At 57.2% G+C, this 57671-nt stretch carries 45 protein-coding genes (1 of these 45 running past the window's edge); 25 read left to right on the top strand and 20 right to left on the bottom strand.

The genetic code is table 11. The annotated features are described in order from the left end of the window. The 3 genes from nifJ to RBB62_RS08640 form a co-directional block, all read left to right on the top strand. A protein-coding gene (gene nifJ, locus RBB62_RS08650; RefSeq protein WP_309398345.1) for a pyruvate:ferredoxin (flavodoxin) oxidoreductase crosses the window boundary here: on the top strand, positions 1-2172 show its 3' portion. 1404 nt of this gene lie to the left of the window's left edge; the window shows 2172 of its 3576 coding nt (coding positions 1405-3576); its start codon lies beyond the left edge, outside the window; it ends in the stop codon at positions 2170-2172. 89 nt (positions 2173-2261) lie between these two features. Further along, positions 2262-3269 carry a dihydroorotate dehydrogenase-like protein gene (locus tag RBB62_RS08645; protein WP_309398344.1) on the top strand — a complete coding sequence of 336 codons (1008 nt, stop codon included), beginning with the start codon at positions 2262-2264 and terminating at the stop codon, positions 3267-3269. A gap of 224 nt (positions 3270-3493) precedes the next feature. Further along, positions 3494-11584, top strand: a complete 8091-nt coding sequence (locus RBB62_RS08640; protein ID WP_309398343.1) for an immunoglobulin domain-containing protein — start codon at positions 3494-3496, stop codon at positions 11582-11584. 59 nt (positions 11585-11643) lie between these two features. Here the strand turns inward: RBB62_RS08640 and RBB62_RS08635 are convergent, their stop codons facing one another. Continuing rightward, positions 11644-12744, bottom strand: coding sequence for an LptF/LptG family permease (locus RBB62_RS08635; protein WP_309398352.1), 1101 nt, complete (start codon positions 12742-12744; stop codon positions 11644-11646). A gap of 70 nt (positions 12745-12814) precedes the next feature. Beyond that, positions 12815-15280 (bottom strand): beta-glucosidase, encoded by a 2466-nt coding sequence (locus RBB62_RS08630; protein ID WP_309398342.1) that lies wholly within the window; start codon positions 15278-15280, stop codon positions 12815-12817. Positions 15281-15405: 125 nt separating this feature from the next. On the opposite strand from RBB62_RS08630, the gene gdhA reads away from it, so the two are divergent. The 3 genes from gdhA to ndk all read left to right on the top strand — a co-directional run bounded on the left by gdhA (position 15406) and on the right by ndk (position 19268). After that, on the top strand, positions 15406-16743 hold the full coding sequence (gene gdhA, locus RBB62_RS08625) for an NADP-specific glutamate dehydrogenase (protein WP_309398341.1): 1338 nt from the start codon (positions 15406-15408) through the stop codon (positions 16741-16743). A gap of 325 nt (positions 16744-17068) precedes the next feature. Further along, positions 17069-18619 (top strand): bifunctional phosphoribosylaminoimidazolecarboxamide formyltransferase/IMP cyclohydrolase, encoded by a 1551-nt coding sequence (gene purH, locus RBB62_RS08620; protein WP_309398340.1) that lies wholly within the window; start codon positions 17069-17071, stop codon positions 18617-18619. 232 nt (positions 18620-18851) lie between these two features. Continuing rightward, positions 18852-19268 (top strand): nucleoside-diphosphate kinase, encoded by a 417-nt coding sequence (gene ndk, locus RBB62_RS08615; RefSeq protein ID WP_309398339.1) that lies wholly within the window; start codon positions 18852-18854, stop codon positions 19266-19268. A 262-nt stretch (positions 19269-19530) separates the two neighbouring features. On the opposite strand, the gene RBB62_RS08610 is transcribed toward ndk, so the two are convergent. The 4 genes from RBB62_RS08610 to trpE all read right to left on the bottom strand — a co-directional run bounded on the left by RBB62_RS08610 (position 19531) and on the right by trpE (position 23650). After that, positions 19531-20079, bottom strand: coding sequence for a hypothetical protein (locus RBB62_RS08610; RefSeq protein WP_309398338.1), 549 nt, complete (start codon positions 20077-20079; stop codon positions 19531-19533). 241 nt (positions 20080-20320) lie between these two features. Beyond that, positions 20321-21352 carry a sigma-70 family RNA polymerase sigma factor gene (locus RBB62_RS08605; protein WP_309398337.1) on the bottom strand — a complete coding sequence of 344 codons (1032 nt, stop codon included), beginning with the start codon at positions 21350-21352 and terminating at the stop codon, positions 20321-20323. A 328-nt stretch (positions 21353-21680) separates the two neighbouring features. Beyond that, a complete protein-coding gene (locus tag RBB62_RS08600; RefSeq protein WP_309398336.1) occupies positions 21681-22106 on the bottom strand; it encodes a polysaccharide biosynthesis/export family protein in 426 nt (141 codons plus the stop codon). Positions 22107-22150: 44 nt separating this feature from the next. Next, complete coding sequence (trpE, locus tag RBB62_RS08595; protein ID WP_309398335.1) at positions 22151-23650, bottom strand: anthranilate synthase component I; 1500 nt, start codon at positions 23648-23650, stop codon at positions 22151-22153. A 248-nt stretch (positions 23651-23898) separates the two neighbouring features. Here trpE and RBB62_RS08590 point away from each other — a divergent pair, with 248 nt between their 5' ends. Next, entirely contained in the window at positions 23899-24201 is a 303-nt protein-coding gene (locus RBB62_RS08590) for an Rdx family protein (protein WP_309398334.1), read from the top strand. A 159-nt stretch (positions 24202-24360) separates the two neighbouring features. Here the strand turns inward: RBB62_RS08590 and argF are convergent, their stop codons facing one another. The 8 genes from argF to RBB62_RS08550 all read right to left on the bottom strand — a co-directional run bounded on the left by argF (position 24361) and on the right by RBB62_RS08550 (position 31890). Next, positions 24361-25290, bottom strand: coding sequence for an ornithine carbamoyltransferase (gene argF, locus RBB62_RS08585; protein WP_309398333.1), 930 nt, complete (start codon positions 25288-25290; stop codon positions 24361-24363). 2 nt (positions 25291-25292) lie between these two features. Further along, positions 25293-26489 carry an aspartate aminotransferase family protein gene (locus tag RBB62_RS08580; protein ID WP_309398332.1) on the bottom strand — a complete coding sequence of 399 codons (1197 nt, stop codon included), beginning with the start codon at positions 26487-26489 and terminating at the stop codon, positions 25293-25295. Positions 26490-26497: 8 nt separating this feature from the next. Further along, complete coding sequence (argB, locus tag RBB62_RS08575) at positions 26498-27409, bottom strand: acetylglutamate kinase (protein ID WP_309398331.1); 912 nt, start codon at positions 27407-27409, stop codon at positions 26498-26500. Positions 27410-27415: 6 nt separating this feature from the next. Then, entirely contained in the window at positions 27416-28645 is a 1230-nt protein-coding gene (gene argJ / locus RBB62_RS08570) for a bifunctional glutamate N-acetyltransferase/amino-acid acetyltransferase ArgJ (protein ID WP_309398330.1), read from the bottom strand. A 10-nt stretch (positions 28646-28655) separates the two neighbouring features. Then, entirely contained in the window at positions 28656-29693 is a 1038-nt protein-coding gene (gene argC / locus RBB62_RS08565; protein ID WP_309398329.1) for an N-acetyl-gamma-glutamyl-phosphate reductase, read from the bottom strand. 200 nt (positions 29694-29893) lie between these two features. Next, the gene (gene rpsI, locus RBB62_RS08560; protein WP_309398328.1) at positions 29894-30295 is read right to left on the bottom strand and encodes a 30S ribosomal protein S9; all 402 of its coding nucleotides are present in this window, start codon (positions 30293-30295) and stop codon (positions 29894-29896) included. Between the two features lie 18 nt (positions 30296-30313). Beyond that, positions 30314-30739, bottom strand: coding sequence for a 50S ribosomal protein L13 (gene rplM / locus RBB62_RS08555; RefSeq protein WP_309398327.1), 426 nt, complete (start codon positions 30737-30739; stop codon positions 30314-30316). Between the two features lie 293 nt (positions 30740-31032). Then, the gene (locus RBB62_RS08550; protein WP_309398326.1) at positions 31033-31890 is read right to left on the bottom strand and encodes a hypothetical protein; all 858 of its coding nucleotides are present in this window, start codon (positions 31888-31890) and stop codon (positions 31033-31035) included. 167 nt (positions 31891-32057) lie between these two features. On the opposite strand from RBB62_RS08550, the gene RBB62_RS08545 reads away from it, so the two are divergent. After that, entirely contained in the window at positions 32058-34949 is a 2892-nt protein-coding gene (locus tag RBB62_RS08545) for a right-handed parallel beta-helix repeat-containing protein (protein WP_309398325.1), read from the top strand. On the opposite strand, the gene RBB62_RS08540 is transcribed toward RBB62_RS08545, so the two are convergent. Then, entirely contained in the window at positions 34946-35725 is a 780-nt protein-coding gene (locus RBB62_RS08540) for a hypothetical protein (RefSeq protein ID WP_309398324.1), read from the bottom strand. The genes RBB62_RS08545 and RBB62_RS08540 overlap by 4 nt on opposite strands. A gap of 215 nt (positions 35726-35940) precedes the next feature. On the opposite strand from RBB62_RS08540, the gene RBB62_RS08535 reads away from it, so the two are divergent. Next, a complete protein-coding gene (locus RBB62_RS08535; protein ID WP_309398323.1) occupies positions 35941-37752 on the top strand; it encodes a phosphoenolpyruvate carboxykinase (GTP) in 1812 nt (603 codons plus the stop codon). 51 nt (positions 37753-37803) lie between these two features. On the opposite strand, the gene RBB62_RS08530 is transcribed toward RBB62_RS08535, so the two are convergent. The 5 genes from RBB62_RS08530 to RBB62_RS08510 form a co-directional block, all read right to left on the bottom strand. Beyond that, on the bottom strand, positions 37804-38424 hold the full coding sequence (locus RBB62_RS08530) for a hypothetical protein (protein WP_309398322.1): 621 nt from the start codon (positions 38422-38424) through the stop codon (positions 37804-37806). Between the two features lie 85 nt (positions 38425-38509). Next, entirely contained in the window at positions 38510-38956 is a 447-nt protein-coding gene (locus RBB62_RS08525) for a hypothetical protein (RefSeq protein ID WP_309398321.1), read from the bottom strand. A 1040-nt stretch (positions 38957-39996) separates the two neighbouring features. Next, a complete protein-coding gene (locus RBB62_RS08520; protein WP_309398320.1) occupies positions 39997-40551 on the bottom strand; it encodes an AlkZ-related protein in 555 nt (184 codons plus the stop codon). After that, a complete protein-coding gene (locus RBB62_RS08515) occupies positions 40548-41030 on the bottom strand; it encodes a hypothetical protein (protein WP_309398319.1) in 483 nt (160 codons plus the stop codon). Before RBB62_RS08515 ends, RBB62_RS08520 begins: the two co-directional genes overlap by 4 nt. 66 nt (positions 41031-41096) lie before the next feature. Continuing rightward, on the bottom strand, positions 41097-41933 hold the full coding sequence (locus RBB62_RS08510; RefSeq protein WP_309398318.1) for a thymidylate synthase: 837 nt from the start codon (positions 41931-41933) through the stop codon (positions 41097-41099). A 139-nt stretch (positions 41934-42072) separates the two neighbouring features. Here RBB62_RS08510 and RBB62_RS08505 point away from each other — a divergent pair, with 139 nt between their 5' ends. The 16 genes from RBB62_RS08505 to RBB62_RS08430 form a co-directional block, all read left to right on the top strand. Next, complete coding sequence (locus RBB62_RS08505; protein WP_309398317.1) at positions 42073-42777, top strand: hypothetical protein; 705 nt, start codon at positions 42073-42075, stop codon at positions 42775-42777. 39 nt (positions 42778-42816) lie between these two features. Beyond that, positions 42817-43830, top strand: coding sequence for a hypothetical protein (locus RBB62_RS08500; RefSeq protein ID WP_309398316.1), 1014 nt, complete (start codon positions 42817-42819; stop codon positions 43828-43830). 441 nt (positions 43831-44271) lie between these two features. Beyond that, positions 44272-44925 (top strand): cytochrome c3 family protein, encoded by a 654-nt coding sequence (locus RBB62_RS08495; RefSeq protein ID WP_309398315.1) that lies wholly within the window; start codon positions 44272-44274, stop codon positions 44923-44925. Further along, on the top strand, positions 44922-48419 hold the full coding sequence (locus RBB62_RS08490; RefSeq protein WP_309398314.1) for a TAT-variant-translocated molybdopterin oxidoreductase: 3498 nt from the start codon (positions 44922-44924) through the stop codon (positions 48417-48419). Before RBB62_RS08495 ends, RBB62_RS08490 begins: the two co-directional genes overlap by 4 nt. Positions 48420-48455: 36 nt before the next feature. Next, complete coding sequence (gene nrfD, locus RBB62_RS08485; RefSeq protein WP_309398313.1) at positions 48456-49940, top strand: NrfD/PsrC family molybdoenzyme membrane anchor subunit; 1485 nt, start codon at positions 48456-48458, stop codon at positions 49938-49940. Between the two features lie 118 nt (positions 49941-50058). Beyond that, a complete protein-coding gene (locus RBB62_RS08480; protein ID WP_309398312.1) occupies positions 50059-50595 on the top strand; it encodes a DUF3341 domain-containing protein in 537 nt (178 codons plus the stop codon). A 1-nt stretch (position 50596) separates the two neighbouring features. Next, entirely contained in the window at positions 50597-51253 is a 657-nt protein-coding gene (locus tag RBB62_RS08475) for a c-type cytochrome (protein WP_309398311.1), read from the top strand. Beyond that, entirely contained in the window at positions 51250-52554 is a 1305-nt protein-coding gene (locus tag RBB62_RS08470) for a hypothetical protein (RefSeq protein WP_309398310.1), read from the top strand. Before RBB62_RS08475 ends, RBB62_RS08470 begins: the two co-directional genes overlap by 4 nt. A gap of 12 nt (positions 52555-52566) precedes the next feature. Next, positions 52567-52890, top strand: a complete 324-nt coding sequence (locus RBB62_RS08465) for a hypothetical protein (protein WP_309398309.1) — start codon at positions 52567-52569, stop codon at positions 52888-52890. Positions 52891-52949: 59 nt separating this feature from the next. Next, a complete protein-coding gene (locus tag RBB62_RS08460) occupies positions 52950-53156 on the top strand; it encodes a hypothetical protein (protein ID WP_309398308.1) in 207 nt (68 codons plus the stop codon). Between the two features lie 3 nt (positions 53157-53159). Next, entirely contained in the window at positions 53160-54656 is a 1497-nt protein-coding gene (locus tag RBB62_RS08455; protein ID WP_309398307.1) for a cbb3-type cytochrome c oxidase subunit I, read from the top strand. 3 nt (positions 54657-54659) lie between these two features. Then, a complete protein-coding gene (locus RBB62_RS08450) occupies positions 54660-55289 on the top strand; it encodes a cbb3-type cytochrome c oxidase subunit II (RefSeq protein ID WP_309398306.1) in 630 nt (209 codons plus the stop codon). 4 nt (positions 55290-55293) lie between these two features. Further along, on the top strand, positions 55294-55956 hold the full coding sequence (locus RBB62_RS08445) for a c-type cytochrome (protein ID WP_309398305.1): 663 nt from the start codon (positions 55294-55296) through the stop codon (positions 55954-55956). Between the two features lie 240 nt (positions 55957-56196). Continuing rightward, a complete protein-coding gene (gene tnpA / locus RBB62_RS08440) occupies positions 56197-56550 on the top strand; it encodes an IS66 family insertion sequence element accessory protein TnpA (RefSeq protein ID WP_309398304.1) in 354 nt (117 codons plus the stop codon). Beyond that, the gene (tnpB, locus tag RBB62_RS08435; RefSeq protein WP_309398303.1) at positions 56544-56888 is read left to right on the top strand and encodes an IS66 family insertion sequence element accessory protein TnpB; all 345 of its coding nucleotides are present in this window, start codon (positions 56544-56546) and stop codon (positions 56886-56888) included. Before tnpA ends, tnpB begins: the two co-directional genes overlap by 7 nt. 58 nt (positions 56889-56946) lie before the next feature. Continuing rightward, positions 56947-57671, top strand: a 725-nt coding sequence (locus RBB62_RS08430; protein ID WP_309398302.1) for an IS66 family transposase, incomplete at its 3' end; no start/stop codon positions are given.

Here is a 57671-nt window from a genome sequence, read left to right as displayed (position 1 = left end):
GCGATGACCGTGAGCCACCTGCGCTTTGGGCCGAAGATGATCAAGGCACCTTACCTCGTGCAAAGCGCGAAGTTTGTGGGCATCCACCAGTGGCAGTTCGTGACGAAATACGACGTGCTGAAATACGCCGCCGAAGGCGCCACCGTGCTGATGAACTCGCCGTTCCCGCCGGAAAAAATTTGGTCCAAGCTACCCTTCGAAGTGCAGCAAACATTGATCGAAAAGAAGCTCGAGCTTTACACGATCGACGCCTACGCCGTTGCCCGCAAGGCCGGTATGGGCGGCCGCACGAACACCATCATGCAGACCTGCTTCTTCGCGATCTCCGGCATCCTGCCCAAGGACGAAGCCATCGCGAAGATCAAGGGCGCTATCGAAAAGACCTACATGCGCAAGGGCCCCGCGATTGTGGAGAAGAACTTCGCCGCTGTCGACATGGCCTTGAGCTCGCTTTATCTGGTTGACCTCCCCGCCACCGCCAACTCATCCATCGCCTTCCCTCCGGCGGTTGCGGCGGAGGCGCCAGACTTCGTTCAACGCGTAACAGGCGTCATGCTGCAAGGCGATGGCGACCTGCTGCCCGTCTCAGCCTTCCCGGTCGACGGCACCTGGCCGTGCGCCACGAGCCAGTGGGAAAAGCGCAACATCGCCACGGAAATCCCCGTGTGGGATCCAGACGTCTGTATCCAGTGCGGCAAGTGCGCGCTCGTCTGCCCGCACGCCACGATCCGCTGCAAGCATTACCCGGAGAACGCGCTCGACGAAGCGCCCGAGAATTTCCTCTCCGCGCCGTTCAAGGACCGCAAGATCACCGGCCACCGCTACACCATCCAGGTAGCGCCCGAGGACTGCACCGGCTGCGGACTCTGCGTGACCGCTTGCCCGGCCAAGAACAAGGCCAACCCACGCGAAAAGGCGATCAACATGCGTCCGCATCAGGAGACCGTGGCGCAGGAAAAGATGCGCTGGGACTTCTTCCAGGAGCTGCCGCGCCCCGAGCGCACCGCGCTGGGCCTCACCACTCGCGACACTCAGCTGCGCGAACCGCTCTTTGAATTCTCCGGCGCTTGCGCAGGCTGCGGCGAAACGCCTTACCTGAAGCTGCTCACCCAGCTCTTCGGCGACCGCCTGATGATTGCCAATGCGACCGGCTGTTCCTCGATTTACGGCGGCAATTTGCCCACGACACCGTATTGCACGGACGAGAATGGACGCGGCCCGGCTTGGAGCAATTCGCTCTTCGAAGACAACGCCGAGTTCACTATGGGCATGCGTTTGGCCGTCGATAAAAAGACGGAAATGGCGCGTCGACTCCTCCAGCAACTCACGCCGCAACTGGGCGACATGCTGGTCCGCGAAATCCTGATGAGCCATCAGAAGGACGAGATGTCCGTCTTCGCTCAGCGCGACCGCGTAGCGGAGCTCAAGCGCAAGCTGATCGGCATGGACGAGCCGGCCGCCAAGCGACTGCTGACCTTCGCCGACTTCCTTGTTCGCAAGAGCGTGTGGGGCGTCGGGGGCGACGGTTGGGCCTACGACATCGGCTTCGGCGGCTTGGACCACGTCCTCGCCAGTGGCCGCAACGTCAACATCTTGGTGCTCGACACGGAAGTTTACTCCAACACGGGCGGGCAAGCCTCGAAGTCCACGCCAATGGGCGCGGTGGCGAAGTTTGCGGCCGGTGGTAAGGAAACGCCGAAGAAGGACTTGGGCCTGATCGCGATGGGTTACCAAAACGTCTACGTGGCCAAGATCGCCATGGGCGCCAGCGAGCGTCAGGTGATCCAGGCGCTCGACGAAGCGGAGAGCTTTGACGGGCCGAGCCTGGTCATCGCCTACAGCCATTGTATCGCCCACGGCTACAATTTGAACTTCGGTCTGCAGCAGCAAAAGCTGGCCGTGGACAGCGGACACTGGCCGCTCTACCGCCACGACCCGCGTCGTATCGAACGCGGTGATCCCGCTCTGCAGCTCGACAGTAAGGCGGCGAAGAAATCGCTCCAGGAATACGTGGATAATGAAGTCCGCTTTCGTTCGTTGGCGCAAGTCAACCCCGGTCGCTCGAAGGAGCTTATCAACCGGGCCGAGTCCATCGACGGCGATCAACGCCGTCTCTACGAAAACCTCGCGCAGGTTAACAAACCCAAAGACGACATCGGCGAACCGATTTAAATTCAAAATTATGAATGCAAAATTCAAAATGGATTCATAACGCGTCCACTAAGATTTTTGCATTTTGCCTTTCCAATTTTGCATTTCTCATGAACCTCACCACGCATTACCTTGGGCTCGAGCTGCCCCATCCATTTATCCTCGGCGCTTCGCCACTGGCTTCGAACCTCGACCGCGTCCGCAAAGCCGAAGACGCCGGGGCTGCCGCCATCACCCTGCATTCACTTTTTGAAGAGCAGGGGCTGCGTCAGGAAGCTGGCCTCGACGCCCACGTCCACGCCTACGAGGAAAGCTTTGCCGAAGCTGGCAGCTACTTCCCGAAAGAGGCGGAGTTCCACCTCGGGCCGGACGAATATTTGGCGCACGTCAGCGCCGCGAAAAAGGCCGTCAATGTGCCGATCATCGCGTCGCTCAACGGCACACACCTCGGTGGCTGGTCTTACTTTGCCAAGGAAATCGAAAAGGCCGGCGCCGATGCGCTGGAGCTGAACCTTTACTACCAGCCCCGCGTGTCCGACGAAACTGCGGACAACGTGGAAACCCGCCTGGAAGAAATCGTGAAGTCGGTTTGCGAGTCGGTGAAGATGCCGGTCTCGGTCAAGCTGTCGCCGTTTTTCACGTCGCTGGCGCACTTTGCCCGCCGTTTGGAAGAAGCCGGTGCGAAAGGCCTGGTGCTCTTTAACCGCTTTTACCAGCCGGACATCGACATCGAAGACCTGGAGCTGAAGCCCAAGTTGAAGCTATCCAATTCTTCGGAGCTGCTCCTGCGCTTGCGTTGGCTGGCCGTGCTGTCTGGGCGCTATCAGCTGGACCTCGCGTGCACGGGTGGCGTCCACAAGCGCGACGACGCGATCAAGGCCGTTATGTGCGGCGCGGATGTTGTGCAGGTTGTTTCCGAACTGCTGACGGACGGCGTCGAGCGTCTCTCTGATCTGCGCTGCGAAATGTCGCGTTGGATGGAAGACAAGGAATACGAATCCCTCGCGCAGATGAAGGGCAGCATGAGCTACCGCCACGCGCCGAACCCGGAAGTCATCGAGCGCGGCAACTACATGCGCATCCTGCAATCCTGGGAGCCGGCGGATAGTATCGACTAGGCGCCTTTAGCGCGAAAAATCGCTTTTCCAGCCGGGTCTCTTTCGAGGGTCTCGGCTTTTTAGTGACTACAGTGAATGTCTGATGTATATGCATGATTCTGTTCAGTGCCATGAGGGCATAATGGCAAGTAGGTGGTTACATTCGTTTATGCGAAATTTGGGGAGTTGGGTTCATTGCGGCTAGATTATTAAGCGGATTTATGCTACCAATTTGGCTACCTACTATGAAGCATACCGCCCTTTTAGCCTGTCTTGGGATCGCAATCAGCGGCCTGGGAGTGACTAGCCATGCAACGCCCGTAGATCTTGATGCTACCTTCCTCAGTGGAGTGGGCATCGGGATCACAAAAGAAGGTTATCCGGATCCGGAAATCTTTGGGACCGGGGCAGTTAACGCCGTAGGGCTGCAATCGAACGGTAAGATTTTGGCCGGTGGTAATGTGTCGCTTTTTCAGGGGACCGGGGACGCCGAAGCACTGCGCCGCCTCAATAGCGATGGGACTTTGGACACGTCATTCAACTCCGGCAATGCTGGCTTGGCGGCGAGCTCGGGATCACCAGAAGTCAATGTGATCTACGTGCTGTCGGATGACAAAATCCTGGTGGGCGGAACATTCAGCACCTACAACGGCGTCTCCCGCTCTGGCATCGTGAAGCTCAATGCGGACGGCACGCTGGACACCTCTTTTGACACGACGGGCGTCGGCGGCACGCTGCGCTATGTCAACGACATCGAAATACAGGCCGACGGCAAGGTGCTGATCTCGGGCGGATTCAGCTCAGTAGGCGGGGTGGTCCGCTCGAATATCGCACGTCTGAACACCGATGGCTCCGTGGATACATCCTTTGCGCCGACCCTGACTTCGGCGGCTATTTACGACATGGCGCTGGCCGCTGATGGTGATATCTATGTGGGCGGCGCTTATTCGCAGGGTTTTGCCCAGCCAACCTTGAATTTGCTTTATCGCCTGAACTCCGATGGCTCGCTGGACAACGGGTTCAGCCCGGACATCAATGACTACGAGGGCGACATCGACGCCATTGCCTGCCTGTTTGATGGGCGTGTGGTCGCGGGCGGCAATCCCTACGGTTACGACGTGGGCTCCTCGACTGAGTGGATCGCTGTTTTCCGCTCCAATGGTGCCTTGGACACCACATTCGACGCCAATCTCGGCGGTGGAACCAATGGCTGGGTCGGCGGCTTCATTAAGCAGATTCCGAGCGGCAAGATTCTGGTTGGTGGTATTTTCAATGAAATCGACGGCAATCCAACGGCGTCCATTGCGCGTCTGAACCCAGACGGCACGTTGGACACTGGTTTCCTCCCTGAGCCTTACACGACCGTTCGCGGCGAATTCGGCACGCACTTTTACGACGTGGCGATTCAGCCGGATGGCAAATATGTAGTCGGTGGCTGGTTTGAGCGGGTGACTGACCCGGACCTGGAGATTAACAATATTGTTCGGTTTGAGGGGGACGATATCGGCGGCAGCGAAGTCACGCTGGCAGCGAGTTCGTTCACCTATGATGAGTCCGACGTGACGCTGTCGATTCCGGTGGCGCGTTATCCCGCTGGTAGCGGCGCAGTGTCGGTAGAAGTGTCCGCCTCGGCGCTTTCCTTCCCGGGCTTCTCACCGGTGAGTGAGACCCTGACGTGGGCCGACGGTGAATCCGGCGTGAAGTATTTCGACGTGACCGTGACCGACAACAACAGCGATGACGGTGTGCGCACCTTTACGGTTAGTTTGAGCAATGCATCCGGCGCTGGATTGGGTCAAAACGAAGTTGCCACGGTCACCGTGCGTGATGACGACAGCGCGCCAACAATAACCGTGCAACCCTCCGACGTGACGGTGAATCAGGGGTATCTGTTTCAAATTTCGCTGGAGCTCGACAGCGTGCTTCCGACCACGGTTACCTGGTATGTGGATGATGTGGAAATCGCCACTGGTGCCCGCGTTACTCTGACCGCTAACCAAGCTGCGCACCAAGGCACATGGCATGCGGTCGTGACGAATGAAAATGGCTCCATCCAGTCGGACGATGCCGAAGTGGTGATTAATATTCCGGCTGGTTCGTTTGACAGCTCTTTCGATGTGGATGCGACGAGCCGCGTGATCTCGATGGTCGCCTTGCCAGGTGGTGGTTTTGCCTATGGCGGTTCAGATTATTTGAACGCTGTGGACGGAGATGGAGACGCCATCTTCAGCTTTTCCACGGATGGCTCGATTAGTAGCTTGGCAGTGGACAGCTCGGGTAATATTTATGCGGTAGGTTCGTTTACCTCGGTGGGTGGAACGGCGGTCACCAAGGCGGTGCGCATCAGTCCGGCGGGCGTGATCGACACGAGCTTCAACCCGATCCTCAATTCTTCGTACGTTCCGAGTGTTATTTCGGTGGCCGAAGATGACAAAATTTTCATCGGCTTCAACGATACGCAGAAGCTGAAGCGTTTTCACACCGCTGGTAATCAAGACTACTCGTTTAACGGCAATTTCTCGACCTTCAATTCCATCACTACTTACAGCATTTTGCCGCTGGATGATGGCTCGGTGTTGGTTGGCTACCGCGGCTACCAGAGTAGCTTTAGCTTCGAGTATGCCGTGAAGAAGCTGGATTCGAACGGCAACGTCGTCTCGGACTTCACCTTGGACATGAATTGGTATGCTAACCGGATTATCGAAATTCCGGGTAACCGCTACGCGATTTTTGGCGGCTTCACGGAAGTTAATGGCCAAGACGCAGAGCGTGTGATGGTGATTGAGGCAGACGGCTCGACCGCAGAAGATTTTTCGACAGATGACATCAACTGGCCAGTGCTTGACGGTCTTTACCTCGACGGCTTTTTCTGGATCGTCGGCAACTTCACGACCATCGGCGGCGAGACGAGTTACCGTGTCGCGCGCTTGAATCTGGATGGCTCGCTCAATGATGACTTCCTGATCGGGACCGGCGCGAATTACACGGTCAACGCGATTATCGAAGATGGCGCGAATCTCGTGATTGGCGGTGATTTTACACTCTTGAATGATCAGCCGGTCAACTACCTGGCAAGCTTGGCCAGTGGCCCCGGCTCAGCTGGCTTTGGCGAATATGGCACGGAAGTCCTGGAAACCGTTGGCACGGTCGATGTGCAAGTTTACCGCTTTGGCGACGCATCGGGTGCGGCCAGCATCGATGTGGTGTCGATCGACGGCACGGCGACGCTTGGTGACGGCGACTATGCTGCAATTTCTGAAACGCTGACTTGGGCCACCGGCAACAGCGATCCGAAGACGGTCACGGTGACGATTTCCAACGACAGTATTTCGGAAAACGAGGAAAGCTTCGAACTCGGCTTGAGCAATCCCGTCGGTATGGAAGCCGGCGGTGTGAACCGCTACGTGATCACCGTGATCGACGACGATCAGAAACCGATTATTACGACACAGCCCGTTCCGCAGTCCGTCACGGAAAATGACGCGGTCACGTTCAGCGTCGTCGCGGAAAGCCAGACGAACTTCACCTACCAGTGGTACAAAGTGGGCGAGGGGGCCGTCCCCGGCGCGACCGGCAGCTCCTTCACTATCGATCCGGTGGCGCTGACGGATGTGGGTAAATACTACGTGGAGATCACCAACAGCGGCGGTACGACGAAGTCCAACGAAGTCGGCCTTTCTATTCTGGAAGACCCGACAAAGATCCACCCGAGTTTCAACCCTGGCTTCACCTACACCGGGCTTACTTTGGAATACGTTGCTGCGACTTCGGACAATGGCGCGATCATTGGCGGCAATTTCACCAATTTCAATGGCACGGGCAAAAACTACCTGTTTAAGGCAAAGCCGGACGGCACGGTCGACACGGATTGGACGGTGGATTCCATCGTAAGTGGCCAAGTGTTACGCATCGTTCCAGATGGGGACGGCTACTTCATCTGCTTTAACAGCTATCCTTACCTCACGCGCATTTTTGAAGATGGGTCGCTGGATACCGAGTTCAGCACCGCCTTCGAAGGCGCAAACGCTTCTATCTATGATGTCGCACGCATGCCGAACGGAAATTTGCTGATCGGCGGCCACTTTAGCATGATTGGTTCGGTGGCACGGAGCAGTACGGCCATTTTGGAGTCAGATTATAGCCTGGACTCGGACTACGCGCCGATCTTGTCGTGGTCTCAATATCCCTATCGTGGCATTGTCATGAATGTCGCAGCGGATGAAAATTATGTCTACCTGGCGGGTAGCCTTACTCACGTCGACACTAACAAGAATTACTTTATTCGCCTGACTTATGATGGCAAACTGGACACCACCTGGAATCAGAATTTTTATGGCTACAATTACTCGCTGTATCGCACGTCGTTACTGCCGCAGGATAATGGCGAAATCATCGTTTCTCATGGGAATGTTGGTACGGAGTTGCTGTTGAATGATGGCTCACGTTCTTCGTCTTATGGCAACAGCATGGGTGGGCGCGTCGGAGTTCAGGCGAATGGCCAGATGGTTGTCGCCCGTTCGGCGAAGTCGCCTTACTTCTGGCGTCTGAATGCCGACAGCTCGGCAGACACGGAATTCAACACCGGCATTGGCGCGGGTCCTCAAGGGCAGGCCTACGATGTCTCGGTGGCGCCCGATGGCAGTATCTGGCTGGTTGGTCGCTTTGCCCAGTTTAACAACGTAACGGTGCCTTACTATGTGCGTTTGCAGGGGAATGAGATCTTGCTCAACATCCTCACCGACCCGCGCAGCATGGACGTCAACCCGGGTGACACGGCGGAGTTTTCGGTGATCGCCTACAGTAATACCACCTTGAGTTATCAGTGGTATAAAGACGGTAATCCGCTCAGCGATGGTGCCGACTACTCCGGCACAACCACCGCTAACCTCAGCGTGCTCGATACGGAAGAGGCAGACGAAGGCGTTTACACGGTGGACGTCACGAGTGATGCGGGCACGCTCACGAGCGAAGGGGCAGACCTGATTGTCCTCGATGATCCGGAGCAACTCGAACCGCTGACTGCCCAGTTACTCGTGGAAGGCGATACCTTGACCTTGTTCACGGATTTCATTGCCGCTGCGCCTTACACCATTGAGTGGTTACACGGTGATGATGTGTTGGCTGATGGCGGTGACATCTCCGGCGCCACGACGACGGAGCTAACCATTACTAATATGGCCCTTGACGATGCCGGCCAATACTTCGTGCGTGTCACGAACAGCTTCGGCTCGGCGGAGACTGTTCCCGTACAGATTGATGTAATTGAGCCGCCCGCCGGGTTATTCGTCACCGAAGGTTACGCATACCCGAATCGTCCTCCGCAGTCGATTCTGGCATTGCCGGATGGCCGAGTGTTGGTTGGCTCGGATCGTTATGCGAGCTACACGCTGCTGGCGCTGAATGCCGACCTGACTCAGAACGTCGCAGGGAGTCTGCCGATTGGTCTGAGTGGTTCATTTGCTGATGTGCAAGCTATGGTGCGCCAACCCGATGGCAAGATCCTCATTGCTGGTCGTTTCTCGTCGGTCGATGGGGAGACGCGCAACAGCATTGCCCGCTTGAACAGCGACTTGACGCTCGATGATTCATTCGCCCCAGATGACTTCACGCAGACCTATGAGATCAATGCGCTGGCGGTTGGACCTGATGGCAGCATTTACGCGGGAGGCTCGATGCAGCCTAGTCAATATCTGGTGAAGCTCCTCCCGGATGGCTCGGTGGATCTCTCTTTCAGCAGCCCGTTGAACGGAACGGTCAATGCGCTGGAGATTCTGCCTGATGGCGATTTGCTGGCGGTTGGTTATTTTACGACTGCGTCCAACGGTCCGCGCATCACGCGACTTTCGCCCAATGGAGATATTCGCGAAAGCTTTGTTTCGCCGGTGACTACATCTGTCTCTCAGATCTATGACGTGGCGATCCACACGGATGACTACGGGCTCATTGGTACGGGCAACAATGTGATTCGCTTCAATCTGGAAACAGGTGAAGAGGATACCGAGTTTGCAGCCAGCATTGGCACGACCGTTACGGAAGTGGAAGTGCAGAGCAATGGACGCATCGTGGTTGGTGGCTCATTTGGGCTGACGATTGATGGTCGGCTTTACAAGCGCCTCATGCGCCTGGAGGCAGACGGAACGCTCGACACGACCTTCCGCACCGATCCTGGCCAAGACACGAACAACTCCGCGACCGCGTTGGAAATTCTACCCGATGGGCGCATTGCTTATGGCAGCACCTTTTACACCTTCAATGGCGTCAGTGGAACGTATAGCAACCTGGTGTTCCTCAACGGTGATCCCGTCGAGCTGGACATCATTGTGGATCCTGCAGATGTCGAAGTGGTGCAGGGTGATTCAGCAACATTTGAAGTCTTTGCCACCGGCACGACGGCGCTCAGTTACCAATGGTATAAAAACGGCGGCCCGCTCAGTGATGGCGGCACGATCAATGGCGCCACGAGCAGCAAGCTGCGATTGCTCAGCACGAATGCCTCTTCGGCTGGCGAGTATTCAGTGAAGGTCACCAATGAGTCCGGTTTTGTCGAATCGGAATCCGCTGAGTTGATTTTCCTCGGTGCGCCGGAGTTTATCAGCTTGCCTGCTTCAGGCGATATCGCCTTTGGCGAGCCGACCTATTTACGGGCTTCGGTGCGCGGCGTTGAGCCGATCAGCTATCAATGGTATCGCGATGGAGAACCATTGAGCGAGGAAGACGGCGTTACTGGATTTGACTCGGATACACTCCTGATCACCAACCCACTTCCGAGCTTTAGCGGCTCCTTCGAACTCCATGCAACGAACGTGGAAGGCACGACTGAAAGTGATGAGATTCAGGTATTCATTGTCCGCGATCCAGCTCGCCCATTTGCCGCGATTACGGTGCCTGAGTTCAACTATTACGTGCGGGACTTCGCGTTCTTGGATGATGGACAAGTAATTGCAGCGGGTGACTTTAGCATAGTGACTTATCCGGGGGGCAGCGCGAGCCGACAAGGCTTGGCGATCTTCGGTGATGATGGCGTCATCGATAACACCTTCCCGCAAGCACGCTACACTTATTCATTGTCGGTCGATGGTAGTGGGCGCATCTACGGCGGCGGCAATAATTCCACGCCGGGCCGAGTCTATCGCATCATCGACGACCCAGTCGAAGGTTGGCAATTTGATGATGCGTTCGATACTGGCTCTGGCCCAAACAGCTATGTTTACAAGGTCGAGGCTACGTCGGATAACAAGGTTTATATCGGCGGTCAGTTTAGCAGCTTCAACGGCTCCACGGACATCGCCTACTTTACCCGACTTAATGAAGATGGCAGTGTCGATACGACATTTACCAAGGACCCGTTAGTCAGTAGCACGGTGCGCGACTTTCTCGTTTTAGACAATGGTCAGATTCTGGTGGCGGGTAATTTCAGTGACCGCGTTCTCTTGCTCAACAGTGATGGTTCGGTGGACGAATCATTCGACTATGGAGGGATCAGTAATTACATCGTCTACAGTCTCGCACAGCAGGGGAACAAATTCCTGGTTGGTCATCAATATGGTTACCTTTACCGGGTTGACTCGACTGGTGCCGTTGACACGAGCTTCCAGTCGCATAACAGCTACCGTCCGGCCTATGCCCAGATTGAGAAAATGGTGGTGCTGCCCGATAATCAAATCCTGATGAGCGGAACTTTCACCAACTATGATGGTGTAGCCGTGAATTACTTCGTTCGTGCCGAAGAAGACGGCTCTATCGATAACGACTTCGATCAGGGGACTGGATTTAATTCCAATGTGTATGGCCTGCGTGTGGATGATCAGGGGCGCATTTGGGTCGGTGGTCACTTCACTTCGTATGATGGTGATCCTTTCGACCGCGTTGTCGCGCTCAACGGCGACGATCCCAATGCTGTCCCGGCAACTCCGGGCGTGCAGGATTGGCTTGAGCAAAACTTCCCCGAAGATGAGCGCGATCTGGACTACAGCGGCGGTGGCCACGGTGTGACTAACCTTGAGCGTTGGGCCTACAACATGTCGGCCACGGGTTTTGAGCCCGATCAACAGCCTCAGAATAGCATCATGGCGGGCGACGAACTGGGCCTCACCAGCGATAGCCGCGAATACTGGGTCATCACTGTGCGCAAGCGACCGGAGGCGACTGACGTGCAACTGAGCACGGTGTTTAGCTCGGACTTGGCCACGCTGAGCGGCAGTGGCGAGGCTGGGGTGCTGGTCTCGGGACCGAATGCTGACGGCGATGACGATGTCTATATTTACCGCTCGCCCAAGCCGATCGAAGACTACGGCGTGCGGATGTTTGCCCTGGTAAAGCTCAACAGCGGACGCTAAGGAGCCAGCGGTTAAACTCTTTTTCGATCCGCCCGTTAGTTCACGCTGACGGGCGGATTTTAACGCTTACTGGCGCGCCAAAAGAGAATGCCGCCGAGGGCCTGATAGGCGAAGTTGGGCGCCCAGATTAATAAGTCCGGGCGCATCGTGGGCGTCTTTTCCAACCACGAGCAAAAGATGAAGACCACAAAATAGGAAATGCCCAATCCGAGCGCGATGGCGAAGTTGGCGTAGGTCTCGGTGCGGCTGGCCTTGATGCCAAGGGGGATGGCTACCAGCGCGAGCGAGAGCACAGCAAAGGAGAACGAGAACTTCTTCTGAATTGCTGTTTGTAGCTCGATGCGTTTGGCAAAGGAGTCTTCTTCGCCTGAGTGGATGGCTGCCTCGCGCAGGGCGATCAGCTCGTTGAGCGTTTTGATGGAAAGCTTCGTCTGCTTGTGCTCGCCCAATAGATCGGCCAGGGAGAGGCGGAATTCTGATTTCTTGAATTCCACGATGGGCATGTCGTCCAGATTGGCCAATTCGTCGGGGTTCATCATCTGGCCGTTCGCGTTGAAGACGGTGAGGACGATTTCCGTGGCGTTTTCGCTCACGTTCAACAGCGCGCGCTGGCCTTGAAGCTGGCGAATGGCGCGGGATTGATCGTCCAGCTCCCAGACGTAGATTTCCTTGAGCTCGTTGCCTTCACGGCGGTCGGCAAAGATGACGTAGCCCGGAAAGTCTTTCACGAATGTGCGCGGGGTGAAGAAGCTCAGCGGGTCGCGCTGCACGGCGTTTTGGAGTGTTGCGCGGAATGCGGTGTCGGCGATTGGCGCGTAGTAGACATTGATGATGCCCGAGATGACGACGCCGATCAGCGCTAGCGCAAAGACAGGTGTGGTGATGCGCCACAGACTGAGTCCGGCGGCCTTCATTGCCACGATTTCGTTTTGGGCGGACATGCGTCCGAGCACGAGCAGGATCGCCGTCAGCAGGCCTAGGGGGAGGGCGTAGGGCAGCATGACTGGGATCGTAATGCCGATCAGGTAGAACAGCATGTGCCCGCCAATCTGCCCGCTGGCCAAGGCGTCACCCGCGACCTTCAGCATCTTGAAGAAAACCAGGATGAACACGAAGACCGCCACCGCCATCGTCGAGGCGAGCAGGAGTTGCCCAAATATGTATCTATGTAATCGGATGCCGGACAGATTGCGGACTCATCCAGCGCGAGTAAAGCGAGTAAAGCAGACTTTAATTCAGGCGTAGTTTGATCCGCTGCAGCGAACGCGAAGAATTCCCGATGCACAGGTTGAACTCGCGGTGCTCCAGCTCCCACGCCGCGTGGTCAGCGTTGTAAGTCAGCAAGTCGCGGTAGTGCACGGCGAGGCGCGCGGTCTGCGTTTCGCCGGGCTTCAGTGCGAGCTTGGCAAAGTTGATCAGCGCGCGGGGCGGGCGCCCGGCGGGCGGGTTGACCCACTCCAGGTAAACTTGCACAACCTCTTGGCCAGCGCGGTTTCCGGTGTTGGCCACGGGCACGGAAACTTCGATCTCGCTGCCTTCGGTCAAGGCACCGCTGAGCTTGGGCACCCCGATTTCAAACGTGGTGTAGGACAGGCCAAAGCCAAATGGGAACACCGGCTCAACACCAGCAGCGTCGTAGTGGCGATAGCCGACCATGAGGCCCTCGCCGTACTCGGTCTTGCCGTTTTCGCCCGGGTAAAACTGCATGCAGGGCACCTCCTCCCAATTGTTCGGGTGCGTGTCGGGCAGCTTGCCGCTGGGGTTGACCTCGCCAAAGAGCACGCGGGCTATCGCGGTGCCGCCTTCCTGGCCAGGATAGTAGGCTTCGAGCAGGGCAGGGGCGGCGTCCAGCCAGTCCCGGTAATCCACTGGCGTGCCGTTTTTCAGGACGACCGCTGTGCGCGGATTCGCGGCACAGACGCGGCGGATCAGCTCGGCTTGGCATCCGGGCAGGGCAAAGGCTTTGCGGTCGCAGTCTCCGCCTTCAAATTGATTGCTCAGGCCTCCGGCGATGACCACCGCGTCGCAGCTTGCAGCCAGCTCTACGGCTGCTTCGATTGGGTCCTGGCTAAAGGGCGTTTCCCAGCCAAAGTGCATGCCGCCGCGGGTCTTCGTTTTGCGATAAAGCACGCAGAGCTCCACGTCACGCGGGGCGTCGATCTCGATGGCGAACTCGCCCGCGCGGTTGGCGTAGGCGCTTTCGAAATTGGTCGGGTCGAAGTCGCTCCAGCAGTCGATAACGGTCTCGCCGTCGAAATCGACGCGACCAATGCCTTCCTGCGTGGCGATGGAGAAACGGTATTGGCCGGCGGCTGGTAGGCGGAGCTTACCTGACCAGCGGACCACGTAATCGTTGCGCGGCAGGCTGGTGGCGGGGGACGCCCAGCCCCAGGAGAAGTCGATCTGCCCGTTGGTCTGCGTGACGCTTGGTGCCTCGTCCGAGAGGAAATGATCCACTTGGAAATACTCGGCGGTCAGGCCTTGGCCGAACTCGCCATCAACCGGCGACAGGAATTCCGGCGGCACGGTGGGAAGGTTGCTGCCTTGCGAGCAGCCTTCGGCAAAGAGGACATCGACGCTATCGCCGACTAGGTCACGAATGCCCTGTAGCGGCGAGATCGCGTAAAACGGGCTGACCGAGGCGCTGCCACCGCCGCCGAGGCGTGCGTTGGCAGCGTTGGGGCCGATGACGGCCAGGCGCTTGATCCTGGTGCGGTCGAAGGGCAGCAAAGCGCCGTCGTTTTTGAGCAAGGTAATGGCCTCTTCGGCGGCGCGGAGGGCGATGCTGCGGTGGCGGGGGGAGTCCAGCTCCGGCGGTGAGTAGCGCTCGCCTTTGCGGGCAGGCTCACACTTTTCGTATAGCTCGATGATGCGTTGCAGACGTCGCTCCAGCTCGGCTTCGTCGACGAGGCCGAGCTCCAGGGCGTCGCGCAGGCGCTCGGGGGTAAGGACCTTGCCGGGGCCGGGCATTTCCATGTCGACGCTGGACTGGATGGCGCCTTCGCCCTGGAGGGCATTCCAGTCGGAGACGATGAAGCCGTCGAAGCCCATTTCGTCGCGCAGCACGCCTTGTAGCCAAGTCTGGCTGTCGCCCGGATACTCGCCATTGATCGGGTTATAGCAGGTCATCGTGGCCCAGGGCTGACCTTCGCGGTAGGCGATCTCGAAGACCTTCAGGTAGAGCTCGCGCAGGGTGCGTGGGTCGACTTCGGCGCTGATATTCTTCTGGTTAAACTGCTGGTTATTGCAGGCAAACGATTTGATGCAGGCCGAGGTTCCTTCCGACTGAATGCCGCGGATGATCGCGCTGGCCATCTTGCCCGCGAGCACGGGGTCCTCGGAAAAGGTTTCGTAGTTGCGACCGCCGCAGGGCAGGCGGTGCAGGTTGACCATCGGGCCCAGTAGCATGCGACAGTTTTTGGCGCGGGTCTCGCGTCCGAGGGCTTGCCCGACTTCTTCAATCAGCGGCTGATTCCAGGTCGCCGCCATGCCAACTGAAGTCGGAAAGCACGTGGCGCTGCCGTAGGGGGGAGCGACCAATGTAACGCCGTGGCCGCAGTCGGCCACCTGCATGGCAGGCAGATTTAGCGACGGGATTGCGGGGTAGTGCCAGGCGTCGCGACCAGCAAAGAGATTCAATTGTTCGTCGATTGAAAGGGGAGAGGCTTCGTTGATGGGCATTATCGAAGATTTCATTGATCAAAGCATGGATAAATCGTTTGATTTTGCCAATACAATAAAATCCACAGCCTTGCGTTGCCCTTTCTGCAAACATTGGCTACAGAATAGCCTATAATATCCGATTGGATATAAAGTAAGTTATGCACCCCTACATTGCGAAAACCCTCGATACCGTCCAACAGCGTAACCACAGCGAACCGATCTTCCTGCAAGCCGTTAGTGAAGTCATCAAAACGCTCAACCCAATCCTCGAAGAGCATCCGGAAATTGAAGACCTGAATTTGCTCGAGCGCATGTGCGAGCCGGAGCGGCAGATTATTTTCCGCGTGGTCTGGCGAGGCGACGACGGCAAGGTGCACACGACGCGCGGTTTCCGCATCGAGTTCTCCAGCGTGCTTGGTCCCTACAAGGGTGGGTTGCGTTTCCAGCCAGTCGTGAACATGGGTGTGATGAAGTTCCTTGGCTTCGAGCAGGTCTTTAAAAACAGCCTCACCGGCCTGAACATCGGCGGTGGCAAAGGTGGCGCGGAGTTCGAGCCCTACGGCAAGAGCGACGACGAGGTCATGCGTTTTTGCCAGGCCTTCATGAGCGAGCTCTACCGCCACATCGGCCAACAGCGCGACGTGCCGGCCGGCGACATGGGTGTCGGTGCGCGCGAGATCGGTTACCTCTTTGGCCAATACAAGCGCCTGACGAATCGCTACGAAATGGGCGTGATGACCGGCAAAAGTGTTTCCTGGGGCGGCTCGCTGGCGCGCATTGAGGCGACTGGCTACGGCGTCATTTACTTTACGCAGGAGATGCTCAAGCTGCGCGGCGACAGCGTGGAGGGCAAGCGGGTCATCGTCTCCGGTGCTGGTAACGTGGCGACTTACGCCATGAAAAAGCTGACCGATCTCGGCGCGAAAGTCATCGCCTGCTCGGACATCACGGGGACGCTTTACCACGAGGACGGCATCGACGTGGGCGTGATCAAGCACCTCGCCGAAGTCGAGCGCAAGCACATCAGCGCCTACTGCGAGCGCCACCACGACGCCGTTTTCCACGAGGGCAAAAAAGTCTGGGGCGTGCCCTGCGACATGGCTTTCCCCTGCGCGACGCAGAACGAACTCGAGGGCGACGACGCCAAGGAGCTCGTCGACAACGGTCTACAGCTCATTTGCGAAGGCGCGAACATGCCCTGCACGCCGGAGGCCATCGAAGTTTTCCGCGAGGCGGGGATTCTCTATGGTCCGGCCAAGGCCGCGAACGCGGGCGGTGTGGCGGTATCCGCGCTCGAAATGCAGCAAAACGCCGGCCTCGAACGCTGGACTTTCCAGCAGGTCGACGAAGAGCTCCAACGCATCATGCACCGCATCTTCGAACAATGCGCCGACTGCGCCAATAAATACGCCACACCCGAGGACTACATGGCCGGCGCCAACATTGCGGGCTTCCTCCGCGTCGGCCAGGCCATGATTAGCCACGGGTTGATTTAGCGCGGTAGGAAGTTTTTTGCTATGTAGCTTTAACCACGTAGTGCACGAAGCCAGCAGGACGAATTGGTATCCCGCAGAGGCGCAGAGACGCGGAGCTTTTAATTGTATCTCAGCGTCTCCGCGCCTCTGCGGGTGAAGAACGATTCGTTAACTTCGAGTCCTTCGAGCTCTTCGTGCTTAAAAGGCATTTGTCAGGAATTTTCCCAGCCTCGATTCTCCGAACTCCTTGCCCCTCACCATTTTCGCAGTGCGAAAATCCGCGGATGCAACCGCAGGTTGCCTTTTTTGTTGCAAGGGAGGGGGAGGGACGGCGAAATCACGCGCTATGTCCAAGCAAGCCCTCATTTCGGTCAGTGACAAAGCAGGCGTGGTGGAGTTCGCCACGGCGCTCGTCAAGGAGCACGATTACGTGATCCTTTCCACCGGCGGCACCGCCAAAATCCTTGCGGAGGCGGGTCTGCCCGTCACCGAAGTTAGCGACTACACCGGCTTCCCGGAGATGATGGAAGGCCGCATCAAGACGCTGCACCCGAAGATCCACGGCGGTCTGCTCTGCCGCCGCGACAAGCAGGACCACCTTGATCAAGCCGCCAAGCACGAGATCGACATGATCGACCTCGTCTGCGTGAACCTTTACCCGTTTGAGGCCACCGTTGCCCGACGTGACGCCACCTTTGCCGACGCCATTGAAAACATCGACATCGGCGGCCCGTCCATGCTCCGCAGCGCCGCGAAGAACCACGCCAGCGTGAGTGTGGTCTGCGACCCGGCCGACTACAGCCGCGTGCTCGAAGCCATGAAGGAAGGCGAGGAAGCTCTGACTGCGCTCCGCCGCGAGTTGGCGCTGAAGACCTTCCAGCGCACCGCCGCCTACGACGCTGCAATCGGCACTTACCTCGACGGCAAGCTCGCATCGGAAATTCCCGGCGGTGTGCTCGGCGTGCCGACCCAGCTGAACGTCAATTTGAAGCGCGCGCAGACGCTCCGCTACGGCGAAAACCCGCACCAGAAGGCGGCGCTTTATGGCCGTTTCCACGAGTGCTTCGAGCAGCTTCAGGGCAAGGAACTTTCCTACAACAACCTGATCGACATCACCGCCGCCGCCTACCTGATTGGCGAATACGAGAAGCCCACCGTGGCGATTCTCAAGCACACCAACCCGTGCGGCGTTGCTTCGGACCTCGACCTCGTCAAGGCTTGGGAGCAGGCATTTGAAACCGACAAGCAGGCACCGTTTGGCGGCATCATCGTGATGAACCGCACGCTCGACGCCGACCTGGCCAAGATCATTTCCTCCATTTTCTGCGAAGTGATCATCGCCCCGGACTTCACCGCTGAAGCCCGCGAAATCTTTGCCAAGAAGAAGAACCTCCGCCTGATGATCGCCCGCGATTGGCTGCGCGCCGAGTCCCTGCAGGAAGTTAAGTCCGTCATCGGCGGCGTGCTCGTGCAGGACCGCGACAGCAAGAAGATCGACCCGCGCGAGTTCAAGGTCGTGACCAAGCGTCAGCCCACCGAAGAAGAATGGGCTGCGCTGCTCTTCGGCTGGCGCGTGGTGAAGCACGTGAAGTCCAACGCGATTGTTTACGCGAAGCCCGAGCGCACTATCGGTGTCGGCGCTGGCCAGATGTCCCGCGTGGACTCCAGCAAGATTGCCGTTTGGAAGGCTGGCGAGGCCGGTCTCTCGATCGAAGGCAGCGTGATTTGCTCGGATGCGTTCTTCCCGTTCCCCGACGGCCTGATCGCCGCAGCCGACGCTGGTGCCACCGCCGCCATCCAGCCGGGTGGTTCAGTGAAGGACGCCGATGTCATTGCCGCCGCCAACGAACGCGGCATGGCCATGGTCTTCACTGGCACCCGCCACTTCAAACATTAGGGCGCAGCCCTAAAACCCTCGATGCTACGCATCGTGATTTCGCCATTGGCGAAATGGGCGGTGAGGCAAGGCGGCTGAGGGGCAATGTTTTTGAGCCTCCGACTGAGTGTAGTCGGGGGCTTTTTGATGGGTGAATTCGGGGAGAGAAAGCGGACGAGGCAGATGGGTGAAACTAAGGCCTTGTCACCAGTGTGGTTGAGGCTATGTTGCCCGTTTTAAAGACACACATATCATGGAAAAAACCTTCATCATTCTCAAACCCGACTGCATGGAAAAGAAGCTCTGGGGCAAGGCTCTCGACCGCTTCGCTGAAGCCGGCTTTGAAATCGCCGCCTGCAAAATGGCCAAGCTCGACTCCGAAATTCTGCGTACCCACTACGCGCACGTTGCAGACAAGCCGTTCTTCCCGGACATTGAAGCTTTCATGAGCTCGCGTCCGGTGATCCTCCTCGTCCTCAAGGGTGAAGGCGTGATTGGCAAGGTGCGTGATTTGCTCGGCCCGACAGACTCCACCAAAGCCCCAGCTGGCACGATCCGTGGCGATATGGGCACGGACATGATGGTGAATGTCTGCCACGCTTCCGATGGTCCCGAGACCGCCGAAGCGGAAATCGCCCGTTTCTTCAAGCCGGAAGAAGTGTTAGGTTAAGCTGCTCGGACGGCTATTAAATCCGGATAAATTCTTGCATTGCGGGGTCTGTAGGCCTAGCTTCCACCTTTATGAAGCTTCGTCTCGCAGGCCTATTGGCCATCATTGCACTCCTGGCAGGATGTTCGGCCACTGTACCAGTTCGGCCCTATATGTTCATCCAAAAGGAAAAGGTGCCAAACTCGCCTCAGGCAGTGGATACACCTGTAGATTCAGAAGATCGCGTCGGTTAACACGCGGTCTTTTTTTTGGCCGCAATAGATCAGCGTTTGTAAAGCGGATAGAAATGAGTCTGGTTTTCGTCGTCGCGGAACAGCAGGAATTCGCCATCGGGGTCTGAGCCTACGAATACAATGCCGTGGTGCTCATCAATCATCTGTCCAACACGATAGAGCTCACCGTTGATATTGGCGCGGGTCTGATCTCCAGCCAAGCGGACCATGGTGATATCCATAGCATCAATGAAATCCTTTGGTGTTTCCTGAGCTGCCATCTGAGCGCTTGCCAGTTTTGCGGCGAGCAGTTGGCGTTCTTGTGCGCTGGGCTCGTGCTCACGACGCATGAACCAGAGACCACCAAATGTAATCAGAGCAAACGCCACAATGGCGATCACAATGCCCATAGCCTGAGGATTATGGCTTGGTTTAGGCTGTGGAGTAGGCGCCGGCGGAGCTGATTGTGGCTTACGTTGTGGCGGCTTGGGCACACGTGCACTGAAAGGGCGATCAAAATCCGGCGTACGTGGCACAACGACGACGCGTCCTTCCTCAGCAGGGTTTTGCTGAAAATCCGTCCATTTTACTTTTGGCATTTATCTCCCTTTTCCTCTTTGGCCCTACAGATTTATTAGCAAGATGGTCAGGTCTTTAATGTATTAAATAGGTCTCTGGATCAATACAAAAATACAGTGCGCTTTGGACCTGCTGACGGTAGGTGGTATGACTATAGCATTTACCGAGCTAGAATCTAAAAAACGACGCTTTTTGCGCACGGTTAAGCTAGCGACTATATCTGGTGCCGATTACAATGGTGAGAGGTAGTGGCGCGGAGGGTTATTCGCCCACTTTCGAGAAGAATTCCTCAAGGACTTCAAAACGCTTGCGGGCGAGGCGTTCTTTTTTGACCTCTTCGGCATTGCGCTGGCGCTCTTTATCCATCATGGCTCGTCGCATTTTCTGCAACGCAATGTTCTGAAGCTGACGAACACGTTCGCGGGTGACATCAAATAGCGCGCCGACTTCTTCTAGTGTCATCGGGGAATCTCCCTTGAGTCCGAAACGTAAGCGGATGATTTCTGCTTCGCGCTCATCGAGGGCATCAATCATGGCATTGACATCGGTCATGAGTGATTTGCCGCTCAAGGTCTGGTAGGGCGTCATGGCGTTGTCATCGCCGACGAGCTCGCCAAGTTGGGCGCCGTCATCCTCGCCCACAGGGGCATCGAGGCTACTGGGGCGTGTGCTAACGCTCTTTAAGTGCGCGACCTTGCTGGCCGGCATCTCAAGCACGAGGCCGATTTCTTCGTCAGTGGGTTCGCGGTCGAGTTCTTCCTGCAACTGCATCGAGGTCTTCCGGATCTTCGCAATCTTATCGACAAGGTGGACGGGCAGGCGAATGGTTTTGGATTGGTTGGCCAGTGCTCGTTTGATGGACTGCTTGATCCACCATGCGGCGTAGGTTGACAGCTTGCCGCCCTTGTCGGGGTCAAAACGCTCTACGGCCTTGATGAGGCCTATGTTGCCTTCGCTGATCAAGTCGAGCAGCGGGAGCCCGAAATTTGCATAATCGTAGGCAATCTTAACGACTAGGCGCAGATTCGCTTGAATCATCTGTTGGCGAGCCTCGTGGTCGCCTTTCATGATGCGGCGAGCTAAAGCGATTTCCTCTTCAGGCTTGAGGAGCGGGATCTGGCCGATTTCCTGTAAGTAAAGCTGTAGGGGCGATTTTTCCGAATTGGGCAGCTCCTCAAAGGTCTCGGGTTCGCTGACGCGAGCACGAGGACGACCAAGATTTAAAGCGGGTTGATCGTCTTCACGAGGGACGGCGATTTTGGCTGAAGCGCTGGCTGAGATCTTGGATATCATAGGTAAGCTGTGTAGTGGATTCAAACGAACGTTAGAGGCTGATTGTAAGATGTAAGTCGAACAAATGCAAATTTCCTGACGCTTTTATCGGAATTTTTTTTCTGATGTTTATAAGAGACATCAATTTTGCTCGTCTTTGTTCCATCAAACTGCCTCGGGTTTACCCTACGTCCGCAAATTGTGTGCCACGAGCTAATTGCTTGGCAAAAAGCCCTCTAGATTGAGGGTCGGGGTGGCATAAGGTCTTTCTTTGTCGAAAACAGCTCAGTCAACTCGCAATGCGCTTTTCCGCTTAATCATGCACTTTGCAATTATATCAAAGTGGCCTTTAGAAACTTGCTCTCTCAAAATAGAGAATATCGCCGGGCAAAATTGTGATGGCAGACGACTTTGGCCGGGTAATGTCGATGTCGATGCCTTCGCCGTCACGGGTGATGACTGCGTGTTTGGAGGTGAAGCGGGTTTCTCCGCCAGCCTTCAACATGACATCGACCAGTGTTGCCTCTTGGCCAATGTAATAAATTCCCGGCTGGCTAAGCTCGCCCGTGACGAGCACGTGGTCGGCTTTCTTGAGCGCGAACAGCTCGTCCTGCATGGCGGTGTTTTGCGCCTGTAGCTGAGCGATGGTTTGTGTCTGGGCTTCCTCGCGTTCGCGGGCTTTTTTGAGTTCAGACTCGTAGTGGCCCTTCATGCCTTCACAGCCTAGAGACAGGCTAGCCAGGATCGTGAGCAGGCTGAGTGATAGGTAGCGCATCGGTATAGTCGACACGCTACTTCAGAGAAAGCGCCCTAGTCAAGCTAGCTGCCGAGCAGGCGGGAAAGCGCCACGGCTTTCAGCATGCCCTTGGCCTTGTTGACCGTTTCCTGATACTCGTTGGTGGGGACGGAGTCTGCGACCCAGCCGCCACCGGACTGGATGTAGATCTTGCCGTCTTTGAGCAGGGCGGTACGGATCGCGATACAGCTGTCCAGGTTGCCATCGTAGCTGAAGTAGCCCAACGCGCCGCCGTAAACGCCGCGTCGTTGACCCTCGAGCTCGGAAATGATCTGCATCGCGCGAATCTTCGGCGCGCCGGATAAGGTGCCCGCCGGGAAGGTGGCGCGCATCAGGTCGAAGGGCGACTTGTCTTCGGCGAGCTGGCCTTCCACCTGCGACACAATGTGCATCACGTGGCTGTAGCGCTCGATCATCGCGTAGTCGGACACGTGGACCGAGCCCACTTCGCAAACGCGGCCAATGTCGTTGCGCGCCAGGTCGACGAGCATCAGGTGCTCGGCGCGTTCCTTGGCGTCGGCGAGCAGGTCGGCTTCCAGCTCCTGGTCCTCGGCTTCGTTCTTGCCACGCGGGCGCGTGCCGGCGATGGGGCGGATCTCCACCCGGCCGCCTGTGCTGCGCACATGGACCTCTGGTGAGGCGCCGACGACTGCGTAGTCGCCCGTTTCCAGGCAGAACATGTACGGCGACGGGTTCACGAACCGCAGCGCGCGATACAGATCGAGCGGGGAGCGGTCGTAATCGGCCTCAAAACGCTGCGAGCCGACGACTTGGATAATGTCTCCGGCGCGGATGTATTCCTTGGTCGCCTCGACGACGTTTTCAAAGCGCTCGCGGGTAAAGTTACCCTCCGGCACCTTGATGTCGGCGGGGTCGACTTGCGCCAGCGGCATGGGCGCGAGCTGGCTGCCCTTGGAAAGAATGTCGATCACGCGCTCGATCTCGGCGCACGCGTCGGCATAGACCTCCTTGGCGTCGCGGCCGTCTTCCAGGCGCGCATTGCTGACGATGCGGATGATCTGCTTGGCGTGGTCGAAGGCGACAACGGTGTCCATCAGCCCGAACCACATCAGCGGCATGCCGAGGACGTCTTCCTTAGCGGGCGGGACGGTCGGCTCGATGCGGTGGATGTATTCGTGGCCGAGGAAACCCACGGCACCGCCGATGAAGGGCGGCAGATCGGGGTGCGTCGGCGTCTCCCAGGGCTTGAGCTCGGTTTCGATCAGCGTCAGCGGGTCGCTGGGCGTGGCGACTTCTCGGCTCGAGCCGTCGCGCTCGGTGATGACGGTTTTTTCCGGCCAGCTCGTGATGACCCGGCGCGGGCTGCAGCCAACAAAGCTGTAGCGCGAGATGTGTTCACCGCCTACGATCGACTCGAACAGGAACGCGGGCGCGTGGGCCCGCAGCTTCGAGTAAACCGAAACCGGCGTTTCGAAATCCGCCGTCAAATCTGCGTGCACGGGCACAACAGCGGCCGTCTGGGCCGACGTGAGGAAATCGTTCTCGTTTGGGAATACAGTCATCGCGAAAGAGTTAAAGCTGCAAACCGGCGCGCGTTGGTCAATTGCGGATTTGCGATTGCGGATTGCTGAATTCGAGGGGAGTAGTGAACCGGATGCTGAAACCATTGGTAGGGACGGTTGCCCTCAACCGTCCGGTTTCAATTTGTCTGCAAATTCGCGTATGCTAATCCCTTGCGGTGGACGGTTGAGGGTAACCGTCCCTACCCAATGTGATTGATTTGTCGGTGCTCGCGCTCATGCTAAGGCGCATGTCCAAGCCCAAGATCCTCATTCGCTACTGCCCGAAATGCAACTGGCTGTTGCGCTCTGCGTGGATGACGCAGGAGCTGCTGCATACCTTTGTCGACGACTTGCAGAGCGTCACGCTGGAGCCCGCGTGCGAGGCCGGCATGTTTGAAATCCACTACGACGAAGAGTTGCTCTGGGAGCGCAAGCGCGATGGCGGCTTCCCGGATGTAAAGGCGCTCAAGCAGCGTGTCCGCGACCGCCTGGACCCCAACCGCGACCTCGGTCACCTAGACCGTAAACAGGGCAATGGGCAAAGTGCTTAGCGCCTCAGTATCCACCATTTAAAACAGCCTCAAGACCGTATGCGCGGTAAGTGGAGAACCAGCGATAAACCGTTGCCTTGCTCTGGCCCACCGCTTCAGGCGCACAAAAAAGCCGGCGACGTGGGTCACCGGCTTTTGAAATTTTAATGGGCTTCGCGACTACTTCGCGGTCAGGACTGTGAGGATTGCCTTTTGGACGTGGAGGCGGTTTTCCGCTTCGTCAAAGACGATGGAGGCCGGGCTGTTGTAGACGTCTTCGCTGACCTCCTCGCCGAGGTGAGCCGGCAGGCAGTGCATGAAGTAGGCGTCCGGCTTGGCGACGGCCATTACGTCGGCATTCACTTGGTATGGTTCGAGCATCTTCAGGCGGTCTTCCTTTTCGTCCTCCATGCCCATGCTGACCCACACGTCGGTGTAAACCACGTCGGCGTCCTTGGCGGCCTTCAGCGGATCGGTGGTAAACTGATCCGTGAGCGGCTTGCCCTGCGAGGCGAGGTCGTCGATGACTTCCTGACCGGGCGCGAGCTCTTGCGGTCCGCCGAGGGCGATGTCGATGCCCAGGTGCGCGCCAGCAAGGAGCCAGGAGTTGGCCATGTTGCAATTGGTGTCGCCCATGAAGGCGATCTTGCGGCCCTGCACGGCGCTCAGGTAGTCGCCATCGGTCACCTTTTCGGCGAGCGAGAAGATGTCCGTGAGGATCTGGCACGGGTGTGAATAATCTGACAACGCATTGACGATCGGCATCGTGCCGAACTCGGCAAAGTCATCGAGCAGGGAGTGCTCGTAGCAGCGGATGATCATGCCATGCAGGTAGCGCGACAGCACCTTGGCGGTGTCGGCCACGGTTTCTCCGCGGGAGATCTGCGTATTGCTCGCGCTGAGGATCACCGGATGCGCGCCAAGCTCATGCAAGCCGACTTCGAACGACACGCGTGTGCGGGTGCTGTTCTTGTAGAAGAGCATGCCCCAGCTTTGCCCGTCGAGGGGCTTCGGGGTGGCGGCACGCTCGCGCTTGTATTGGGCAGCCAGCTTAAAAACCTCGCTGATTTCCTCGACGCTGAGGTCGGTAACTTTCAGGAAGTGCTTCATCTCTACAGCTCTGAAAATACTTTGAAGATAATGTCGGTCGCGGCCTGGAGGTCGTCTTCGGACGCGATGAGGGGTGGAAGTAAACGTAGGACGTTGCCGCCGGCTGGGATGGTCACCAGGCCAGCTTCCCGCAGCTTTACGGCGATGGGCCGTGGGTCCGTCTTGAGCGCAAGGCCAACCATGTAGCCCCGGCCCCGGACTTCGTCCACGAGGTTCGGGTAAGACCGGATCAAGGTCTGCAGCCGGGCAATCCATGGCGCGGAATTCTTCTGCACATTGCCGAGCAAGTCTTCGTCTTCAATGACGTCGAGCGTGGCCAGCGCCGCGGTGCAGGCGAGGGGACCGCCGCCAAATGTGGTGCCATGAGAGCCCGGTGTGAAGAGGCCCGCGTGCGCATCGGCAATCCACACTGCGCCAATCGGGAAGCCGCCGCCGAGGCCCTTGGCCATGCCGATGGCGTCCGCCTTTATGCCGGCTTCTTCGAAGGCAAAGAACGTTCCGGACCGGCCGATGCCGCACTGAACTTCGTCGATCATGAGCAGCAGGTTGTGCTCGTCGCATAGCTTCCGCAGACCCTGAAGGAACTCCGGAGTGCACGCGTTGATGCCGCCTTCGCCTTGGATGGTCTCCACGAGGATGGCTGCGGTCTGCGCGTCGATCTTGTCCGCAAAGCTGTTCAGGTCGTTGAGCTTGCCGTGGGCAAAGCCGTCGAGCATCGGGCGGAAGCCGCCTTGAATCTTCTCCTGAGGAGTCGCCGCCATGCCGCCAAATGTCCGGCCGTGGAAGGCGTTCTCGGCAGTGATTACTTTGTAACGCAAAGCTTCCTGGCCTTCGCTCAGCTTCCGGCCGTGGAGGCGCGCCAGCTTGAGGAGGGCTTCATTGGCTTCGGCGCCGCTGTTGCAGAAAAACGCTTTACCCGGGCCGGCCTTTTTCACGAGGCGTTCGGCGAGCAGGCCCTGGGAATCGTGCGCATACAGGTTGCTGATGTGCGCGAGCTGGGCGACTTGCTTCTGGACGGCGTCCACCCAATGTGGGTGGCAGTGGCCGATGTTGGTCACGGCGATGCCGGAGCCAAAGTCGAGCAAGCGGCGGTTGGCGTCGTCGTACACATAGACGCCTTCACCCCGCACAAAGGTGGTGCTGGGCGGGCCGTAATTACCAAGAACGTATTGTTCGTAAAGTGATGTTGCGGTGGTCATTAGGGGAGTTAGCGGTTCACGATTTCGGTGCCGATGCCCCGATCCGTGAAGATTTCCAAAAGAATGCTGTGTGGCTGCCGGCCATCGACGAAGTGGACGCGATGGACGCCGTTGTGGAGCGCGTTGACGGCGCTGTCGACCTTGGGGATCATGCCCTTACCAATGGTGCCATCGGCCTTGAGGCCGGCGACTTCATCGACGTGCAGCGTGGAGATCAGCGAGCTTGGGTCGGAGGGATCGCTGAGGAGGCCGGGCACGTCGGACATGTAAACTAATCGTCGTGCTCGGAGGGCTCCAGCGACGGCCGCGGCGGCCACGTCGGCATTGGTGTTGTGCGGCTGGTCGTTGTCGTCAATGGCGACTGGGGAAATGATCGGCGTGTAGCCGTCGGTGAGCGCCTTTTTGATGAGCTTGGCCTTCACGAACTTGATGGAGCCCACGAAACCGAGGTCGATCTCGTTGCCGTCGGCGTCTTCCGAGAGCATCTTCTCGCAGTTGAAAACGGAGTTGCCGGGGATGCCGAGCGGGCGTCCGTTCTTTTGCTGAATAAGTTCGCAGATGTCGAGGTTGACCTGGCCGTTGAGCACCTTGTCGACGATCTTCACCGCCTCGGCGTCGGTCACGCGCAGGCCGTTCTTGAAGACCGGCTCGAGGCCGGCTTCTTCCATGCCCCGGGTGATGGCCTTGCCGCCGCCATGGACGACGACCACCTTGATGCCAACTGCGGCGAGGAAAACGATGTCCGTCGCGACCCGCATCCGGGTTTCTGGATCGGGGTCATCCATGAAGCTGCCGCCGTACTTCACGACGAAGATCGAGCCGCGGAAACGCTGGATGTAGGGGAGCGCTTCCAACAAGACTTTGGCCTTGGTGGTGATGTCGATTCCGTCGAGGGAGGGGGTTGCTGCGGTGGGAGCCATGTGGTGTTATTCGGATTTGTTAAAGTCAACGTAGCCAGTGGAGAGGTCCGTCGAAAGCAATTCGTAGGCCCCTTCGCCGACATTCAGGTTCAGCGTGATGGAAAATTCCTTATTCGCGACGATGGCCTTCCATTGCGCGAGGTTGTCATCCTGCGGCGTGCCCTGGAGCAGGGCGGGGACGTCGTTGTAATGCAGGTCGACTTTGGCTTCGACAAGGCCCACCCGGGCGTAGCCCGCAGCGTCCATCAGCCGGCCCCAGTTGGGGTCGCTGCCGAACCAGGAAGTCTTGACCAGCAAGGAGTTGCCAATCGCCCGCGCCACCTTTTCGGCGGCTTGGTCGGACGGTGCGCCCTTGATGTAGAGCCGGACAAACTTTGTAACCCGCTCGCCGTCGCCGACGATTTTTTCCGCGAGCTTCCGGCAGACAATGCCGACGGCTTGCTGGAACAGCGCGAGGAGCTCGGCCTGGTCTTCGGTCACTTCGATGCCGCTCACGCCGTTGGCGAGCAGCAGCACGGTGTCGTTGGTGCTCATGTCACCGTCGACGGTAATTTGGTTGAACGACGTTTGGTTGGCAGTCGAGAGCACCTGCTGAAGCAGTGGCTTGGCAACGGCGGCGTCGGTCGTGACGAAAGCGAGCATCGTGGCCATGTTGGGCTCGATCATGCCCGCTCCCTTGCCCATGCCGGACACGGTGATCGTCTGCCCCTGCCAGTCGAAGCGCGTCGTGACGGTCTTCGGCTTGGTGTCGGAGGTAAGGATCGCGTAGGCGGCCTTTTCGCTTTGCGCCGCAGAGTCTTCCAGCGCCAAACCCGCATCAGCAATGCCTTTCCGCAGGTTGGTCATCGGCAGCACGCGGCCAATCCGGCCGGTGGAGCAAACGAAGAACGAGCCTGCGGGCGCGCCAGCAGCTTGCTCGGCGAGCGCGATCATTTCCTTGGCGTCGGCCATGCCTTGAGCGCCGGTGCAGGCGTTGGCGTTGCCGCTGTTGGCGACGAAGCCGTGGATCGGAGCGCTGCTCTTTAAAACTTCCATGTCGAGGACGACTGGCGCGGCCTTGACGTCATTTGTGGTGAAAACGCCCGCGGCGGTGCACGGTGTCTTCGAATAGACGAGCGTAAGGTCGAGCCGCTCATTCCCATTGCAGCGCACATCGCACGCTACGCCTGAGGCGACGAATCCAGGGGTGTCTCCGATGCCGGGGGAAGGGTTAGTGATTTGGATAGCGTCGCTCATGGTCGGATATTTAGAAAAGGCCAGCGGTTTCGGGATAGCCCAGCCAGAGGTTCATGAGTTGAACCGCTTGGCCGCTGGCGCCTTTAAGCAAATTGTCCTCGGCGCTCGTGATGACCACGTTGCCGGTCCGTGGGTCGTAGACGGCGGAGAAATCAATCCGCGACGTGCCGGTGACATGGGCGGTGTCGGGCGTCTTGCCGCTGGGCAGCAGGGAGACGAGGGGCCGGTCGCCGTAGGCTTTTTCCCACTCGGCGTAGATGGGCTCGATGCCGACTTGCTTCGCCTTGGCGACGATGGTCGTGGCGATGCCCCGCTTCATGGGGGCGAGATGCGGCGTAAATTGGATGATCACCTGGTCGCCGGCGGCGGCGCTCAGCTGCTCCTCGATTTCGGAGAGGTGCCGGTGCTTCGGCACGCCGTAGGCCTTGGCGGACTCGTTCCGCTCGCAGTAAATGTAGTCTTCCGCCACCTTCTTGCCCGCGCCGCTGACACCGCTCATAGCGTTGACAATGATACCGTCCTTTTCGAGGAGTCCGGCCTTGAGCAGGGGGGCGAGGGGAGTGATGACGCTGGTTGGGTAGCAACCAGGGCAGGCGATCATTTTGGCGTTTTCCCAACCGCTGCCATGCACCTCCGGGATGACGTAGGCTGCGTCCTTAAGTAGTTCCGGGGCAGGGTGTTCCGCGCCGTAGAACTCCTTGTAGGTCTCGGTCGAGCTGAGCCGGAAGTCCGCGCTCAGGTCGAGGACTTTCTTGCCTGAGGCGACGAGGGCTTCTGCATATTCGGCAGCAACGCCGTGGGGGAGGGCCAAGAAAAAGACGTCGATATCGTCCCGTGCGGCGAGGGCCTGGGGATCGGATTCCGTGAAAACAAAGTCTTTGGGCAGCAGGCCCCGGAACCGCGGCATGACTTCCACCACCGGCTTGCCCGCGAGGGACCGGGAGGTCACGGCGGTGAGGTTGGCGTAAGGGTGCCCGGCGATGAGCCGGACGAGCTCTTCACCGGAGTATCCGGCGGCACCGACGATGCCTACATTGACTGGTTTCATAGCGGTGGTGGTCGGTTAAATTGTCAGTGGTCGATGGTCAATTGTCAGTTGTCAGTGTATGGTCATTGATAATTGAAAACTGACCTTTGAACTTTGATATTTGAAAAATCTTCGTAACGGCCTTGGTAAAAACGCAAAAACCCTCCCAGGCAACGGCCACAGAAGGGTTTCGAAAGTGAAGTAAACCTTCGCGGGTTGCGTTAGCGCTTGGAGAACTGGAAACGCTTGCGAGCGCCGGGTTGACCGGACTTCTTACGTTCCTTCATGCGCGGGTCACGGGTGATGAGACCAGCCTTCTTGAGGACGGGGCGAAGCTCGGGATTGAACTTCTGGAGCGCGCGAGCGATGCCGTGCGCCATCGCGCCGGTTTGACCGGTCGGGCCGCCACCTTCAACACGGATGACTACATCGAAGTCTGCCTTGGTCTCGGTGAGGACGAGCGGACGGACAACACCACGCTGCATCATCTCGGAGTAGCAGTAGTCTTCGAACTCACGACCGTTGATGGTGATCTTGCCACTGCCGCCCTGGATCAGGCGAATGCGGGCAGAGGAGGTCTTGCGACGGCCAACGGCGGTAAAAACTGTTTGAGTCTCGGTCATGGTAGGTAACTAACTAAATTACTTGCTGAGCGGTTGTGGGTTTTGTGCTTGGTGCGGGTGCTCTGCGCCTGCATATACCTTCAGCTTGCTCATCATGTGGCGAGCCAGCTTGTTGCGGGGGAGCATGCCCTTGACGGCGTTTTCAATGAGGAACGCCGGCTTCTTGGCGCGGAAGTGCGCGACATTGCGGCGGTATTCATTACCGACCCAGCCAGTGTGGAACATGTATTGTTTGTCCTCTTCCTTCTTGCCGGTCAGGACTACTTTCTCGGCGTTGATGACCACGACGAAATCGCCTGCATCGACATGCGGCGTGTAGGTGGGCTTATGACGGCCGCGGATGATATTGGCGATCTCTACGGCGAGGCGGCCCAGGACTTTGCCCTCGGCGTCTACGAGCACCCACTTCTTGTCGGCGTCTGGTTTTGCTAAAGTTGTCTTCATCGAAAATAGGGAAAAGCGGAGAAAGTAGGCTAACGGACGTCTCTGTCAACCCCTTTTCTGGCCGAATTTGGATTAATTTCACTATCCGTGTGGCAGGTCGCCGTAGCCCAGTTGAACACTGCGCCGATTACGGAAGCGCGACAGCAGAGGGTATTTGTGGCCCGCTGACCAGCATATTCTGCTAATAAGCGCCGGTTATTGGACTTTACTGGATTCTGGGCGCCTTTGCGTGCGTATATATAATAGATTAGCGCACTTCGAGTAACCTCCCATGAGGCGAGATTGCGCAGCCATTAGAAAGAATAGTCGGCGCTGATGCTGAGCCAGACGTTGTTTTCGCGGCCGGCAATGTTGTTGGCAGCGCCGTCGTTATTGGTTGCGAAGTTGGGGCCTGCTTTGACTTCGAGCTGCTGATCCAGGAATCGGTAGCCGACGGCGGCTGAGCCCATTGCCCACGCCCAGTCGTTTTTCGAGCCGTAGGCAGTGTCGCCCTGATGGGCGTAGCCGAGATTGGCGGTCAGCTCAAAGAAGACGTTCGGGTCGCCGAAGATGGGTTCCAGTGAAAATTGCTGGTCGAGCAGGAAGTAGAACTCACTGCGCTCCATCTCGAAGATGTATTGATAGAGAAGGGTCGGGCTGGCAGGGAGGGAGTCGACTTCGACCGCGCCAGCGATGCCCCATATTGCCCCTGGAATCGCGTTCGCGCGTGGGTAATATTGGAGGACGCCGCCAATGCTCACGTCGACATCCTCCGTGATGGGCTTGGAGTAGTTGAGCGTGAAATCGATTTCCGGCACGTCGACGGCGTTGTCGGACGGGTCGAGTGGCTGGTTCCACCACACGCTGAAGCTCGCTCCTTGGTGGGCGATGACGCCGATGGTCTGCATGACGTCGTAGCCGGCCTGGCGTCCGCGCAGCATGTATTGCGACTCGTAGCTGGTTCCGATGGTGTAGTCCCAGTGGGATTTTGCCACTTGCTTGGCGTTGAGGCTGGGCAGGGTGGAGGTCTCACCTATGCTCACGGAGTCATCGAGGATCGAGGCATTGAGATCGTCATTGCTGGGCTCGGGAAAGGGCAGGTCGTTAAAGGTATGTTCGGTCTGAGCGCAGAGTGATGAATTTATTAATAATAGAAGGAAAGCGCGACGCATGTTGGGTGTCTATCAGGTCGCATGCCAAAAGTCATGTGCTCATTGCGGTGAATGCCTGATCGGCAAGGTTGCTCGAAGAAAGTGTAAAAGAAAACGAGGGGCGGAGCGAGCGTTGACGTTTATGTCAGAGGATAATATTTTTCAAGTCCGTTTGTGTCTGCTGTGTTATGTCCTCCTCTTGTTTTCTTGGTCGCATTTTGCTGGCTGGTGGCTTGGTCGCCGGTATGGTCCACGCGAATCCGCCGCCAGCTGAGTGGCAGATCATTACGCCTGATGGAGCGGGCGTGGTAACGGGCGGTGCGTATTTCCCGCTACAAAACGCCTTTGACGGCGCACCGACTTGGGATGGCGCCGCGGCAGAGGTAGGCGGCACGGCGGGCGCTAACAATGCGCCGGCCTACAGTGATCGCTATGGCTACATTGATTTTGGCGCTGACTACGAACAAGTGCACATCATGGAGACGTGGACGCTTTATCGGACGTATTCCGGCGGCAGTCATCCGGGCTACGTCGAGATGTGGTGGGACGACGACATCGATGCGGTCAATGACGACGGCATGGCCGAAGATCGCCTGAATTTCAACAACGGTCAGGGCGTGCCGCATGTCGGCTCGGAAATCTGGTTTCGCGATAAGCGCATCAGTGAGCTGGGTGGCGTGATTCCGCAGAGGCGTTACTTGATCCTGAAGTCGTCGTCGACTTATGCTGACCGTGCGCGGGAATACGCCATTGTTGGCTTCATCTACGATGGGCTTGTGCCGCCGGAGTATGCGGACCTGCCGCAGCTCGCTCTGAGTAATGACGAACTCGAAGAGAATGGTCCATGGCAGCAATTGGTCGGCACGCTGACGCAGTCTGGGGGCGCCGATGGCGAGACTTACACTGTGGAGTTCGACAACTCCAGAGGCGACAATCAATACTTCCGTCTGGAGGGAATGGAGCTCTGGGCCACGCGCTCGTTCGACTTCGAGGCGCAGGCGGGTTACAACCTGGACTTCGATGTGGTCGCTAGCGGCGGCGAGGTGACGGAGATTCAGCTCGAAGTGCGCATCTTGGATCGCACTGGAAAGTGGGACACCAACGGCTATGCGGACGCCGAAGTTGCGGCGGCGTATCCCGAGGTGAACGAAGGCGATTTCATCATTTGGAGCGCCACGGATTCGAGCGGACCGCACATCTATTATAATAGCGGCATTGAATTAACCCCACCGAACAAGCTGCTGATCAAGGCTGGCATCTATAAAAAGATCAGCATCGACCTAGTGGACGTTAATGGTACCGACGCGGACAACCGCGTAACGATCACGAACTTTCTGGGGCAGGTCTATGCGAATCAAATCGGGCTGCGGAATGGGCAGTTCTGGCGATTGACCGGGCAATACGATGCGGTCAGCGGCTTGGGCCACGAAGATTTTCCCGGCTGCGACACGGATGTCAGCACGGTTGATTTCGGGTTTTCGCATCAGCGCTTTGGAATCTGGGTTTCGAACGAATGGGTCAACGAGAGCGATAGCTGTGTTTATGTCAATGGGGAGGCCTACGGCTGGGAGATCGACCACATCGAGGTGTCGGATGGTGGATTCGCGGGCATGCTGCTGAAGCAGGACAGCGGCTCGTTCGACATGAATGAAGTTTACCTGCATCATTTGTATATCCACGACACCGGCTCAGAGGGTATCTATCTCGGCTCCACCCAGGCTGACCCGCAGCATATGTTTCACGATCTAACGATCGAAAATTGCCTCATCGTGCGGACGGGCACCGAGGCGCTGCAAGTTGGGCAGCTTGGCGCGAATTGCCTGATTCGCAACAACGTGCTCTGGGGCGCGTTGGACTGGATGTCGCCGTTTCAGCGCTACCAGGACAACACCACTCAGGTCGGCACGCGACAGGGCGGGGTGACGTTTCGCGGGAACGTCCTCTTGGCCGCGGCGGGTAATTTCTACAACGTGTCGAACGCCGCGCGCTCGGACATCACGCCGAATGGCGATCCCTTCGTGTTCGAAAACAACGTGCACTGGGCCAGCCGCAGTGGGAGCGGCGGTTATCAGTTTGCCAGCACAGATGGCGTGACGCCGTGGATCTGGCGCAACAATTTCTTTGGCGGCTTCGACTACCAATACGACCTCGTTTTTACCTCGTCGTGGGACACGGGCAGCATTCACCTGATCCCGACCGCAAGCGTGGATGTGACCGTGGAAAACACCGTTTACGACGCCACGCGCAGTAGCGCTTATCTGCGCTGGGCCAGTGGCACGGCCAACATCATCGCGAGCAACAACGTACAGAAAACCGTGCTGCCGCCGGCGTTTCGCAACCTGCTCGGTCTGGCTGAAGCGCCGGACTACCTGCGCTGGAATCGGTGGTCGGCGACCATTGGCGAGGAGAGTGGCTTTTCGGCTTATCAAACCAACAAAGGCCAGCCGATTACATATTATGTGGGCGACATTGTGCAGCATTACCACGGAGGCACGACGCGCTTTTACCGCTGCCTGCAGGAGCACACCGAGCACGAACCGCCGGCGGATGGCGACGCCTATTGGGAGCTCATGATCTGGTCCAACGGCGAGCGCACGCAATATATTCCGCCGGATGACGCGCGGCTCGTGCCGGGTTCGTTTTATGATCAGCTCGGCATCGGTCTGGGCGGGAATCTCGTTTACGATGCTGATGCGGATGGGCTCCCTGCTGCTTGGGAGCGCGAGTATTTGCTCAGTGACGTGCAGTACGCGGGCGATTTTGGCCCCTCGGGCAATCCCGATGGCGATGCGCGCGACAATTGGGATGAGTTTTTGGCGGGCACCGATCCGCTTAAGCCGGACGCCATACCCGCTCTGGGGCTGCTGATTGATGGCAGCGAGTATGCGGCGAATTGGACGCCGCCAGCGGGTCGCGTCTGGAAGCTGCAAACCAGCGATAATCTTTTAGATTGGTACGATGCCTCATCCTTCGAGCAGGGGCTAGCGTTGCCCCAAACAAAAACGGGCCCCATGTCGGGAACCCGTTTGCTGGTGCGCGCGGTGGTCGATGAAGAGACCGCGCTGGACTTGCTGCCTTAGCTGCCCGGCTGTTGCGGGGCGTTTTCCTGAGCGTAGCGGCCGACCGACTTGAACAGCGTGTCGAGGAAGGAGCCAACGGTCAGGATGAGGAGCTGGAGCTCGTCCTTGCTGAAGTGGACCTTTTCACCTTGGCGCAGGACCTTGCGCTGGTCGACGAGGCGCGCTTGGCCGGGCTGGCCTTCGGCGGGCTGGGTCAGGATTTCCACGGTCTTGAGGTCGAAGGCGAGCTCGCCCTGGTCGTCGACGTGAGCCTGCTGAACCATGCCGCCGTGTTGCATCATCGCCTGGATGGCAAAGCCTATCGAGATGATGGTGTCTTCGAGTTCGCAGAGGATGCCGTATTCTTCCTCGAGGGTGTTGAACTTGGCGTCGACTTGGGCCTGGGCAAAAGCTTGCTGGGCTTGTTGGACCTGCTGCTGGGACTCAGGCGTCTGGCCGTGATCCTTCTGCGCCTTGATGGCGGCGAGGAACATGTGGAAATTATTCAGACCAGCTACGCAAAGGTTGATCATGTCGCCGCAGACGTTGCGCATCATGATGTCGGCGGCAAAGGCCTGCATCTGCTCGAAGTTTTGGTGCGCCGGCGGAACGGGCAGCATCTTTGTCGCTTGCGAGCGCGCGTTGTAGGCTTCTTCGGTGACGCATTCCTGGGCAGCGAGGTTGAAGGCAAGCATGTCGTAATGACGCTGCAAACCGCCCATTAGCTGCTGGGCCATCTGTTGGAGATTGATTTGGCGGGGTTGACCGCCCGGTTGGTTGGGTTGCTCGGGATTCATGAGAAAAAACCTGACTATCACCTTCGGCCGTCTGGCGGGCAAGGTTTTCTTCATCTTTGCGTAGATAACAATTTGGCGCCGTAGCCTGATAGTTTTCAATTGGGCATGAGTATGCCTTATGGGCCTTAGTAGAGTAATTTTCGGAACTTAGGGTTGTTTCAGTGGAGAGTGTGAGGCACTATAAGAGTCTCAACTCATATCTATTGTTCTTCATAATGTCACCCACGCTCGCGAACTCTGAACCGAAGACTAACCACAAGGCCCTCTTGAAGTGGGTCGATAAAATGATCGCTATGTGCCAGCCGGACAGCGTCCACTGGTGCAGCGGCTCCCAGGAGGAGGCGGATCTGCTGTTTGCGGAGATGATCGAGAAGGGCAGCTGCATTAAGCTCAACGAGGAGAAGCGCCCGAACAGCTACCTGTTCCGCTCCGATCCCCGCGACGTGGCGCGTGTGGAGTCCCGCACGTTTATTTGCTCGGTGAATAAAAACGACGCCGGCCCGACCAACAATTGGGAGGAGCCGCGCAAGATGCGCCGTAAGATGAAGAGCTTGTTCGACGGCTGCATGAAGGGGCGCACGATGTACGTGATCCCGTTCAGCATGGGCCCGATTGGCGGCCCGATTTCGCAGATCGGCGTGCAGGTTTCGGACTCGCCTTACGTGGTGGTCAACATGCGCATCATGGCGCGTGTCGGCGACGCGGCGCTCGAAGTGCTCGGCAAGGATGGCATGTTTGTGCCGTGTCTGCACTCAGTGGGCATGCCGCTGGAGCCTGGCCAGAAGGACGTTGCCTGGCCCTGCGATCCGGACAACACCCACATCGTTCATTTCCCGGAAGAGCGCACCATTGTTTCCTATGGCTCTGGCTACGGCGGCAACGCCTTGCTCGGCAAGAAGTGCTTTGCGCTCCGCATTGCGTCCACCATGGCGCGCGACGAAGGTTGGCTCGCCGAGCACATGCTGATCCTTGGCGTTGAGGAGCCCAACGGCAAGAAGACCTACGTGACGGCGGCTTTCCCGAGCGCCTGCGGCAAAACGAATTTCGCGATGCTCATCCCGCCGGAAGGCATGAGCGACTACAAGGTGACCTGCGTCGGCGACGACATTGCCTGGCTCAAACCCGGTCCCGATGGCCGCGTGTATGGCATCAACCCGGAGGCCGGCTTCTTTGGCGTGGCGCCCGGCACCTCGGCCGACACCAACCCGAACGCCATTGCCTCCTGCGCCAAGGACACGATCTTTACCAACGTGGCGCTGACCGACGATGGCGACGTCTGGTGGGAGGGCATGACCAAGGAAAAGCCCGCGCACCTGATCGACTGGAAGGGCAAGGACTGGACGCCTAAGTCCGACACGCCCGCCGCGCACCCGAACAGCCGCTTCACTGCGCCCGCCGCCAACTGCCCGGCCATCGACCCAGATTGGGAAAAGCCCGAAGGCGTGCCGATCAAGGCGATCATTTTTGGCGGCCGCCGCATGACGGATATTCCGCTCGTCTTCCAGTCTTTCAACTGGAGCCACGGGGTCTACCTGGGCGCCACGATGGGCAGCGAGCGGACCGCCGCCGCCGAAGGCAAGCAGGGCGAACTCCGCCGCGACCCGATGGCGATGTTGCCGTTCTGCGGTTACCACATGGGCGACTACTTCCGCCACTGGTTTAACTTCCAGAAGGGCCTCGACCAGACCCCGCGCATTTTCCACGTCAACTGGTTCCGCCGCGACGACGATGGCAACTTCCTCTGGCCGGGCTACAGCGACAATATGCGCGTGCTCAAGTGGGTCGTCGACCGCTCCAGCGGCCAAAGCTTCGCCCAGGAAACGCCGCTCGGCTGGATGCCGCATTACGACGACATCGACTGGCGCGGCATGGACTTCAGTGAAGAGCAATTCAAGGAAGCGATGTCCTTCGACCGCCAGCGCACGAAGATGGGTATTCTTCAGCACGAAGAGCTTTTCCTTCAGCTCTCCGACCACCTGCCCAAGGAGCTCATCTTCGAGCGCGAGCTGCTGATCAGTAGACTCTAGGCAACGGACTCACCGGATTGCGGACGATTCCTATGCCAGCTTGGTCTGTCATTAAGTTTTCCGTATGACGTCCTCAAATACCATAGCGAAGACCAAGATTCGTTTGTGGCCTTTCTTTGGGCTTGCGTTTCGGTGGTCGATTGAATCCAGAAACTCCCCGGGTTGAGGGGTTGCCTTGATGTTGAAGTTTGTCATGAGTTGCGTCTTCAACGAGTCCCAAGATGCATCACTTTCATGCAAGATGTAGTTGCGAAGTGCAGCTGCAGCGTCCAAATGCGAGGCGAAACTCTTCGGTATGGTACGGAAAGGATTGTTCGGTTTCCCAACCAGAGTATTCGCGATCTTGATAAGGTCGGCACAAGAGCGAAAATCGAAGTATTTTCGCCCGCCCCGTGTTAAGTAGTCCGCTAGCCCCGCAGGTAATTTAGAGACTCCTCTTACTGAGTTTTCAGCTAAAAAGTGATCGGGGTAGTGATTTAGAGCAGCAACCAAGCGCCGCTCCGCGAATCGCTCCCAAGCGCCATGCATGTCGGTCAGAGTCATGCATGCAAGCCATCGCTGGTAACTAAGGTCATTCAGTTCCTCGTGAATGCTTGCGTAGCGTTGCATTGCTTCATTGACCGTGTCTAATGACCGTTTGCGAACAACTCTTAGATCGATAATGCGTGACATGGCTTAATGGAACGAACGTCTAGTATGTGGCACTGCTGATACTAAGCGCACGCCAAATGGGGGATGAGCTTGGTATTGCGGTGAATCATTCTAGCTCGGGGCAGATACGCTGTGTTTCTATTTTCGCCTGTTCTGCGCAGCTGATCACTGCGATAGGTACCGTAAACGTTATTAGAATAAATAGGATCCAGAACGTGACTGCGGAACCAAATAGATGTCCGCGGCGGGGCTTGAAGAATGCCTCCCATCCTTCGTTATCCGAGAGCTCTGACTCAACTGTTAGTAAATATTTTGAAATCACACCTATGTTCTTATTTATCGCCCAAGCACGTAGTGATCCCGCCAGAGAAAAGAGCACCGGAATGAACCACGCGGCCGATTGTAGATTGCCCAGGTTGTTTGTTGCTAACCAGGCATAAACTCCTCCAGTTCCGGCAACCGCTACTAGTTCGAGCTTCCGAGACTCTTGCGATAAGGAGATAGCCTCGTTTCGTAGCTCTTTCCACTCCGCTTCTTTCAGTCTAAATGTCATAGTTGAGTCTCTTTAGTTTTTCACACCTAGCAGTGTTTTAAGTGGCTAGAACGCTCACTGATAAAAAGAGTGATTATGGGGCGACACAAAAAGTAGCGCTATTATTAGTTGCTATGCAGTGTGGATGAGGCGGTAGCTTGCTTAAGCTGCTGCATCCGAGTGGATGAAATGTTTATGTATATGACATTGAATATGTCAAGTATGTGTTGATAGTGTTTATGTTTGATGTGGCCTAGAGCTGCTGGTGCGCTCGCCATGGGATCAACCAAATCCCACCCCTTGGTTCTGACACAACCCTACCCAGGGTTTAGGGGCGAACAAGCACTTGGTTGTGAGTAAACCCTTACTAGGCTTTGGTCGAAGCGTCGGCGACGCTCCCAGGAAGTGTCGGCGACACTTCGAGCTACAGTCGGCGACGCTTGGTCGCGCAGTCGGCGATACTTAGCCAGCTTTGGGGGCTTCTGGCGGGCCGACTTTTCATGCTGAAAGTATGCCTTTTAGGTTCGCCTTTGGCGAACCTAAAAGGCAGAGGAAAAAGGAAAAAGATTAAAGGAAAAAGGGAGACGGCAGGGGGGCGGTTTGACTGCTGGAGGGCTACGCTCCGTCGTAGCCGCCTGTGTCGGCCGTAGCACAGGAGTCCCGCCTGTGCTTCAATCTCTCATTTTGTAAACGTGTTTGAATCCTTGGTTCGGGCACAGGCGGGACACCTGTGCTACTGATTGCGAGCACTCCCGCGCTGCGGCGACGACATAGCGTCGCCCTCCAACTCAGGTGGCTGTTCCTGCCTTAGGCATTGTCAATTCCTCGCCGAGGATCTGGTAATTCCTGCCCGAGGAACTGGTAATTCCTAACCGAGGATCTGACGATTCCTAACCGAGGAACTGGCTGTGAGCTGGCGATGGCAATGATTTCCCCGTGCTGGCTGGTTCTTTGAATGATGCAGCGACGCTGCTAAGGCATGACACCGCCGCTGCTAAGGTTTAGCACAGGCAGTGCTAAGTAATGACACAGGCTGTGCTATGGCTTAGCATCGTCGGTGTTTAGGGGTCGGCTTGGAGCTCGGGGTAGGCTTCGACGATGTCTAGGTTGGCTTCGCTGAAGGGGATCCAGGTGTCGCCGTCGCATTGTGGGTCCATAGAGCGGGCTATGTTCAGGCTGCTTTGGAGTTTCTTCAGGGCGGTGTCGAAGCGGCTCTTGGTAGTGTTGAATTCGGCAACGGCGTGTTTGCGCAGCGCGGTGGTGGTCCATGGTTCGATGCGCACGCATTCGTAGATTTGCTGGCAGAGCAGGGGGAGCTCGCTGACCGGCTTGAATGCCTGCGGGTAATGCGTGGTGCGCAGGTATTCGCGCTCCATGAGGACGGCGTCGCCGTTGGGCAGTTTGCCGTAGAATATCTCGTCGGGAAAGGTTTCCGGGATGCGCGTTTTCCAATCCCAAACCGCGCTGACTCGCGGGCTCCAACCGCCTGTCTTGGGTTTGTCGGCGGAGAGGTCGGTATTGTCCCACAACGAAGGATGCGGCGACCCCTTGCTGCCAAACACCGTGACCACCTTATGCTTGAGCACAAACTCGGTCGCTTCTTCGAAGGTTTTCATTCAGCTAACTCCCAACTATAGTTTTCGAAGAAATAGGGCGTGTAAGGATGGTAAGCGAACAGTGACAGGTCGACCTCATTGACCTTTGTTATGGGTGGTTTTTGAGCTAGCGGCTCTTTTTGTCTGAGGAAACCGGTTAGCAGGATTTTCTTTCCTCTATATTCTTTGGGCCAAGCAGCGAGTTGGGAAAGTTCTGCAAGAGCTAAGACTTCAATTTCTTTTTCCGTTCCAAGGATGATTTCCCCATCGGCATCCGAGCGATATTCACGGAAGATTATTTTCTCGATGACGATTTGGCTATTAACTGATTTGAAGTTACACGCCTCGCCATATGCTGTAATAGAAACAGCTCTGTCGGTCATTTCATCTAGTTCTCTGCTCTCCGACGCCTTCTTGATTTTATCAATAGATGTCTCGTCCGCACTAAGATTGGGGATGCAGAGGAGAAGTATTGATGCGAAAGCTATGAATCTCTTCACGAGAGTATTCTTCGAGCAGTTCAAAATGTCAGCTTGGTAGCGGTATCAGGCTATAATTATTACGCATCATATAGCGATGGGGGCTTTGATGCCTTTGTGCGGGTCGTAGCCGATGAGCTCGATGTCGTCGAAGTCGAAGTCTTCGAGCTTGGTGATGGCCGGGTTGAGCTTTACCTGGGGGAGGGGGCGCGTGTCGCGGGCGAGTTGCTTTTCCACTTGCTCGAAGTGGTTCTTATAAATGTGGAGGTCGCCGAAGGTGTGGATGAACTCCTTGGGTTTCAGGCCGGTTATTTGGGCGACCATGCAGGTGAGCAGGGCGTAGGAGGCGATGTTGAACGGGACGCCGAGGAAGAGGTCGGCGCTGCGCTGGTAGAGCTGGCAGCTGAGGCCGCCGTCTTCGGAGACGTAAAACTGGAACAGGGCGTGGCAGGGCGGGAGCGCCATTTTGCCTTCGCGGGCGTTGTCCTGCGGGGGGCGTGATTCGTCGGGCAGGTCGGCGGGGTTCCAGGCGCTGACAATGTGGCGGCGGGACTGCGGCTTTTTGCGAAGGCCTTCGACGAGCTCATCGAGCTGGTTGATGCGGCGTCCGTCGGCGGTTTGCCAATCGGTCCACTGCGCGCCGTAGACACGGCCGAGGCTACCGGTTTCGTCGGCCCACTCATCCCAGATGGAGACGCCGCGCTCCTGGAGCCACTTGACGTTGGTCTCGCCGCGGAGGAACCATAGCAGCTCGTATACGACGGACTTCCAGTGCACGCGCTTGGTGGTGACCATGGGGAAATCTGGCGAGAGCGAATACCGGGCCTGCGCGCCGAAAACTGATCGCGTGCCAACGCCGGTGCGGTCGCCGCGGTCTTCGCCGTTTTCCATTACGTGACGGAGCAGGTCCAAGTAGGTCTTCATGCGCTGCGACTATTTCGGGGCAGGGGCGGGGAGTCAAGTTTGGCGAAGGGGAAGGGGAGATTTGAAAAAGTTGTCTATCTGCGATGGCCTGAAAAAACAGTTTTATGTCGGGCGGCGATGTGATACCTTAATTGCGTTGATGTTTTTAACCCGCGCCAGTTTATCCCTTGTCATCTTGAGTGCAGCCATGCTGTCGCTGGACGCCGCACCGCGTCGCTTGTCTGACTTGGGCGGTTCGAACAACCTGACCGACAAGAAGTTCGATGCGGGCAACTCCAGCTCGCCACGCGGGGATGAGATGTTTGGCGCGGACAAGGACAAGATCCAGTTCAAGCAGTGGCACCAGTCTTTCTCGTCCATTGGTGACAAGAAGGCGAATTCCTTGCAGACGCGCGGAGGGCAGGAATTTGCGACCTCGCAGCTGAATTACGACAAGATCGGCCGCGAGGAAGCGCAGATTTCACTGGAGTCCGACGAGCGGAAGATGGCCAATGTGCAAAATTGGAACCGCTTGCGCGACAACGTGATGTCGCACAAATTTAGCGGCACGGAACTGAATACGCCGGGCGCGCAGCACTTTTCGGAAATGGTGGACGAGGTCTCCCTGCGGGATATTAACCGCTACCAGTTCTGGCAGAATAAGACCGATGCTGGCATCCCTGTGCAAACGGCGGGCAGCGACTCTGGTCCGCAAATGAGCGCTGAGCAGCGCCGGGTGATGGCGCGGATCAAGGGCGAGGACGCCGAAGTCGCCACCTACCAAGAGCCAACCCCGGGTGAATCGGCGAAGACTACGGGTAAGGATTCCGAGCGCGGCTTCTTTGACCGACTCTTTGATTGGTAGGGCTTGCCCCGTGACGCCAAGCGTCTTTGGATGGCGTTGATGGCTGACCGGACACCCGCTACTGACCTGCCGCCCCACGTAACGTTTCCAGCGCATTGGGAGCATGTCGCCACGCATCGGGTGGGGCGATTTATAACGCGCGTTATTCACCGATTGCCCGATGGCGGGCTGCATGTGTGGACTTCCCGGCGACACCGCAAACGCCGTGGCGCGGTGATTCAAGACTCGGCTGGCGCGTTGTCGCAAGTGGCCTCGCATGAGCACGTGGGGCAGGTCAATGCGGCGTCGAAATCCGTGCGCCAGCATTTTCGGTTGTGGGGTTGGCGCGTTGAAAGCCTTTCCTGGTGGATTGGGCTGATCTTTATTATCGGCTCGATCTGCTTCGTAGTGGGCACGGTGCCCACGGCTTACCCCGGCGTGCTGGATTGGTTTGGGCTGCAGCCTTATAATTACGCATTGGTGTGCTTCATTGGCTCGGTGTGGTTCACGATCGGCAGTTATCTATTATTACTAGAAGCGCTGAACACGGACTTCGATGCGACCGTGCAACTGAAGGCGCATGAGCTGGAGCGCTACGTGGAGCACAAGCCGCAGGATCAACGCACGCGGCGCATACGCTGGATGGGCTTTGCGGGCAATCGCTTGGACTACTGGATTGCGACCGTGCAATTGATCGGCGCGATTACGTTTAACATCAATTGCGGCATGGGCCTGGTCGAGGGGATGAATTGGGTCATCGCGGACATCCTCGTCTGGACCCCGAGCACGGTCGCCTCGTGCTTTTTCGTGACGGCCAGTTATCTGGGCCTTGTGGAGGTGTCGCACCGCAAATGGGCATGGCTCTGGTGGGATGTCTCCTGGTGGATTAACTTTTTTAGCCTATTGGGCTCCTTTGGTTTCCTGATCTCCAGTGTGGTCGGTTATTTCGGCCAAGGCCCCCTCCAAATGCCCCAATGGCTGGGCAATTATTTCGCCCTGATGATGGGGTCTTGGTTTTTTCTTTTTGGAACTTACCTGATGGTGCCCGAGCTGGTTTCCGAAGATTGCGATTAGCAGACATGTTAGGCTGTGTGGCTCTGATGCACTGAATCCCTTTGTTGGTCAGGGGTTTGGCGCTTATAGCTTTTTTATAACTTACGAGAATGGCTAATATGTGATCCAATGATCCCTTATGAATGACCACTACTGGAGGAAAGTGACGATTTGCACTCATTTTGGGGTTGATTAGAAAAACGAATCAGCCTTCACTGCTCTCTTTCTTGCTCATGGCTGACTCGAATACGCACAGGAAATCCTTTCTACAGGCTCTTGCCGCTATTGCGGCTGGTCTGTTTCTATTGCCCCGGACATCGGGCGCAGCCCCCACGCGTGACACTGCGTCGGCTGAACCCGAACGCGCGCGCTTCCCCGTGGAAGCACGCAAAGCCCCTCGTGCAGTGGAGCGTGTCAGTAGCTAGAGCGCGCTCTTTCTAGACTGAGATTTCGGTTCAAACAATGGCCAATATTTTCCCAAAGTGGAGTAACACAGCGCCGATCCAAATAGTGATTTGCTTGTGTCTGGCAGTCGGCACCGTCGTGGCCGGCGTCACCTATTACGCAACGCCCAAGTATTTGCGCGTCGGCTATCAGCCGATACAGCCAGTCTCCTTCGAGCACTCGCTGCACGTAGATCAACTTGGGTTGGATTGTCGTTACTGTCATACCTTTGTGGACCGCTCGGAGCACTCAAATGTTCCCGCCGCTTCCACTTGTATGAATTGCCACAGTCTGATCAAGACGGACAGCCCGAAGCTCGCGCCGATCCGCAACAGCTACGAATCAGGCGAGCCGGTGCCGTGGGTAAAGATCCACCGCACCCCGGACTACGTTTACTTTAATCACTCGGTTCACATTAACCGTGGTGTTTCCTGCGTGCACTGTCACGGGCAGGTCAACGAAATGGAAGAGGTTTACCACGCTAAGCCGCTCTCCATGGCCTTCTGCCTTGAGTGTCACCGCAATCCTGAAAACTTCATTCGCCCGGTCGATGAAGTCACCAACCTCACTTTCAGCTACGATAGCCGCGAGGAGCAGATCGAGCAGGGCACGAAGTTCGTGCACGATTGGAAAGTTAACCCGCCACAGAGCTGTTCCGGTTGCCACCGATGAAGCGTAAATTCCACCATCCCGAGCCCACAGAACGCGAGCTGGCCGCACCAAAATACTGGCGCAGCCCGGGTGAGCTGGCGAAAACGCCCGAGTTCCAGGAATGGCTGGAACGCGAGTTCCCCGAAGGCGCGACTGAAGCCAACGAAACCGACCGCCGCAGCTTCCTGAAGCTGATGGGCGCCTCCGCTGGCTTGGCTGGCATTGGCTTGGCCGGTTGCCGCATGCCCACGCGTCACATCCTGCCGTATTCCAAGCAGCCCGAGCTGATGGTCCCCGGCGTGCCGATGTATTACGCGTCGTCCTATCCGGGCTCTGCTGAAAACATTCCGCTGGTTGTTGAAACCAATGACGCCCGCCCGACCAAGATCGAAGGTAACCCTTCTGATCCCGGCTACGGTGGCGCGACTGATTCTTTCGCTCAGGCCTCCGTGCTTGATCTTTATGATCCGGACCGCCTGCAGAAGTCTTTTGCCAAGGGCGGCAAGAACATCGATCAAGCGCAAGTTCGCTCGATGCTCGCTGGCCTGAACAAGACTTACTCGGCCAACAAGGGTAAGGGCCTCGCGATTCTCGCACGCCCGTCGACTTCCGACACCCGCCGCCGTCTGGTTGCTTCTTTAAAGAAGCAGTTCCCCGAAGCCGTTTGGGCGGAATACGAGCCGGTTGATACGTCTGCGCCGATCCGCGCCATGGCCAAGGTCATGGGCAAGCCCGCGCGTCCGTTCTACCAGCTCGACAAGGCCAAGCGCATCCTCGCGCTGGACAGCGATTTCCTCGCCACCGAGCCCGGCCAAATCCACTACAGCAAGGGCTTTGGTAAGAGCCGCGCCGTTAAGGATTCCTCCGAGGCCGAGAAGATGAACCGCCTTTACGCGGTTGAGTCCAATTTCTCGCTGACCGGCGGTATGGCGGACCACCGCCTCCGCGCCTCGACCGCGCACATCCCGGCTTTTACCGCCGCGATTGCCGCAGAGTTGATGTCGCAAGCTGGCGGCAGCAGTGAAATCGTCGCCAAGCTCAAGGAACAAGCCAAGGGCATTTCCGGCAACGAGCAGTGGATCAAGGAATGCGTTAAGGACCTCGTTAAACACGAGGGCGAGTCGCTGATTGTCGCCGGTCCGCATCTGCCGGAAGAAGTGCACGTGCTCGTTTACGCGATGAACGGCATGCTCGCCGCCGATGGTCACACCATCAAATACATCGAGCAACCGGCACTCGTCGAAGCAGGTATTGCTGACGTCGTAACCGGCCTGAACGACAAGTCCATCGAGACCCTCGTGGTGCTCGGCGGCAACCCAGTTTACGACGCGCCGGCCGACCTGAAGTTCGGCGAAGCGCTGAAGAACGCCAAGGAAGTCATCCGCCACGGCTACTACGACGACGAAACGTCGGAAGCCGCTGCGGTCACGATTGCCGCCAACCACTACCTCGAAAGCTGGGGTGACGGTCGCGCGATCTGTGGCGACTACTTGCCGGTTCAGCCGATGATCCTTCCGCTGTTCGAAGGCTACTCGGAAATCGAAGTCATCGCGCTCATGCAGGGCATCGACCCGGCAGGCGAGGGGTATGACCTCGTGAAGGAAACTTTCGGTAAGGTTACCGGTAAGACCGACTCGGTCACTTTCGAAAAGTGGCTCGCTGAAGGTGTCTGGCTCGATGCTCGCTACGCCAGCGTTGAGGGCGGAACCGACGCCGCAGTTAAAGCCGGTATGCTCGTTTCTAAGTATTCGATCAAACCTGCACCAGTCACCGCAGAGGCCGTTGAGATCCGCATCATCCCGAGCACCCACGCCTTCGATGGCAGCTTCAACAACAATGGTTGGTTGATGGAGTGCCCGGATCCGATGACCAAGCTCACTTGGGACAACGCGATCCTCATCAGCCCGAAGCTCGCGAAGAAGCACGGCATCATGCCGCAGCAAACTTTGCTCAGCGATCCGCCTGAATTGCTTTCCAAGCAGGCCATCAAGCCGAACGCCAACGATTTCAAGATCGGTAAGGAGCAAGCCCGCATCGGCACGCTCGAAGTCAACGGCCAGAAGGTCACCGGTCCGATCCACGTGCTGCCCGGCCTCGCCGACAACACCGTGGTGGTTTCTCTCGGCTTTGGTCGCAAGAAGACTGGCCGCATCGGCACCGACGTCTTCGCACCGAATGTTGGCAAGGGCATTGGCTTTGACGCTTACCCGCTGACCACTGCCGCCTCGATGGGCTTGACCACGGGCGCCAAGATCAGCATCACCAACAACCGTTACCAGCTTGCGAACACGCAGGAGCACTGGTCGATGGAAGGCCGCGCGATCATCCGCGAAGCCAACAACACGGAATACCAGGAAGATCCGGAATTTGTTAATAAGCTCGGCATGGAATCGCACTCGCCGCCCGTTTACGGCACGGCGCGCAAGGATTCCATCGCAGAGAAGGCACTCGAAATCCCCCGTGGTGGCTCGATGTATAAGACGCCGGCTTTTGACAAGCCCGCGCCGAACGTCGATGTCTGGAAGGGCGCCGAAGATCAGTTCAAGCCACCGCAGCAGTGGGGCATGAACATCGACCTCAACACTTGCACGGCTTGTAACGCTTGCGTCATTGCCTGCCAATCGGAGAACAATATTCCGATCGTCGGTAAGGACCAGGTTCTCCGCGGCCGCGAAATGCACTGGATCCGTTTGGACCGCTACTTCGCAACCGACCCGAGCCTGCCGAACACCGAGTTGCCGGAAGACCCGCAGGTCAACTTCATGAGCATGGCTTGCCAGCATTGTGAATTGGCGCCTTGCGAATCCGTTTGCCCGGTTAATGCGACCGTCCATGACGAGCAGGGCCTCAACACGATGGCCTACAACCGTTGCGTCGGCACCCGTTACTGCGCGAACAACTGCCCGTATAAGGTCCGCCGCTTCAACTTCTTTGATTACAACAAGCGCGAACGCGACAGCTTCTACGCTGGCCCGCTCGGTCCGAACAAGTATAAGACCGAAGCCAGCCAGCTGACGCGCATGCAGAAGAACCCGAACGTCACCGTCCGCATGCGCGGCGTGATGGAAAAGTGCACTTACTGCGTCCAGCGCATCGAATCGGCGAAGATCAACCAGCTCAACAAGGCCAAGGATTCCTCCAACACACACGTGCCGGATGGAACAATCAAGGTGGCCTGTCAGCAGGTTTGCCCGACCGACGCGATTACTTTTGGCGACATCAGCGACCCGAACAGCGCCGTTTCGAAGGCGAAGGAGTCAGACCGCGACTACTCGGTCCTCGGCTACCTGAACATTCGTCCGCGCACCACGTATCTGGCCAAGCTGCGTAATCCGAATCCGAAAATGCCGAAGGCTGGCAAGCCGCTTTCGCGTCAGGAATACGATTTCAAGACTGGTCACGGCGATCACGGAGATCATGGCTCACATGATTCCCACGCCGCCGATGGTCATGACAGCCACGCTCCCGCTGCCACTGGCCACGACGATCATGGGCACGAAGATCACGCTCACTAATTTTTAAACCTGCAACCTTTACATACTGACCAAACCATGTCCGATTCCACCGCAGAATTGACCCTCAGTCCCGAGGCCGCGCGCCAGCGCGACGAGGTGCTGTCGAAGGTCAAGCCGGTCGAAGTGCCACGCCCCGAGCTGGTCACCGGCGATCGCGACTTCCATTGGGTCACCGAGAAGATTTGCGGCATTCCCGAGTCCAAGACCCCACGCTGGTGGTGGATCATGTTCGTGATTGCAGCAATGATGGCGACCTTCACCCTGTTCGGCTTGAGCTGGCTTGTATCCTCCGGCGTTGGTGTCTGGGGCTTGGCCAACCCGGTTAACTGGGGGTGGGCGATCGTTAACTTCGTGTTCTGGATTGGTATCGGTCACGCCGGTACGCTGATTTCCGCTATTCTCTGTTTGCTCCGGCAAAAGTGGCGCACGTCCATTAACCGTGCGGCGGAGGCGATGACCATCTTTGCGGTGGTTTGCGCCGGTCTGTTCCCGCTCTTCCACGTTGGTCGTGTCTGGTTTGCCTGGTGGCTCTTCCCGCTGCCGAACAGCAACTGGATCTGGCCACAGTTCCGCTCTCCGCTGGAATGGGACGTGTTCGCGGTCTCCACTTACGGAACGGTTTCGGTACTCTTCTGGTACATGGGCTTGATCCCTGACCTCGGCACCATGCGTGACCGCGCACTCAAGGGCGGTCGTAAGATCAAGGCATTTGCTTACGGTCTGTTCGCCATGGGGTGGCGCAACAGCAACCGCCACTGGCGGAACTACGAAATGGCCTACCTGCTCTTGGCTGGTCTTTCCACCCCGCTCGTGCTCTCCGTGCACACGATCGTTTCGTTCGACTTCGCGGCTTCGAACCTCCCCGGTTGGCACACCACGATTTTCCCACCTTACTTCGTTGCGGGCGCTATTTTCTCCGGTTTCGGCATGGTGCTGACGCTCATGCTCCCGGTCCGCGCGATCTATGGCCTGCATGACTTGATTACGCAGTACCACATCGACTGCATGTGTAAGATCATCTTGGCGACCGGCTCCATGGTTGGTTACGCATACTCGATGGAGTTCTTCATCGCTTGGTATGGCGCGAACAACTTCGAAGTCTTCGCCTTTGTGAACCGCGCATTCGGTCAATATGCCTGGGCCTACTGGATCATGATCGGCTGTAACGTGATTTCGCCGCAACTCTTCTGGTTCAAGAAGATCCGCGAGAACACTTGGCTGGTTTGGATCATCTGCGGCTTCGTCAACGTCGGTATGTGGTTCGAGCGTTTCGTGATCACCGTCACTTCGCTGGCCAACGACTTCCTGCCTTCGAGCTGGGGTTACTACTCGCCAACGATCATCGACATCTTCACTTTCTTCGGCACGTTCGGTTTGTTCTCCGTTCTCTTCCTCTTGTTCCTGCGCTTCCTGCCAATGATGCCCATGGGCGAAATTAAGGCAGTCATGAAGCAGGGCGACGGTCACGGACACGGCACCGGCACCCAAGGCCAAGGCTACGCGGAAGGAGGCCACCACTAATGAAAATTCAAAATTTAGAATTCAAAATTCAAAAAGTGGCCTCTGCTAAAGGACTGTCTACAATGGTTTCTGCATTTTGCATTTTGCTTTTTGCATTTGAGAATGGAGGCCACCACTAATGAGCACTAAAGCTACATACGGTCTGCTGGCCACGTTCAGCAAGACGCCCGAGTTTTTCACGGCGACCGGTAAGGTCCGCGACGCCGGATTCAAGAAATGGGATACCTTCACACCGTTCCCGGTGCACGGACTTGACGACCAAATGGGCGTCGGCCGCTCGAAGGTGCCGATTTTCACCCTCTGCGGCGGCCTATTTGGCTTCTGCCTGGGGATGCTGATTACTTTCTACATGAACGGCTTTGACTACCCGCTGATTGTCGGCGGTAAGCCATACTGGAGCCCCGTGTTCCCGTTCCCGGTCATGTATGAGCTCACCATTCTCAATGCAGCGTTTGGCACGCTGGGTGGCATGTTCATCATGAACCTGCTTCCCCGCCACAACCACCCGTTGTTTGAATACGAGGACTTCATTAAGTCCGGTGATGATACGTTCTTCATCGTGATCGAAAAAGCGGATCCGCAATTCGATCTCGATAAAACCAAAGCCTTTTTAACTGAAATCGGGGCCGAAGAGGTCCACGTCGTCGAAGCCTAAAATGCGAATATTTCTGGCAGTCTGGTTATTTGTGGTCGTCGCGACGGTCTCCATCCTTGGATTCCGCGGCGAGAAGTTCCGCAAGCCTCCCATCTGGTTGTTCCCTGACATGGACATCCAGGCAAAGTATTTGCCTCAAGGGCAAAATGAATTCTTCGCCGATGAGCGCAATGACCGCCCCATGGTGCCGGGCGCTGTGCTCCGCGGCTACAACTGGGACGTTAAGGAAGTCTTCGACGGCGAATACGAATTCGCGAAGGCCGAAAACCCCAGCGCTTGGACCGGTAAGGACGAGAGTGGTGAGTTTATTAAGGAAATTCCTATAGAAGTCACCTACGACCTTGTTCAGCTTGGCCAAGAGAAATACACGATCTTCTGCCAACCGTGCCACGGCCGGGTAGGGGACGGTAACGGCATTACCAAGAAGTATGGCATGGCCGCTACGCCGACTTACCACGACGATCGCCTCCGCGATATGGCCGATGGCGAAATCTTTAACACCATCACCCATGGCAAAAACACGATGTTTGGCTATGGCATGAAGCTGAATCCCGAAGAGCGCTGGGCCGTTATTTCCTACGTCCGCGCCTTGCAACTGGCTCAAAATGCAACTGTGGAAGATGTTCCTGAGCAACACCGGAAGGAGCTTGGACTATGAGCGCTAACGCTTCAACCGCAACCACTGGCGTCGCCTCTTCCGGCGGCAAGAAAGACTTTTCAACCATCGCGCTGATTGTTGGCGTGATTGGGATCATTGCGACCCTGATTGGCTTGGTCATGGACTTGAGCCACGGTTACGGTCGTGTGGGCCAAAGCTGGCTGATCGGCTTCGGTTTCTGGATGGCCATGCTCATCGGCATGCTCTTCCTGACCCAAATTACTTACCTGTTTGATGCAGGCTGGGCGACCATCATTCGTCGCCAATGGGAAAACGCCTTCGCGGCCTTCCCGTTCATGGCCCTGTTGATCATCCCCGTGGTGGCGCTTCCGTTCTTCGTTGGCGACAACAGCTCTGGCGCGATCTGGAAGTGGATGGACCCGACTTACATGCTTCCGGGCATTCACGGACACACAGTTGAGCACGATGCGCTCTACATTGCCAAGGCTCCGTATTTGAACACGCCGTTCTTCATTGCCCGTTTGATTGCTTACTTCCTGGTGTTCTGTGGCCTCGGCGCACTCCTGCGTAAGCACTCGATTGCCAATGACACCGCTGCGGACCCCAAGCACTACATTGCTTGCCGCAAGATCTCCGCGATCGGCATTTTCCTGACCGCCTTTGCCACGACCTTCATGGCCTTTGACCTTTTCATGAGCTTGAGCTACCACTGGTTCTCAACCATGTTCGGCGTCTGGTTCTTTGCCGCTTCGATGCGCGCAGGTTTGGCTGGCACGGTGTTGCTCTGTAACTTCGCAGCAGTGAAGGGCTGGCTCCAAGGCTTCTATAACAAGAACCACAACTACTTCCTGGGCTGCCTTTGCCTCGCCTTCACGGTGTTCTGGGCCTACATCAGCTTCTCGCAGTATTTCTTGATCTACAACGCGAACATCCCGGAAGAAACTTTCTGGTTCAACATTCGCGAGCTGAACATCGACGGCACCAAGAGCACTTGGTGGTGGGTCTCGATGGGCCTCATCTTCGGCCACTTCCTGATCCCGTTCCTGATTCTGCTCTTCTACAAGACCAAGGTTGTCCGAGCACGTCTCATGGGCATTTGCACCTGGATCCTGCTCTTCACTTTGCTGGACATGTATTGGAACATTCTGCCCAAGCAGAAGAGCGCCGACAACATCCTGGGCTACGACGTTCAGCAGTTCATCCCGAACATCTGGGACTTGGCGGCGATTGTTGGCTTCGGCGGCATCGTTATCTGGGCTACCCTGCGTAGTGCAGCCAAAAACAGCCCGATTCCTCTCCATGATCCGCGCATCAAGGAATCCCTTAACGCTCACCAGTAAACTTTAACGACCATGAGCGACGACCACGATTTACACGGAGCACCCGAAACCAGCCACTCGAACTGGACGCTGTCGGTCATCGGCGCGTTGGGCACCATGCTGCTCTTCGGTTTGCTGATCTTCATTGCCTACTACGTGCCTGCCAGCGACCGCGAGCCCGCAACCGCTGAGCTAGTTGAACAACGCAAAGCGACTTTGGCCGAATTAAAAGCGACTGAAGCGAATGCGGCTACCAGCTACAAAGTGCTCAACAAGGAAACCGGCCAAGTCCAGATTCCAGTTGAGGAAGCCATGAAGCTCGTGGTTCCGCAGTTGAACGAAGCCAACGAGAAATAAACCTGTTTTGCCATTGGCCCACCCAAGTTGTCTAGATGTTTGAATGGAACCTATACCTGATGATTATCGCTGCGTTTGGCGGAGTGTTCTTCGCTTCTGCAGTGTGCGCATTGGTATGGTCAGCCAAACACGGTCAACTCCGCAATTTTGAACAAGGTTCACGCGTGGTCTTCGATGAAGAAGAACCCGAAGGCGTGCACACTGATTACTTTCCCGGCGAAGAGGCTGAGGCAGCACGCAAGCTGCGCGAAGCCGAGAAGCGTTAAACGATGAGCCCACTCCTTTCATTTTTCAGCAATATCGATCCGCAACGGGAGACCCAAGTCTCGCCGAAGGTCGCGTTGAGCGAGGTGGATCAGCAAATGCGCGTGCCGGCGATCATGTTTACCACGTTTGCCATCTGCTGGCTGTTGGTTGGCACCTTCTTTGCGATCGTTGCATCCTTCAAGATGCACAGCCCGAATTTCCTCGCCGACTGGGAATTCCTGACCTTTGGCCGCGCGCGTTCTGCTCACTTAAATGCGATGGCTTACGGCTGGTCGAACAATGCCATCTTTGGTGTCGGCCTGTGGGTGATGGCGCGTCTGTGCAAGGCGCAGATTCGTTTTTCCGGCCTCTTAATCATCGCTGGCATCTTCTGGAATGTCGCCGTGGTGATCGGCATATTTGGCATCCTGACCGGTGGTCTGACCTCGATTGAGTGGTTGGAAATGCCCAAGCAGGTCGCTCCGCTTCTGGCTTTCTCTTACATTTTGATCGGTATGTGGGGCATCCTGATGTTCCGCTACCGCGAGCGCGGCCACGTTTACGTATCCCAGTGGTACATTCTTGGCGCACTTTTCTGGTTCCCCTGGCTCTACGTCGTGGCGCAAACCATGATCTTGTTTGAGCCGGCTCGCGGCACGATTCAAGCGCTGACGAACTGGTGGTTCGCACACAATGTGCTTGGTCTGTGGATGACGCCGATGGGCCTCGCCACGATTTATTACCTGATGCCCAAGGTGCTCGGTCGCCCGATCTACAGCTACTACCTGTCGCTGCTTGGTTTCTGGTCGCTGGCGCTCTTCTACAACTGGGCCGGTGTCCACCACCTGATCGGCGGACCAATCCCAGCTTGGTTGATTTCCTGCGGCATTGTCGCCAGTGTGATGATGGTGATTCCCGTTGTCGTGACCGCGATCAATCACCACATGACGGCGGTGGGCAATGCCCGCGCGGTTTGGTGCAGCCCGACACTCCGCTTTATCGTCTTTGGCGCGATGAGCTACACGCTTGCTAGCTTCTTTGGTTCCTGGATGGCTCTCCGTGATGTCAGCCTGGTAACGCACTTCACTCAATTTACCGTAGGCCACGCTCACCACGGTGTTTACGCTTTCTTTGCGATGACTATGTTTGGCGGCATTTACTTTATGATGCCCCGCTTGCTCGCTCGTGAATGGCCTTCAGCAACGCTGATCAAGGTGCACTTCTGGTTCTCTGGTCTGGGCATCGGCATGATGATCGTTGGCCTCCAGCTTGGTGGTTGGATTCAAGGTCTCAACCTGAACAATCCGGACATTCCGTTTGTCAGCTCGGATCCTGAAACGATGACGGTTATTAAGGCGCTCGTGCCTTGGTTGTTCTCGCGTTCGGTTGCCGGTATGCTCCTGACCATTGGCCACTTCGCGTTTTTTGTTAATTTTGCCTGGATGCTGATCGGCCCGCGCGCCGTTCGCTACAAGGAAGGCCCGACGCTACTCGGTAACACTGAAGGGAAGGGTGCCTAAGCGATGAAAAATCTCCCACTCCTTTTCTTTGGAATCTTCTTCATGCTGGCCTTCTCCTGGTCCGGCTTGATCCTCAGCTCTGTGATTCAGTTTGGCGATTTGAAGCCGATTGCCCTGAATGAAGGCGAAACGCCGATGCCGATTGCGCGCGTTGGTGTGGCCCAGCAGGGTAAAGAAATCTACATCGACCAGGGCTGCCTGTATTGTCACTCGCAGCAGGTGCGTCGTAAAGGCTACGGCGCTGACTGGGAACGTGGCTGGGGCGACCGCCAAACGGTGCCTCGTGACTATATTCTTCAAGATCGCGTGCTCCTCGGCACCAGCCGCACTGGTCCGGATCTGATGACCATTGGTCAGCGCCAGCCCAGCGCCGACTGGCACCACCTCCACCTTTACAATCCGCAGATCACCTCGCCCGGCTCGATCATGCCGCCGTTCCGCTATCTCTACAAGACGCAGAAAATCGGCGATGCGCCTTCCCCGAATGCACTGACCATTCCGGACACGTTCCCGGAAGAACAGCCGCCTGAAGGCTATGAGATCGTACCGACCGAGCGTGCCGACCAGTTGGTTGAATATTTGTTGAGCCTCAAGCTCGACTACGAACTTCCCGAATCCCGCTTTGCCCAATAACTCGATGAGCGACACTCCCAAAGAACGTCTGCCTGGCGACAGCGCCCCTTACGAGGACGACGATATCCATATCGTTCACTCCCAGTTGCTGCGCGAAAAGGACGAGCCGAGCGAAGGCTTTTCGCCGGTGCCGATGCTGCTGCTCTTCCTCTTTGGTGGCCTGGTTTTCTGGGGCGGAGTTTATATCGCGAACTACTCTGGGGATTTTCGCTGGGATATTTATAATCCTGAATGGAAGCCCGGCATGACCGAGAAGGTTGCCGAAAAACCGCCGCTCATGGTTACTGGTGAACGTCTCTTTAAGAACAATTGCCAAGCCTGCCACCAAGCCAATGGCGCTGGTGTCCCAGGCGCGTTTCCTCCGCTCGCCGGTTCAGCATGGGTTGTGGGCGATGAGGCGCGTATCGTAAAAATACTTCTGCGTGGTCTCACTGGCCCGATTGAGGTTGAGGGCAATTCCTACAATGGTAACATGCCTTCCTATGGTGAGAACGGCGCAGGCTGGAACGATTATCAGATCGCCTCGGTCTCGACCTTCGTCCGCGCATCCTGGGACAATGGAGCTCCCGAAATTACGGAAGAAGCCGTGGCTGCAATTCGCGGTGAAACCGCCGACAAGTCCGGCGCTTGGTCAGGCGAGGAGATTCTCGGCGCACACCCGCTCTAGTGCCCCCGTATTCTAAGAAGTCGTCTAAGAACTCAAGATATCTTCGCCGGAGAAATATCATTTCTTCATCTTGACGAAGTAACTCTCCGGCAAAGTTGAGCAACTTTCCTGATGATCTAACTGCGGTTGCTGAGCATACGAATGGCTTCGGGTTTTTGTTGTTATGCTCGTTGTATTGCTCGTAAGCGTCCGGGCTGCGTCCACCTTTCCTGATTGGCTTTGATCTGTTATACATCTGGGATGGATGTTGAGATCGTTGATAGTGGTTTGAAGCGTGATAGTGTTGGTCGTCGGATTGAGAGCGATGCTGAGCGTGAGCGTTTGCTGGAGGCTTATGATGTGAGCGGGCAGACTCAGAGGGCATTTGCTGAGCAGCATGGGCTTGCTTACAACACCTTAGTTTACTGGCTCAAGTTGCGTCGGCATAAGGAGCAAGCTGCTGGTGCTGGCTCCAAGAGCGTGAGTCTTTTTCATGAGGTATCGCTACCTTCAGTGTCACCATCGTTGTTGGAGGTGTGTTTGCCTGATGGGATGGTATTGCGCGGCGGCGATGCGGAGTCTCTGGCGGCTTTGGCCAAGGCGCTGCGATGCTGACACTGCCGAATCAGCTTCGTGTGTTCGTGGCGGTTGAGCCAGTGGACATGCGCAAGCAGTTTGATGGCTTGTGGGCCGTGGCGCGTGACCACTTGGGTGAAGACCCCAAGGGTGGTTCGTTATTTGCCTTTACCAACAAAAGCCGCAATCGGCTCAAGTTGCTTTACTTTGACGGCAGCGGGGTGTGGGTGTTTGCCAAGCGTATCGAGCAAGGTCGGTTGAGCTGGCCGCTGGGCAGCGATGGGAAGAAGCTGTCGATCAAGCCCGCGGCGCTGACGATGTTGATGAACGGGATTGATCTGAAGGACGGCATGCAGAAGGCCTGGTATGAAACTTAACCCGACTTTGCGATGCAAAGTGAGTTGACATTGATGCGCCCATCATTGGCATGGTTGCATGTCCAGCGCCGAGGCCATCTTGGAGGAGAACCAGCAACTGAAGCTGGAAGTGTCTCTTCTCAAAGAGCAGATTGGCTGGCTCAAGCAGCAGCTCTTTGGCTCGGGCAAAAGCGAACGGCTGGATGCCGCCCAGATGCGTCTTCAGCTCGATGAGCTGGAGCGGCAACTGAAAGACTCTGCATCGCAAAGCATTGCTTACGAGCGTCGCGCTCCGAGGGCGGGCAAGCACGAAACACCCGCCGAGCGCTTCAAGGACCTGCCCGTGGAAGAGACCGTGGTGATCGAACCGGAGGAAGTCCAGGCCGAGCCCGAAGCCTTTGAACAGATCAGCCAGGAAGAAACTTTTGAAGTCGATATCCACCCGCCGAAGCTCTTCAAACGCCGTATCGTGCGCCCCAAGTATCGGCGCAAAGCGGACCGTTCACAGCCACCAGTGGTCGCGCCGGCTCCAGCGCGTGTGATCGACGGCGGCTATGCCTCAGCGGGTTTGCTGGCGTGGATCGTCCTCTCCAAATACGTCCAGCACATGCCGCTGTATCGACAGGAAAAAGCCTCGGCGATGTGGGGCGCGCAACTCTCGCGCAAGACGATGGCCGATTGGGTTGAGGCCGTCGCCGAATGGCTTAAGCCGATTTATAATTACATACGAAGCGACCTGCTGAGCAGCGGTTACATCCAGGCCGATGAGACTCCCGTTCGCTACTGCGACCCCGATCAAAAGAA

The sequence above is a fragment of the Cerasicoccus maritimus genome (genome assembly GCA_031296935.1).
Classification (GTDB): Bacteria; Verrucomicrobiota; Verrucomicrobiia; order Opitutales; family Cerasicoccaceae; genus Cerasicoccus; species Cerasicoccus maritimus.
Note: the sequence above shows the minus strand (reverse complement) of the source record. Positions and strands in the feature narration are given on the sequence as shown.

What these genes read in the sequence shown, in the direction of transcription:
- RBB62_RS08645 (WP_309398344.1), top strand. Translation starts at nt 2,262, where the DNA reads ATGAACCTCACCACGCATTACCTTGGGCTCGAGCTGCCCCATCCATTT.
- RBB62_RS08640 (WP_309398343.1), top strand. Translation starts at nt 3,494, where the DNA reads ATGAAGCATACCGCCCTTTTAGCCTGTCTTGGGATCGCAATCAGCGGC.
- RBB62_RS08630 (WP_309398342.1), bottom strand. Translation starts at nt 15,280, where the DNA reads ATGAAATCTTCGATAATGCCCATCAACGAAGCCTCTCCCCTTTCAATC.
- gdhA (WP_309398341.1), top strand. Translation starts at nt 15,406, where the DNA reads ATGCACCCCTACATTGCGAAAACCCTCGATACCGTCCAACAGCGTAAC.
- purH (WP_309398340.1), top strand. Translation starts at nt 17,069, where the DNA reads ATGTCCAAGCAAGCCCTCATTTCGGTCAGTGACAAAGCAGGCGTGGTG.
- ndk (WP_309398339.1), top strand. Translation starts at nt 18,852, where the DNA reads ATGGAAAAAACCTTCATCATTCTCAAACCCGACTGCATGGAAAAGAAG.
- RBB62_RS08610 (WP_309398338.1), bottom strand. Translation starts at nt 20,079, where the DNA reads ATGCCAAAAGTAAAATGGACGGATTTTCAGCAAAACCCTGCTGAGGAA.
- RBB62_RS08605 (WP_309398337.1), bottom strand. Translation starts at nt 21,352, where the DNA reads ATGATATCCAAGATCTCAGCCAGCGCTTCAGCCAAAATCGCCGTCCCT.
- RBB62_RS08600 (WP_309398336.1), bottom strand. Translation starts at nt 22,106, where the DNA reads ATGCGCTACCTATCACTCAGCCTGCTCACGATCCTGGCTAGCCTGTCT.
- trpE (WP_309398335.1), bottom strand. Translation starts at nt 23,650, where the DNA reads ATGACTGTATTCCCAAACGAGAACGATTTCCTCACGTCGGCCCAGACG.
- RBB62_RS08590 (WP_309398334.1), top strand. Translation starts at nt 23,899, where the DNA reads ATGTCCAAGCCCAAGATCCTCATTCGCTACTGCCCGAAATGCAACTGG.
- argF (WP_309398333.1), bottom strand. Translation starts at nt 25,290, where the DNA reads ATGAAGCACTTCCTGAAAGTTACCGACCTCAGCGTCGAGGAAATCAGC.
- RBB62_RS08580 (WP_309398332.1), bottom strand. Translation starts at nt 26,489, where the DNA reads ATGACCACCGCAACATCACTTTACGAACAATACGTTCTTGGTAATTAC.
- argB (WP_309398331.1), bottom strand. Translation starts at nt 27,409, where the DNA reads ATGGCTCCCACCGCAGCAACCCCCTCCCTCGACGGAATCGACATCACC.
- argJ (WP_309398330.1), bottom strand. Translation starts at nt 28,645, where the DNA reads ATGAGCGACGCTATCCAAATCACTAACCCTTCCCCCGGCATCGGAGAC.
- argC (WP_309398329.1), bottom strand. Translation starts at nt 29,693, where the DNA reads ATGAAACCAGTCAATGTAGGCATCGTCGGTGCCGCCGGATACTCCGGT.
- rpsI (WP_309398328.1), bottom strand. Translation starts at nt 30,295, where the DNA reads ATGACCGAGACTCAAACAGTTTTTACCGCCGTTGGCCGTCGCAAGACC.
- rplM (WP_309398327.1), bottom strand. Translation starts at nt 30,739, where the DNA reads ATGAAGACAACTTTAGCAAAACCAGACGCCGACAAGAAGTGGGTGCTC.
- RBB62_RS08550 (WP_309398326.1), bottom strand. Translation starts at nt 31,890, where the DNA reads ATGCGTCGCGCTTTCCTTCTATTATTAATAAATTCATCACTCTGCGCT.
- RBB62_RS08545 (WP_309398325.1), top strand. Translation starts at nt 32,058, where the DNA reads ATGTCCTCCTCTTGTTTTCTTGGTCGCATTTTGCTGGCTGGTGGCTTG.
- RBB62_RS08540 (WP_309398324.1), bottom strand. Translation starts at nt 35,725, where the DNA reads ATGAATCCCGAGCAACCCAACCAACCGGGCGGTCAACCCCGCCAAATC.
- RBB62_RS08535 (WP_309398323.1), top strand. Translation starts at nt 35,941, where the DNA reads ATGTCACCCACGCTCGCGAACTCTGAACCGAAGACTAACCACAAGGCC.
- RBB62_RS08530 (WP_309398322.1), bottom strand. Translation starts at nt 38,424, where the DNA reads ATGTCACGCATTATCGATCTAAGAGTTGTTCGCAAACGGTCATTAGAC.
- RBB62_RS08525 (WP_309398321.1), bottom strand. Translation starts at nt 38,956, where the DNA reads ATGACATTTAGACTGAAAGAAGCGGAGTGGAAAGAGCTACGAAACGAG.
- RBB62_RS08520 (WP_309398320.1), bottom strand. Translation starts at nt 40,551, where the DNA reads ATGAAAACCTTCGAAGAAGCGACCGAGTTTGTGCTCAAGCATAAGGTG.
- RBB62_RS08510 (WP_309398318.1), bottom strand. Translation starts at nt 41,933, where the DNA reads ATGAAGACCTACTTGGACCTGCTCCGTCACGTAATGGAAAACGGCGAA.
- RBB62_RS08505 (WP_309398317.1), top strand. Translation starts at nt 42,073, where the DNA reads ATGTTTTTAACCCGCGCCAGTTTATCCCTTGTCATCTTGAGTGCAGCC.
- RBB62_RS08500 (WP_309398316.1), top strand. Translation starts at nt 42,817, where the DNA reads ATGGCTGACCGGACACCCGCTACTGACCTGCCGCCCCACGTAACGTTT.
- RBB62_RS08495 (WP_309398315.1), top strand. Translation starts at nt 44,272, where the DNA reads ATGGCCAATATTTTCCCAAAGTGGAGTAACACAGCGCCGATCCAAATA.
- RBB62_RS08490 (WP_309398314.1), top strand. Translation starts at nt 44,922, where the DNA reads ATGAAGCGTAAATTCCACCATCCCGAGCCCACAGAACGCGAGCTGGCC.
- nrfD (WP_309398313.1), top strand. Translation starts at nt 48,456, where the DNA reads ATGTCCGATTCCACCGCAGAATTGACCCTCAGTCCCGAGGCCGCGCGC.
- RBB62_RS08480 (WP_309398312.1), top strand. Translation starts at nt 50,059, where the DNA reads ATGAGCACTAAAGCTACATACGGTCTGCTGGCCACGTTCAGCAAGACG.
- RBB62_RS08475 (WP_309398311.1), top strand. Translation starts at nt 50,597, where the DNA reads ATGCGAATATTTCTGGCAGTCTGGTTATTTGTGGTCGTCGCGACGGTC.
- RBB62_RS08470 (WP_309398310.1), top strand. Translation starts at nt 51,250, where the DNA reads ATGAGCGCTAACGCTTCAACCGCAACCACTGGCGTCGCCTCTTCCGGC.
- RBB62_RS08465 (WP_309398309.1), top strand. Translation starts at nt 52,567, where the DNA reads ATGAGCGACGACCACGATTTACACGGAGCACCCGAAACCAGCCACTCG.
- RBB62_RS08460 (WP_309398308.1), top strand. Translation starts at nt 52,950, where the DNA reads ATGATTATCGCTGCGTTTGGCGGAGTGTTCTTCGCTTCTGCAGTGTGC.
- RBB62_RS08455 (WP_309398307.1), top strand. Translation starts at nt 53,160, where the DNA reads ATGAGCCCACTCCTTTCATTTTTCAGCAATATCGATCCGCAACGGGAG.
- RBB62_RS08450 (WP_309398306.1), top strand. Translation starts at nt 54,660, where the DNA reads ATGAAAAATCTCCCACTCCTTTTCTTTGGAATCTTCTTCATGCTGGCC.
- RBB62_RS08445 (WP_309398305.1), top strand. Translation starts at nt 55,294, where the DNA reads ATGAGCGACACTCCCAAAGAACGTCTGCCTGGCGACAGCGCCCCTTAC.
- tnpA (WP_309398304.1), top strand. Translation starts at nt 56,197, where the DNA reads ATGGATGTTGAGATCGTTGATAGTGGTTTGAAGCGTGATAGTGTTGGT.
- tnpB (WP_309398303.1), top strand. Translation starts at nt 56,544, where the DNA reads ATGCTGACACTGCCGAATCAGCTTCGTGTGTTCGTGGCGGTTGAGCCA.